The following is a 57,671-nucleotide window of genomic DNA, read 5'->3' on the forward strand; positions in this document are numbered from 1 at the left end:
ATTTATTACTAGCCTTAGACTAAGAGTTTTTTAGTTTAACTGATGACAAGGAGCATGTTGTGAATAAAAAAGAGTTTATAAATCAAATAAATAGCTTGTACTCCTTAGCTTGGTCACTTACTGCCAGCGTTTCTTCGCTACTAGACCAGGTAGGTATTCCTGCCCATCGCGTTTTTTCTGAAAATTCTATAGAACACTTTTTCTTTTTTTTAAATAATCCCCCTAAAAGCAATGGAAAAGTTACTTTAATTAACGGTGATGTATCTGTTTATATAAAAGAGCTTTCATTAATAAATACTAAGTTAATTACGTCTATAGATGATGTTGTTACGCAGTCTTTGTTAGTTGATTCTCAAGAGAAAAGCAGGACTAAGACTCTTTTAGGCTTTTTTAAAACTAATAAATGGTCTGATTGTGCGAATGTAAGATTCAATAAAGTTATTTGCCCAGTTTATGAAGCTACTCTTTGCAAAACTAATTTTAATTTTAAATAAAAATATTTATTGAGGTAAAAAATGCGCTTTATTTTAAATGCAATTATAGGTTTATCACTTTCTATAATATTAACTGGTTGTATGAGTACTAACGTAAGTTTAGATGTTAAGGCAACCGATAATTTAAATTTAAACCAATTTGATGAAGCGTTACCAGTGGTTTTAAAGGTATATCAACTGTCTGATATACAAACATTTAAAACAGCCACATTTGAAGAGTTATGGAAGTCAGATAAGTCAGTTTTAGCTAATAGTTTAATTACATTAGAAGAGCGAACAATTCACCCTTCTGAACAATCTAAAATTAAGTTTGAACAAGCTGAAAATGCAAAGTTTGTAGCTATTGTTGCTTTATTTAGAGATCGCAGTGGCGATAACTGGAAAGCGTATTATCCGCTTGCAGATGGCCCTGTTAAGTTGTCTACATCATTAGATGTTTTGGTTACCAATAATGAAGTTCAATTACCTGGCGTGGATAAGGCTGAGTAATGAATTTAAAAGCTCCCGCAAAGCCCGTTTGGGCTGAAGGTGTTTTGCTTGCCCAGCAACACTTTCAACTATTTGACGATTATCACGATCAAAATCAGGTTGTACGTCAAGCGCTAATATCACCATTGGCATTTGGTTTACAGCATTTTGCTATTGATGAATCAGCACTTGCTCGCGGTATATTAAAAGTGACCAGTTTTAAATTACTTTTAGAAAATGGTCGCTTGCTTGATTTTGACCGACAGCATCAAGATGATTTAAAGCTTGAGCTTGATAGTAACCATCAAGAGAGTGTTATTTATATTGCTATTGCTGCTAATAAAACAGTTAGCAATATTGAAGGTTATGCGGCCAGCGGGCAATTAAGCGCATATGAAGCGGATTATATTGATTTAGAAGATAATCATGATGCGTCGCGTAGTCGTGAGGTATTAGTTGCAAAGCCTAAATTTATATTACTGTCTGACTCAGATGTAAAAACTTATTTTGACACCATTGCATGTTTAAAAATAAGTCGCTCGGAAGATGGATCATTTGTTTTAAATAAACAGTTTGTGCCTCCTTTATTAAATATAAGTGCATCTGCTTATTTAACTGAGCTGTTAAATAGAACGGCTAATTTAGTTAATGCAAAAGTTAATGTGCTGCTTAGCAGACGTAAAAATTATGGCTCAGTTACTGACTTTGGGCCGAATGAAATGAATACATTTTTGTTACTTAATGCAATGGCTCCATCCGCCAAGCGTTTAGATCATCTTAAAAATTTGTCATTGGTCCATCCTGAACGTTTGTATTGTGAGCTTGTTGATTTAATTAGTTCAGTTTCAATGTTTGAGCACAGTGACTTAGTTAACCAAGTACCACCATACCAGCATAAAAATTTAAGCAATGTATTTGGTCAGCTTGATGGCCTATTAACTCGTTTACTTGAAGGGGTTGTACCTAAGAAAATGGTGGGCTTAAAACTTGAAAAAACCTCTAACGCTATTTATCAAGTTGCCACTATTGATTCTGCAACGTTTACTAACAACGACTTTTATTTAGCTGTGTATTTTGAATCTGAAGACACCAAATGGATTGAAACATTTAGTGATCAAGTAAAAGTTGGAGCAAGCGAAAAGCTCGATATCATGATTTCATCTGCTTTAGCGGGTGTGCAACTAACACATTGTCAGCGACCTCCAAATAAGCTGGCCATAAAAAGTGGTTATGAATACTTCAGGCTTGAGTCGCATGGTTTCATTTGGCAGCAAATAATTGAAGAGCAATCATTAAGCCTATTTGTACCATTTGGATTGCAAAGTGCACAAATTGAAATTGTTACCGTAGCACGTAATTAACGTTGAGTTGAAATTATGCAAGAAGCACAAAAAGAACAAGATTTAGTCGCGTGTATTTCGCCTGTAATTAATGCGCTAACACCATTAAAACTAAAGCAATCTACTAACTTAGAGCTTGAAGAGTTTAGAGAAAATTTACTAACTAGTTTTGATGACTATGAGCGTAATTGTTACTCGCAACAGGTAACAACAAGTTTAATGCAAGAAGTTAAGTTTGCTCTTACGGCTATGTGTGATGAATTTGTTATGAGTTCAGGTGCTCATTTTAGAATGGATTGGATGTCTCGACCGCTACAGCTTGAATTTTTTGGTAACAACCGAGCTGGTGAAGAATTTTTTGAACGTTTAGGTAAGTTGCGTACCGGCGGAGAGCAAAAGCTAGCTGCATTAGAGGTTTATTATATTTGTCTGCAGCTTGGCTTTGAAGGCATTTACAAAGTTAAAGGCATTGAGCAATTAAAAGCGTTAATTGTTGATGTTAGAGCTCAAATTGAAGATATAAAAGGAACACCGAGTTCTCAATTATCTGATAACGGTATACCTGCAGAAGGGTTTGCGATGAAGGTGGGGCGTAATATTCCTTACTGGGTGATTTTGGCTATTTGCTTGGGTTCTATTGCCTCATTATTTGCTGGATTTCATTATGTAATTAATAAGCAAGCAACGCAGAGTACTCAGGTAATAGACAACCAAATTGAAGTGCTGACTCAGCTCAATAAAACCAACGAAACACGATAGGTAACACAATGCAGGGAAGAGTTAATAAAAGCGGTTTAGTTCATTTTTTATTGGGCTTGGTATCATCGCGTGCAACGGGTCAACTTATTGGCTTTATAGCCGTTTTGAGTATTGTGTGGTTTGCCGGTCGCATGGTGGGTTTAGATACTACCGATAAAAAATTAATTGCGATGGGTGCTGTAACCGCTGTTTTTGTTTTATTTATTTTTATTCGTTGGTTATGGACTAAGCGCTCAGGCGATAAGTTAGCTTCTGAATTAGCAAGTCATAATGCCGGTTCGAGTGCTGAATTAAGCGAAATTAAAGAAAAGATGCAAGAAGCATTGGGATCTTTAAAAGCATCTCATTTAGGTGCGGGTTATCGTGGTAATACCGCTTTATACGCTTTGCCTTGGTATATGATTATTGGCCCTTCGGCTACAGGGAAAAGTACTTTATTTGCAAATTCGGGCTTACATTTTCCTTACTCTAATTCGAGTGAATTGCATATCCAAGGTTTTGGTGGAACGCGCAATTGTGACTGGTGGTTCTCAGATCAAGCTATTTTAATTGACACCGCTGGGCGTTACACAACTGAGCAGTCAGAAAATAAAGAGTGGTTGTCATTTTTAGCACTCCTTAAAAAATATAGACCAAAACTGCCTATAAATGGCGTAATGGTGGCCATTAGTGTTGCAGATGTTTTAACTTCCGACAGTGAAGAAATTCGTCAACATGTAAAATTAGTGCGTGAGCGTATAGAAGAGCTAATTACCCAGCTTGGCGTTATTTTTCCTGTATATATTACTTTTACCAAAACTGACTTAATCAGTGGTTTTGAACCTTTTTTTAGTGACTTATCTGAAAAAGAGCGTGAGCAAGTATTTGGTGCGTACTTACTCGATATTAGTGAAGATCAAAAAAATGATCCTGCAGAAATGTTTGAAGTTCGTATGCAGGAGCTATATGAGCGACTGTGCGAGCAACGTTTAAGCAAAGTTGCACGAGAGCGCAACGAGCATCGTAAACAGCTAATACTTGATTTTCCTAATCAATTTCAATCAGCTTCAACTAAGTTAACTGAGTTTGTTAACTTACTGTTTAAGTCTAATCCATATCAAGAAGTTCCTTGGTTTGCTGGTGTTTATTTTACATCGGGCACGCAAGAAGGCACGCCTATTGAGCGTATTACTAATGGTGTACGAGATCAATTTGGTGCGGTTGTTGTTGACCAAAAACAAGAAAGCATTACTCAAAGTTATTTTATTAACCGCGTATTTAATGATGTTATTTTTAAACTACAAGATTTAACGCGAGGAAATAGAAAAAAACGGTTAGTAGGACGCTGGTTAAAAGGTTTAACAGTCACTTCAGGTTTGGCATCTATTGCAGCAATCACAGCACTCCTTATTACGTCGTACACAAGTAATCAATTATTACTTAATCAAGGTGAGTCACGCGTAAAAGCAGTTGTTGAAGCTAACGTAAGTAAGGCAAAAGATGAGCAGAAGCTTGCTGCTACGCTAGCGCTGTTTGAGCACTATGGTCAGCTTAAAACTTACGAAGATTCATTACCGTGGTACTTTATATTTGGTATTTATGAAGGTGATGAAACCTTAAGTAGTGTTGCAAATGTGCTATTTAATCAGATGAATCAGCTTATTACTTACCCAGGTGAAGAGCATTTACTTGCGCAAATAAAACAGTACGAAACACAATGGTTTGACAATGAAGGTGAAGCGAAAGCAACGATTCGTCAGCAGTATTACGATGCACTAAAAATGCATTTAATGATGAGTACGAACCCTGAGCATATTTCAACGGAGTTTGCTAAAGAGCAATTACTTAATTTTATAGCTGAGCATTTTCATATAGACATAAATGCACAAGAGCAAGCACCCATTTATACACAACTAAGTAGCTTAGTTGATATGTACCTACAAAATATGGGTAACGATATAGAGCAGCCAGGTAAAATTGCATTTTGGCAGGCTAACGAAACATCGATAGCGCTAGCGAGAGACAATTTAAATACCCAGCCAGAGGCTTTCCCGTTATATCAACAAGTAATTACAAGCTTTGCTGAACGTAAAAAGCCATTGTTATTAAACGATTTTATGATTTCTAAAAATCGTGATGTATTTAAAAGTAAGTATAAAATCCCGTATGTTTATACAAACTTAGGTTGGCAGGAATATGTATTCCCAGAGATTAAACGTATTTCACGTTTGGTGTTCTCAGGTGACTGGGTTATGGGTTCTAGCGATGAAAATGGTCAAAATGTTGTTGACAAAGCACAAGCTGAAACTTTGGCAAAGGCTATGCGAGCATATTACTTTAAAGACTACGGCAATACTTGGTTTGCTTTTATAGATAGCATAAAAGTGCCTGCATTTAGAGATCTAAACGATGCAAGTATTGATTTTGCACGCCTTTCATCGATGGATGGCCCCTTTAACGATTTAATGAAACTGATTAACGATAATATTACGCTCGCTGACGCTCCTTCAAAAAGCCAAGCTTCAATAGGTAAGACGGCTGCAGATGTTGCAAATAAATTAGCTTTAAACACGCCAACAATTACTCAAATGAGTACGGTTAGAGCGCCAGAGCTTGAAAGTCGATTTGCTGACTTAAGACGTTTTGCACAGCCTAATGAAGATAAGAATTCTTCTGATTACTTAAGACAATACATCAGTTCATTAAGTAGCATCCATTCAGACATTAAAGCAATGGCAGCGAGTAATGAAGATGATGCTCAAGCAATGATATTTGCGCAGGACTTACTTTCAGGTAATAGCCAAAGTAATGCATTACAGTCTTCGTGGATTATTATTGAGAGCCAAACTCGAGCACTAGACCCTCAAACCAAAGAAACGCTAGATAAGCTATTTAAGGCTCCGCTTCATGGTGGTATAGCGACTATCATGGCAAAAGCACGTACTCAGCTTAACCAAGAATGGGAAAACCAGGTTTATACTATGTATAACAGCAGTTTAGCTGGTAAATATCCATTTAACTTAACTGGCCCTGATGCTGCGATAGCAGATGTTTCTGAATTTTTAAATTCTGAATCAGGAATTTTATGGAGCTTTATTAACACCCAGCTCAAACCATTTATGAAAGTACGCCGCGGTGTGTGGGAAGAAAAACAATGGAATGGTGTAGGTATTGGTTTTAGCGCGCAATTACTTGATGGTTTAACTAAAGCAAATAAAGTAACTCGTTCGTTGTTTTCTAGTGGTGCCGACAGTGCTGGTTTTACTTTTCAGATGATGCCTGTTCCACACCGAGGTATTCGTGAAACATACTTAGGCTTTAGTGAGCAAGGTTATCGCTATCGCAATGAGCCTGAAGAATGGCGTAATTTTTCGTGGCCTGGTCGAGGGGCTGCAGAGAAAGCGGTTCTGTATGGTTTAGATAATAAAGGGCGTCGTATTTCTATCGAGCAAGACGGACCTTGGGCACTACTAAAAGTGCTTAACTCAGCCAGTGTTAAGTGGATTAAAGGCACAGAATTTTTAGCAACATGGGAATTAAAAGATAAATCTGATGAGGTGTTAACAGTCCAGTTTTCTCTTAAATCAGGACGCAACAGCGGTATATTTTCAAAATACATGCTTACATCGTTTGCATTACCAAGCTCTTTGTTTTCACAAAGCCCTAGCTTGGCTCAATCGCAGTCGCGAACAATGCAATAGGCCGCTAGCAATGTTTAATTTATTTACTAAAAAGAAAACACCGACATTGGTTAAGCAACACAGCTTTGGTTTTATGGGTAAAACACCAATAAGACCAGACTTTGTAAAGCTTAATATTTCATCTAGAGAATCGGTTGGATTTGATCATTGGTTACAAGAAGGTTTTGCGCATTTAAACCGTGGTAGAAAAACAACGGATACAAGCCATTTGAATGGAACTAAGTCATTGTTTTTTATATCGGGTAATGCTGATGATGGTGGTTTACTTGGCGTTTTGCAGCCAAGTAAAGATAGCAGTGGTCGGTTTTACCCATTTAGCTCTTTTGTACATAGTGGGCTTGATACATATAAGCGACATCCTGCTTTTCTATTTTTATTTGCAAGCCAAGTAATAGAGCACCTTTTAGGTGTAAATGAAAATATTAAACAAGCTGCCAGTATTAATGAAATGGAGCAAAAAGCACAAGATTATAACCGTGTAGCTGATGCACTTAAACAGCAACCAAACTTAACTCTAGAGCTTGATAAACTTAGAACTATTCCGATGAGCGTTTTTTGGCAGCATTTAGGCTTGAACGATATTGCTAAAAGAGCAATTTTAATTGAAGAGCTATCAGCTGTGCTTAAATCTATCGCTAATAGAGGGTGTTTAAGAAGTCAGTTTGGTATTCGCCTACCAATGCCTAGTTTTAGTCATGAAAGTGCCTTAGTTGCCGGGTTTTGGTTGCACTTAGTTGCATCTATGGTGGCAGATCATAATTGGCAGCCTTGGTTTTTTTATCAGTTAGGTGATGAGAATCAAGCGCCTAGTTTAACTATTTTTTGTAGGCCTATTCCAGCGTCATACTTTAATAGTGTGTGGGAATACGATAAAAAAACAAACGATATTGTTGATCTATGTAATTTAAAAGTAGAAAAACAGCCGTCTTCACAAACACTTAATTTTGCTGATATGGATAACGTGAGTGTTTACGATGCACTTCGTCGTTGGTGTAAATCATGAGTAATAAAGCGCCACATACACATACCACCTGGATTGAATGGCTTGAAGCATTAAGTGCTCCTCTGCCGGGGAACAAGTGTGGAGAAGATTTAAAATATGAAGAAACATTTAAAGCATTAAAAGCATCTTCATCAGGAGTGGGGGAAGTTGACTTTAAAGTGATGTTTATACAAGCATCAGATTTACTCAACACTCAAAGTAAAGATTTACGCATAGTAAGTTACTTAGCACTAGCTGCAACAAGTGAGTTTGGGGTTACAGGTTTAACGCATACATTATTGTTATTTAATCGTTTGTTGACTACTTATACGGATGAGGTACACCCACTAAAAGCCAGAATGCGCGCTGCAGTTAATACATGGTTTTTACAACAGCAAGAACGTTTAAAGGGTGTAGCCCAAGGGCATAATACAAACGCTGAACAATGGCCTGAACTTATAGCTGCCTTGACTCAATACAATGAGCAGTGTGTTGCGTTATTAGACAACGAATCTGGCCCTCTATCGACTTTGAATGAGTGGGCTAAAGAACAAGAAAAACGAAACCCAGTGCCTGTAGCTGAACCAGTGCAAGAAGAAAAAGCGATTAGCACAGAGCAAAAATTAGCTGAGAATTCAGCTGTAACGGCTCCAAAATCAGAAACTAATAATTCGGCACCAGCCGCAGTTGCTAGCCAGGTTAGTATTGGTAATGCTGATATTGCCTCAGATACAGCGTATTTAAGTGCGGTTAGGCAGCTACTTAACTTTGATAAAGAACAAAATAACATTGAACGAGTAATAAAGTTATCGCGAGCTGCACGTTGGACAAGATTGGCATTACCGGCTAACGAAAATGGAAAAACGCGTTTACCCGCTCCTAGAGCTGCAGCATTTGCTCCAATTGAAAATGCATTGGCAAGTGAGCAACCTGAACAAGCTTTAAATTTAGCCGAAGGGTTGTTTATGGAAGGGGCTATGCAATTTAATTTAAATCTCCAAGTGCTTAGTTTAAATGCATTAAAAAAATTAAATAAATTGCCGCTTGTTCATTGGCTTGAGCAACAATTAGTTAATTTAAATGAGCAGTTTCCTGCTTTAGTTTCCCTACAGTATGACGATGGAAGTCCGTTGTGTTCATCTGTAAATAAAGAGTTTTTAAAAGAGTTATCACATTCTGCAAAAACAGAGTCTGTTAGCTCTCAAAGTAGTGCGTTTGATGAGCAGTATAGCGAGTTAATACAAGACGTCGAAAAAGGGCAGTTATCGACTGCATTAATTAAAGTCGATCAAATAAATATTTTAAACGATTTTGATAAAGCTCAAGCGCAATTATTAAAGGCAAAATTATTAATGAAAGCTGAGCATTACGAACATGCTTTAGCATTATTAAACGTGTTACTAAAACAAATAAAAGCGCATGACTTAGCGCAATGGCAACAATGTTTTTGCATGGAAGTATGGCGATTTTCCAAGCAGTGTTATGCAAGTTTGTCACAAACGCCAGAAGATGAAATGAGTTTAGCTGCTAAACATATTAGTCAGCAAATGATGGTAACTAACCCTGCACAAGCATTAGCGTGGGTTTAGTTACAAGGGCTTGACTAATATGTCGAGGTTTAATTGGAATTGAGTCGGTAGATAACCAAACTGCAAAGGAAAAAACATGAGTGATACATTTCAAAAAGAGATCCCCAGAGCTCGGATCAATATTTCGTTAGAGCTTGATACAGATGGCGCTTCACAAAAAAGTGAATTGCCATTAAAGATGCTAGTAATTGGTGACTACTCAAATGGTCAAAATAGCCAAGAACTATCTGAGCGTGAGCGCGTAACAATTAATAAAAATAATATTGAGCAAGTGCTTAAAGATATGGCGCCTAAAGCGAACTTTCAGGTAGCGAACAAAATTAAAGGTGACGGCGAAATTAACGTAAACCTTGAGTTTGATTCTTTTAAATCGTTTGACCCAGAATCAGTTGCTTCTCAAGTGCCAGAGCTTAATAAAATGATGGCTATGCGTAATTTACTTCGCGACCTTAAATCTAATTTATTAGATAACTCATCACTGCGTAAAGAATTAGAGCGTGTTTTACAAAATCAGCCAGAGCTAGATGAGTTAAAAGCTAAACTGGATGAAATTGCGCCGCTAGCGTCTGAAGATGAAAAACAACCAATAACTGAATAAGGAGATTACCATGTCAATGCAAGAACAATTAAATGTTGCCGCGCATACCACGGAGCAAGCTCCTTTATCCACTTATGAAAATATATGTGGAATGGTTGATATTTCTCCAGTTGCAGATGAAATCAAACTTGATTCATTTAGAGATGCAAGCAACCTAGCCGAAACTCGTGCAAATGAGCGCTTAACAGCAGCTATAAATGTATTTTTAGATATGGCTAGCAGTAGTGGCCAAGAAGTAACTCGAATTGATAAATTACTTTTAGATGATTACATCGCAAAAGTAGACATTATTATTTCTCAGCAGTTAGATCAAATTTTACATCACCCAAATTTTCAAAAAATGGAATCAGCATGGCGCTCGTTACGTTACTTAATTAACCGTACGCCTAACAATGCCAACATTAAAATTGAAATGCTTGATGTAGATAAAGAAACTCTAAGAGATGATTTTGAAGAGGCGCCTGATACAACTCAATCTGCATTATATAAACATGTATATACTTCAGATTACGATACGCCAGGTGGTGAGCCAGTATCTACAATGGTTTCGAACTTTGAGTTTGATTGTTCTGCACCCGATGTATCGTTACTGCAAGAGATATCTCGTGTATCTGCGGCAGCGCATTGTCCGTTTATGGGCAGTGTTGGTCCTAAGTTTTTTCTTAAAGATTCATTGGAAGAAGTATCTAAAATCCAAGATTTGGGTTCTTACATGGAGCGCGCTGAGTTTCTTCGTTGGAAAAACTTCCGTGAATCAGAAGACTCTCGCTACATTGGTTTAGCATTCCCGCGCTTTTTACTACGTTTACCTTATGGTGAGACAAATCCTCTTCGTAACTTTAATTACCAAGAAGATGTAAGTGCGCAGCATCATGAACGTTATTTGTGGGGTAATGCAACATTTGCATTTGCTGCAAATATCATCCGTAGTTTCCATGATAATGGTTGGGCTGTAAATATTCGTGGGCCGCAATCAGGTGGTAAAGTTGAAAATCTTCCGCTGCATTCATTTGAAGCTGGTAAAGGATCAGAAACTAAAATTCCAACTGAAGTACTTATTTCTGAAACTAAAGAACTTGAGTTTGCTAACCAAGGGTTTATTCCACTTAGTTACTATAAAAATTCAGATTTTGCATGTTTCTTCTCTGCCAATAGTGCGCAGAAGCCACAGGTATTAGAAACAAATGAAGCAACAGCTAATGCAAGAATTAACTCACGCTTACCATATATTTTCTTAGTATCGCGTATTGCGCATTACTTAAAAGTTTTACAGCGTGAAAATATTGGTTCAAGTAAACCTCGCCATGAATTAGAGCAGCAGCTTAATGATTGGCTTGGCGCATTAGTAACTAAAATGAACAACCCTGATGAATCTCTTATTGCTACGCATCCACTAAAAGATGCAAAAGTGACTGTAGCAGAAATTCCAGGTAACCCTGGTTACTACAGAGTAAGTACGTACATTGTTCCTCATTTCCAAGTTGAAGGGATTGATGTTCGTTTAGCGCTAGTAGGGCAAATGCCTGGCGAAAAATGAACTGCTACGCCGCCAATGAAACGGATTTAAGTACTATCAAATGCGTCAATTTGGTGAGTAGTTGGCAGGTGTACATAAAGGATTAAGACTTATAGTCTAAAAAATTGCCCCAAGTTGGTTGCATCCAACTTGGGACATATTCCCCAGTGGCATGAAGCAGAGGGCTTTTTGGGGGGCATAAATATTACTGTTTATGCCAATGCCAACTAACAGGAAACACTTCATTCTAAAAGGAGAATAATGAAATGGCAATTCCAGCGTACATGTGGTTAAAGGATGACCAAGGTAATGACATCAAAGGTTCTGTAACTGTTGCAGAGCGTGAAGGTTCAATTGAGATCCTACACTTTGATCATGAACTTCGTATTCCTACGGATAACGATACAGGTGAACTTACAGGTACTCGTAAGCATGAACCTTTTGTAATTACAAAAGCTGTTGATGCGGCTACGCCGTACTTGTACAAAGCGTGTTCAAACGGTCAAACACTTAAGCAATTAGAGCTTAAATGGTACCGTATTGATGACACAGGGACTGAGCGTGAATATTTCTGCCACAAGTTGGAAGATGTAAAGATCACTTCGATCTCACCAACAATGCATAACGTTAAAGACTTAGACAAGGAGCGTTACCCGCACCTTGAAACAGTTTGTCTACGTTACAAACGCATTACTTGGACTTACTTAGATGGCAACATCGAGTTCTCTGACTCTTGGACTGAAGGTCGTTAATTAGTCAGTAATTTTGAAGGATATGCGCAAGCATATCCTTTTATTGAGATCTAAATATGGCGTTATTCGATTTTTTAACTCAACCAGTTACACGCAATGGTCATCATGGTTTTCAAACTGATGAGCAAGTCAGTGTGTGCAAGCATTTAAATGAGCTTTTAAATGCAAGAAGAGGAGTGCTGAAGCACTTGTCTGACTATGGTTTGCCCGATGTAGAAGATATTTACGAGGGGTTACCATACTCACAACACACGTTAGCGTTTGAGGTTAAAAAATTGATAGAAAAGTACGAACCACGCGTACGATATGCAAATGTAACACCTGTTGAAATTAAAGAAGATAATTGTGTAATAAGGCTAGATATTCAAGCTTTTTTAACGAGCGGGCAAAGTATCAAGTTAAATACCCGTTTTGAATCTGGCGGTAAAGCAGACGTTATACAACATGCAAAAAACACTAACTAATGTTATTTAAAGGATTGATGAATGCAGCAATATTTTGATGCACAAATGCGCTTGTTAACCCAAGCTGGTAAGCAGTTTGCTCAGTTTTATCCTGAGCATGCAGGAATGCTTAACATTGATGCATTAAAAGATAGAGACCCTCATATTGAGCGCTTATTAGAAGGCGTAGCGTATTTAACTGCCCATACTCAAAAGCGTTTAGATGAGTCAGTACCTGAAGTTTCAGAGCAAGTGCTGCGTCAACTGTGTCCAATACTCCTAAGTTATTATCCTTCTAGTACTGTGGTGCAATTTAAGCCAAAATTGGCTATGCAAAAAACACACTCTATTTTAAAAGGTTTACAGCTTAATCCGCCTAAAGCAAAGGCCGATAATAAAAAAATAATTTTTAGCACAACTCACGGTTTAGACGTTGTCCCATTAGATGTTGAGCATGTTCGATATCAAGAGTCGCACTTAGGTGCAGAGCTACGAATAGGGCTTAAGTTTGTATGCCAAGGTGAACGCAGTAATTTTGATTTATCTAAACTAAACTTTTATTTACGTGGCGATACACCATTATGCAGTGCTTTATTTCAATTATTAAAAACACCTAATAAACAAGCAGAACTTGATTTTGGTGCTAATCATTTTGAGTTCAATAAAAAGTTAAAAGCAAAAGGTTGCAGCGCTACTTATTTAGATATAGATGGCGCTTTACTGCCTAGCGCGGCTAAAAGTCATCCTGGATATGCACTTTTACTTGATTATTTTAATGCAAAAGATAGGTTTTATTTTTTAACATTTGATGGTTTAAAAGACGAAGAGTTTCCTGAGCATATTGACCGTTTTGAAATCGTATTTAGGGGTGATAATAAATTACCGCCGGGTCATCAGTTAAGTAAAGAGAACATTTTAATCAATTGCGTGCCAGCAGTTAATTTATTTAGCCAAGCTGCAGAGCCAATTAAAATTGAGCCAAACAGAACTGATTATATGATAAGTGCAGATCAGGCACGTTTTGACCACGTTTTTAGTTATACGGTAGATGCAGTTGCAGGTCGAAACTCTATAACCGGGCAATCGTATGATTACACTCCTCGTTATCAAAGCGTATTTGAAGACGAAAAAAAGCTATTTACTGTGCTCACAAAAGACGTAGGTGCAGCAGCCCCGACTCATTATTTACAACTTCCTTTTAATTTAGAAGATGAAAAAGAAACTCTATCAGTTGATTTAACCTCTTTTAATGCCGGTTGGCCTCGTCAGCTTTTGCAAGAGGGAGACTTGAGCGAAGGCGGAAAAGACATGCCGAGCATCGTTGAGGTTAAAAATGTTATACGGCCAACTAATTATTTAGCATGTCCAAGTCAGCCAAAACACTGGCAGCTTATTAGCTTATTAAATGTAAAGTTTTCACAAATTACGCAAGTTACAGAACTAAAAAGATTACTAGTGTTATTTGACTGGTCTGATAAAGCTGAGAATAGATTAAGAATTGAAAGCATTTTAAAAATAACAGCAACGCCGATCAGCCAAATTAAACGCGGAATATTTATCAAAGGTGTTGATGTACTTATTGATATTGATGAAAGTAAATTTGTTGGTGATGCTGATTTATATCATTTTTGTAATGTATTACATGAATTCTTTTTAATGTATGCCCCTATAAATGAAAGCGTACAAACGCGTGTTAATGCAATTCCTAGTTATAAATCGTGGAGTTGGGATATTGAACCGGGTAAGAGTTATCAGCTATGAGTTACGCTGATAAAAATCATGCGCACCCAGTTTGGTCTAAGTTACCCGCGCCAATAGAACTACTTATTGAGCAGCCTTGGCGGTTTAACTTATTTAAAGCGATGAGCTTAATAGAAAAACATTGGGCCGCACCTCAAGAGCTAGAGCAAGGGATTAGTAACAGAGTTGTTTTTAAACCTTTTAAAGAGCTTGGTTTTCCGGCTACTGATGTACGCGAATGTGTATTAGAGAATGATGGCAGAGGAAGATTAAGCTTATCGACCTCTTTTTTAGGTTTGTATGGTGTAGATGCACCCATGCCACACTATGTATTAGAGCAAGCAGCAAGTGATGAGCAAAGCGGTGACCGCGTTCGTCAGTTTTTAGATATATTTAATCATGTACTTTATTGCCAACTTTTTCAGGCCTGGAAAAAGTCGCAAATTAATATAGCAGGCAGAGGCGCGAGCCAATTTGATGGGTTAGTTGAATCTATTTTACTGGGAAAAACTGATCAAAAAATTCAGTGTGGTATTGCAAGTTTAAAGCAAACTAGCGCTGCTGGCTTAGCGCAGCTTCTTAAACATAGTTTAAATATAGACACGCTAAAAGTTGACGACACACGAGCAAATTGGCAAAAAATAGATACACCAAGTTCAATCGGCGAAGAAAACCAAATGGTTTTAGGCAGCTCTGCAGTACTTGGTACGAAGGTATTAGTTAGCGGAAGTATTTTAACAATAGATATAGGTCCAGTTAATAGTGATACAGCCATGAGTTTAACGCCAAGAAGCGAAGAAGGTATAAAAATGGCTGCACTTCTGACTGCGCATTTACCAAGTAATGTAGAGTGGATTTGCCAAATAAAAGTAGCTAATGAGGCTGTTGCCGAACAAGCTTTAGGTCAGCAACCGCTAGTACTTGGACATAATTCATATTTAGGGGCCGCAGCTGCAAATACAACAACACATAGCTACAGCCATCAACAGTATAAACACTAAGGAATTAAGGATAAAAAAATGGATGCTAAAGGCATAAAACAACTCATAGATAAATTAAATGGCCACACCGCAACAGCACTTGAATCAGCAGCTGGATTTGCGAGTAGTCGTAGTCATTTTGAAGTGCTTCCTGAGCATTTACTTATTAAGTTAATGGAAGAAGGAAGTAATGGTGACCTTGAGCACATTTTTCATTTCTTTAATATTAACCAAGACAAAGTATGGCATGAGCTATTAGACTTTTTAAATAGACAACCTGCCGGTAATCAAAGTAAGCCTACATTTTCTCGTCGTTTATACGAATGGCTAGAGCGTGCATGGTTAAGTGCTAATGTTCAGCATAAAAGTGATTTTATAACAGGTGCTGCGCTTATTGATTCATTAACAGAGTTATTACCTTACAGCCCAGTACTTCAACTACCTGCTTTACTAGATAAAATAGATTCACGCTTTTTAGCTGAAAATTTAGATAAAATTTGTCAGCAATCTTCAGAGCGTTTAAACCCAGTAGCTAAATCAAAGTCTGCAAATCAAACAGATTCATCGCACGGTACAGCTGCGCTTGATGAGTACTGTGAAGATTTAACTGAAAAAGCAAAACAGGGTAAAATCGACCCGGTTCTCGGTCGTAATGACGAAATTCGTATGATGGTCGATGTGTTATGCCGTCGAAGAAAAAATAACCCTATTTTAGTGGGCGATCCAGGTGTAGGTAAAACAGCAGTCGTTGAAGGTTTTGCCCAGCGTATAATTGATGGCCAAGTACCAAGTGACCTGCAAGGCGTACGCTTATTGGTGCTTGATATGGGGTTATTGCAAGCAGGTGCCGGCGTTAAAGGTGAGTTTGAGCGCCGCTTAAAAACAGTAATAGATGAAGTTAAAAATTCAACAACGCCAATAATTATGTTTATCGATGAAGCGCACACTTTAATTGGTGCCGGTGGCGATGCGGGCATGAGTGATGCGGCAAATTTACTAAAGCCAGCATTAGCACGCGGAGAATTAAGAACCGTTGCTGCTACAACATGGAGCGAGTATAAAAAGTATTTTGAACGTGATGCCGCTCTAGAGCGCCGTTTTCAGCTTATTAAAGTGGATGAGCCAACAGAGCAAGCGGCTCAATTAATGCTTGCAGGCTTAAAAGATAAATATCAAGAGCATCATAATATTCAAATTACGGATGACGCTATAGAAGCTGCTGTCGTTTTATCGTCGCGCTATATAACAGGTCGCCAATTACCAGACAAAGCTATTGATGTATTAGACACCGCAGCGGCAAGAGTACGTATGTCGTTTGCTACAGACCCCGCTGCCATTGAGTCTGAGCGTGAGCACATTAATTACTTAGAAACCAGAATCAATAGCCTCAATGTAGAGCTAGGACAAGGTTTAGTTGTTGATAAAGATAAGCTTACCCATTTAGTTGAAGAGCTGGTTATTGCACAAAATAAATTGGCGCAACTTACTCACTCGCGTGAATCTCAAATTTCGACTTTGAGTCAAATTAACGAGATAAAGCAGGCAACTGATCAAGAGCTTGATAGCGAATCATTGCTGACACTTCGCCAATCACTAAAAGAGCAAAATACACAAGACAACGGCTTATTTAGTGAAGTAGACGCCGATGCTGTTGCGCAAATTATTTCACAGTGGACCGGTGTGCCTGTAGGGGCCATGGTAAAAGATCAGATTAGTAATTTAATTAATCTTGAAGCCACAATTAGCCAAGAAGTTATAGGGCAGCAGGCTGGACTCGCTAAAATAGCGCAAACACTAAGAGTGAGTAAAGCCGGCGTAAGCAACGATGAAGGCCCGCTAGGCGTATTTTTATTAGCTGGCCCCTCTGGTGTAGGTAAAACAGAAACCGCTCGCTGCTTAGCTAAACAATTATTTGGTGGTGATAAATTTTTAACCACTATTAATATGAGCGAATATCAAGAGTCGCACACCGTATCGCAACTTAAAGGTTCACCACCAGGGTACGTTGGCTATGGTGAAGGTGGTGTGTTAACCGAAGCGGTAAGACAGCGTCCATATTCAGTAATTTTACTTGATGAAGTTGAAAAAGCGCACAAAGATGTAATGAACATGTTTTACCAAGTGTTTGAGCGTGGCACGATGCGTGACGGTGAAGGACGTGAAATAGACTTTAAAAATACTGTAATTATCATGACATCTAATTTAGGCTCAGCAGAGTTAATCGATGCATGTACACCGCCTACAGTTATAGACCTAAGTCCTCAAGATGACGAGGAAGAACAGGTACAGCAAAGCGAGCAAGAAGCAGCTATTAACGAAGCGCTAAATCCAACGCAAGCACCTATTAATGAAGACGGAACGCCTTGGAAAGTACCATCAATCGGTGCACTTACTGATTTAATTAAGCCGCAATTACTTGCTTTTTTTGCGCCTGCTTTACTTGCCCGTATGCAAGTTATACCTTACTTAGCGCTTGATTCAGAAGCACTACAGTCTATCGTCAGCTTGAAACTTGAAGCCATTGCCACACGTTTGCACGAAAACCACAAAATGCAGCTACGAGTAGATGCTAGTGTTTTAGAAAAACTGACTACTCAATGTACGCTTTCAGATAGTGGTGCACGTATGGTGAACGCGGTTATAGAGCAGCAAATACTGCCTGGTATCGCTAAATCAATTTTAGAGTTTATGGCAGAAGAAGACATGCCTGATATTTTAACGCTGGCCGTTGACGAACAAGACGAAATTACGGCGACATTTGCAGATAACGCTTAAATAAAAGGATGTAAAAATGGGATTCATGGACATATTTAACGAGCTCAAGGCCAATAAGAGTCACTTTAGTGTTGCTATACAGGGCATGCCTGACGGAATGGTCTATGTAACTGACTTTGAGTCTAGGGACGATCGTTTATGTGAAGACTATGAATTTAAAATCCAAGTATTGAGCCCTGAACATTTAACATCTGAAATACTAATAGGCAAAGATGTATCGTTATCACTAGTGTGGTCAATGTTAGATCGTACTATTTCAGGGTTAATTAGTGGTTTTATAGCGCATGGTCAAAGTCATCAGGGGTATCACTATACTTTGATCATGAGTTCTCATTTAACATTACTTAAGCATCAGCATTCTAACCGTGTATTTACTGCTATGGATGCAGGTAAAATTATTTCGAGTGTGTTTGAAAAAGCAGGTTTCCCTGCGCAAAAGTTAAATGTACAAGCAAGCTCAACCATGCTCGATATGACCGTGCAATACAACGAAACTGATTACGAATTTGTAACACGCTTAATGCGTAAGCACGGTTTTGTGTACAGCTTTGTAGAGCAAACTAGTGGTGAATGTACATTGTATATTTGCAATGATTCTAATGGTATAGCGCAAGAGTTTGATGAAATAAACCTAAGCTATGTACCGCCATCTGGGCAAGTAAGAACGAGTGAGTCAATTTTTGCTATAAGCAGGCAGGCCCAATTATTTCCGCAAAGTACACACTTAGATGATTACAACTACCAAGCTCCGGGTAATTTGCAAGTTTCAAAAAATAACAGTGCGTCAGTTATTGGTTTTGGTGAAGATAGTCATTACGGTGATAATTACGGGCAATCAAACGAAGGGCAAGACTTAGCAACTATCAGACAGCAAGCGTTTGATTGCCAACGTGAGCAAATAATAATAGACACAGACTGCAGGGCGCTTCGCCCTGGTATGCGTTTAAATATTTATGACCACCCAGAGCATGATGGTCAGTATTTAGTGACGCGTGTAGAGCACAAAGGTAGCCAAAGTGCCTCGGTTGAATACGGCTCTAATGTAAAGGGCTTAACGTATAAAAACCAAGCTTATTTAATTAGTGTTAACCAGCCTTATAAAGCCCCATTACGCCCAGCGAGACGTGTGTTTGCAACGTTTAATGCATTAATTGAGCAAGAAATTGATGACAAAGGTAACTACGTAGTAAAACTACCGTTTAATCAAGATGGAGAAGGCCAAGAAAGCCGTCCTACACGTTTAATGCAACCTTACGGTGGCAGCGGGCACGGTATGCATTTTCCACTAACTCAAGGTACAGAAGTGCTCGTTTGTGGTGAAAATGGTGATTTAGATAGGCCTATAATTTTAGGCGCGCTTTATAATGAAAATGCACCAAATCCTGTTACAAGCGAAAACCCAACTGAAAACAAATTAGTAACTAAAGCTGGGCACAGCTTTGTAATGGATGACAAAAAAGGCGAAGAGAAGATAAGCCTTGCCAATAAAAACAATAAAAACCAATTAATACTCGATGCAACAAATGGTGCGCACCAGGCAATGTTAAAGTCTGTTGATGGTGATGTTAAAATTTCAGCGAAAGAAAACCTACAGTTTGTTGCCGAGAACGACGCAAATTTTACAGTCGCTAATAATTTTACAACCCGAGTAGAAAACAATCTGCAAATTCAAACCCGCGAGGGAGATATTACAGTTACCTCGGCTGCGGATTTAACTCTAAACTCAGCCTCAAATAGTCGTATTCAAGCGACTGACGGTAACTTAGAGCTCACAGCAACTGATGAGCTTAAAATGCAAGCACGACAAGATATTAGCGTTTACTCGGTAGACGGCAACCTTGAGCTACAAGCACCTCAAGGTGATTTAGAATTAAACAGTGGTAAAAATATTACTATAAAAGCAAGTGGACAGGGGGCAATTCAGTTAAGCCAAGGTGGCGCAAGTATAGAAATTGATGCTGCGGGTAACCTTACAATTGACGCCACTAATATAACGTTAAGTGCCACTAATATAGCAATTAAAGGCAGTGCAATTAGTAATAACTAAGTTAAAGGAGTAATTTAATGAACGCTAAAGTTAAAAGTATATTTAATCACGATCAGCAACTTGCACCTGTAAGTAAAGTCGATGAATTTGGCCGAGTTAAAGGTGTTACAGTAAATAACGACGAACAGAGTGTTGTAGCACAAGCGGCGCATATAACACCATGCCAAGTGGGCGACACAGTACTACTTACCCACACTGCACAAGGCTTTATAGTAACAGGGCTACTTGCAAATGAAGATCAAGCGCCCGCTGCACTCATTAAAAATAGCCAAGGCCATATAACTATTGAAGCACAGCAAAGTATTAGCCTCCAAACCGCTAAAGGGACGATAGAAGTATTTGCTGATGGCACCATAGTGCTCGAAGGGCGAGATATAACAGCCAATAGCGAGCAAGATCTTACCTTGGCTGGCTGGCCAATTAGGCTTAATTAATACTATGTTTGCTCAAGTCGCTAAGGTTAAGCAGCATCAGCAGCGCTTAACTACTTTATTAAAACACAAACAAAAGCTGCAAGCGCAAGGTGTTTACCCGCTTGCTCGACTCAATGTAATTGAAAGCCAATTACTAAATCATTTATACACACTCAGCGATTTAAAAAGTGATGCACCCACAGATTACTTTGCAGGTAAAAATTTAACACAAGTAAGCCATTTAGCGCTTGATAAATTTATTACCCTTGCGTTAGAAAGCCCAGAGCACCACAGTATCTACGCGCTATTGCTACAAAGTCTTAATTTAAAAAGTGAACTTAACAGCGGCGAAACTTTTTTAGCTTTAAAGTCGAACAAACATTTAAGTTATTACAGTGTATTACAGCACTTACTTGATTATTGGCAGTTAGATGATAATAAAGCACTGCGCAATAGTGTACTCAACGAAAAAGAAGAGCTTGATAGTAACGCGATTACTTTACTTTTTTCACAGCACTTGAGTGAAACAGAGCTAAATAGTGCCATGCTACATGCTAACTTTGATATTGCTTATGCAGCACTCGTGAATGCCTATTGTAATAAAGCAAGTAACGTATCGGACATGCTGTTTAAAGTATTTGCCAAAACAAATGATGACGACAAAAAAGCAAAATTACTTGCCCTAGCAGGGCTTACTAACGATCCGCGCTGGGATGAACCTTGCCTACTTTTTTGTAAAGCTAACCCCGGGCTTTGCCAACATGTACTAAGCCACTTTGTATATAAGCGCGCATTGCCTTTATTTATAAATTTAATGGCGCATGGGGTAACTCAAAAACCAGCTTACGCAGCATGGCTAATTATTACTAACAGAGCGCTTGCTCAAGCAAACAAAGTAACTGTAGTAGAATCAAATAACGAAAAAAACGTACACAGCGGCATAAACCTTGACGATGCAGAGCATGCAAGGCAAGCGTTTGCACTTGTCCCAGGGGATCAATTATTAAACGGCATTAGCTTTGTGTGCAGTAATGCAAAACAAAAATTAAAAATACTTGCAGGTGAAGTTGTGCAACGTGTTGTAGCACCACATTATCCTCTGCAAAAGGCCTGTGGTTTGTACCATGTATTACTGAGCGCCAAACAATGGCAAAGTGTGATAGCGGAGAGCCCAAGTGCTGAATAATTTTTCTCCTTGGCAGGCTAGTTTTTTTGATGGTTGGTTGAGTGACCGTACGCTGGCTAAAGTTGTCCTTGTAAAACAAAGCTTTGAATTTGACGAAAAAGGCAATGTAACACCAAACGAGCCAGGACCCGATATTGTTGTAGCCGATGACTACGATGGCGACCCCGCATATACACCACTTAGAGAAGTAAACGAACAAGTCGCCTTTAAGCATGGATTTGAAGTGTATGGCGACTTTACAGCTTACCCGCCTAAAGCCAAACAAGCGCGAGTAATTGAAGTAGAGCTTGGCCTTCATGATAAAGCGCAGCCACTATTTAAAAAACGTTTACGTGTAACTGGCGCACGCTTTTGGAAGCGCTCTTTACTTGGGCCTGTTGCAACTGATCCGAATATTATTGAGCCTACACCCATTAATTACAGCAATGCTTTTGGTGGAAAAGATCTTAACGATGAGTCTAATTATCTGCTTGAAAATCCGATAGGGAGAGGATTTAAGCTTAAAAACAAACAAGCAAAAGGGCAGCAATTACCTTGCATTGAATACGCAAACCAACTACTTCGTAAACCGAGCCATACTACCCCAGTTGCAAGCTTTTCAGCTATACCATCACATTGGTCACCGCGTATAGAGCTTATGCCCGACATTGATAAAAAAGCACTTATGGCAGGCAATTATCCTTTTAAAACAGTGCTTGATGAACATTTTAACAATATGGCACCTTTAGATCAGCGAGTAAAAAAAGAGTTTACACAAGGGTGGGCGTTTTCACTTTCAGGGTTATACCCGTTACAAGAATATGGGCAGCACCAACGAGTTGAACTTCCATTTGAAGAGCCTATTGTTCAGCTAGTTAACACATTAAACAGACATACAATTAACTTGCGCTGCGATACGTTGGTTATTGATTCTGACGCGCAAAGTTTTTCTTTGTTATGGCGCGGTTATATTGACGCAATACACGTAGGCGCAAATAGCCAGTTAGTCGTGGCAAAAAGGGAAGCTAACAATGAAGTTTGATGTACTTTGCCATATAAATGCTACAGGGTGTACACCAAGCAGCCTATATACAGCTGTTGCAAACCAAATGTTGTTTTCTAAACCGAGTAAAGCATTAATACGGTGTGATATAAGCTTAGATGCCCCCTACATAATGGTAGAAATAGAAGAGCTTGCTCAGCTTGATAGGCAAACCAAGTGCTTATTGTTATTAAGCCAGCTGCTCGAAAATATTGATATTACAACCCTTAGAAAAACATCCCGTATAAGTCAAATAGTGTTTGTATTACCACAGGATGAGTTAAACAACCCGGTAATAAGTAACGATACCCTCAGTGAGCTTTTAGCTGAGGTGATTTCGCAGCAAGTCCCTGATTTTGAACAAACTACAACGCTTGATTTAAAAAGCATAGCGCCCGATACACTTATAATTGCACTCGACTCTTGCGTTAGCTACCAATACGTAAGCCATCAAGCAAAAAATAACGTGGTGCAAGTGTTAAACGGCCCGCCAGGCATTATTAATGGTGAAGGTGGATGTGTATTACTTACCCATTTACAAGGCACCCTTAGTGCACACCTTTATAATGGTGAATTAAACGAACAGCTCAACCAAGCTGAGGCTTGTGTTAATGATACTTACCTATTTGCAGGAAAGGAGTCGTTAGCATGGCAAAAAAAATGGTTTGCTAATACACAAGCATTGTATAGCCCAGAAGACGAATTAATAGAGCTCGCCAACTTAAATAATACTATTGGCCATCAAGGCGTTGCAAACGACTTTGCTGGCTTAGTGCTTGCAAATAGCTATTTAAATAACCCACTAAATGAAGGGTTACAGCATGTGTTTTTATTATTTAATTCACCTAACGAGCAATTAATAAAAATTTCAAGGAGTGAAAATTCATGACATACATTAATGCAGCCGCAGGTAAACAAACAGGCAGTGTTCAGTACGACATCGACGCGCTAACCGCCGATGTGCGCTCAGGTGGATCGTTAACATGGCGACACAACAACCCAACACTATTAGGGCTTAATAATAGTGCTCGAAGTAACGGCGCATTAGGTAAAGCCAGCAATGTCGCTATTTTTGAAGACCGAGCCAGTGGAGATGCGGCATTTTTAGCTGAAATAGGCCGCCCCAAATACCGTGAAAAAACACTCGGTGAAATGGTAAGCACCTTTATACCTGACTACATAATTCCTCCACCTCAATGGGATGATGAAAAAAACGAACCTATTTTGCCGTGGAATGAGTCTCAAACCAATATGGATGTTAATAAACCTATCACTAATGCCCAAGCATTTTTAGATTTAGTGTCGAGTCATTTAGGGTGGGAAGCCGGCAGTCAAGAGCTATTAACTAAAGATACGCAATCGCAAGCAGCGCAAGTAGCCACAGTATCAGGGCAAAATGTATTGATTAATGGCCGCACTGCAGTGCACCAAAGTAGCGGCGGCAAGCTAAGCACTATTGATATATGTTTAACGACGGTTGGCCCAAGTGTTATCCCAATACCTTATCCAAATATGGCGGCAGCTAGTGATGTAGCAAGTGTTGCCGGGTCAGTAAAAATTAACGGAAATGGCGCGGCTAACATCAAAAGTAACTTTTCAAAGAGTAAAGGCGACAAGCCGGGTAACAAAAAAGGCATAATAAGCGGTACAAACGATGGAAAAGCCGAATTTATTATGGGCTCATTTAACGTACTTATTGAAGGTAAACCCGCTGTTCGCCAAGGTGACTTAATGATTTCAAACTCAAAAAACACCCCGCCTATGCCGCTAGCGCAATCAGGTGGCGCATCACCTAGGGGGTTAAGTGTTGAAATGAGGGATAGTTTAGAGAATGTTGAAACAACCCATAGAGCGAGTGTCCTGGTAACAGGGGTCGATAGTAATGATGCAACGTTAGGTTTAGTAAAGGCTTCGCAGGGAGCTGCAGAGCAAAAAATTCCTTTAGCTGATAAGCAACATATAAGTGGTAATAAAGCATCTCTTAATTTTACGGTAGGTGGTTAAAATGGGGCTAGTTAAATTAGATTCTGAGATTAAAGGTGAATGTGGAAATATTAATATTCCTTTTGGTTATGCCGATGTTTTTTCTCTTGATAGTCAGCCTAATGATGATAACAAATCTTTGTATATTTCAGTAAAGCCAAAAGTTTTTACTGAAGCTTCATTAGATAAAAATAAAACAAAATCTGCACAATTTCAGGTTTTGGGGAATGACGAAAAACCTGTCAGTAATTTAAATGGTTTTTATTATATTTTTGTAAATGGCTATTTATGGCGTGAAATCGCAGCTGTTGATAACGGTTGTTTATCTGAGGTTGATTTGGCAAATGAATTTGGCAAAAACGAACGTTCATATTCAGGTTTAGTCACTCAAACTATCTTACTGCCTAAGAAAATAAACGGCTTAAATTGTGAGCCTGGCTCACTCTCCGAACCCACAGTACAGGTTGCTTTTTCCATCGCACAATGGTCATGGCAGTATATTGTGAGCCTCGGCGGACTTTACAAAGATGATCCACGACAAAAAAGTGTTAACGCTAAAGCACCTACGTATGTTGAAGACCAAGGGTTAGCTGATTCATTGCGAAACGCTCGCTGCCAACAGATTAATTTAGCCGCAGCAGAGAGTGAAGGCCAAATTACAATCCATGACCCAGGTGGGATTGCGCTTTCTTTATTAAATAAATGCCAAATGATTTTCTTGCAATTACAGATTGAGAATAAAAAGCTAACAGATAAAAAGCACTATGATTCTGGTGTTCTTGCGTATCAAGCAATGTTAAATAATGACTTGCATGAAAAAGTGATGCGCGATCATTATATATTTCCACATCGAACTTCTATGACCCCTATAAAAACTAAAAAAGAGGGGTATGCGGACTTAAGTTCTGGTGCAAAGTTTTTACGTAGTGGAGCAAAACACTTAGATAAAGATTATTTAGAAAGCTACCTTTCAAGTGACAAATTAGAACAACTACTTAAAGAGTTACCTATTGCACAAAAAGAGTTTATTGATTTTCTACAAGACTTAAATAACGATTCGGCTTTAACGTCTAAGCAAAGTGATTATATTGGTTTAGCTCCAGTAATGAATGACTGGGTAGCTCTTGAAAATGTAGACTACTTATTTGGCTTTAACTTTATCACTAATGTATTAAATATATTGAGTATGGACGATGTTTCAACTGGTGTATTTAGGCCTTGGAAAGAAAAGTTACCCGCTGAAAACGAGCGTAAAAATAATATAAATAAAGCCACAAGCGCAATTGAAAGCTTTTTAAAAAACACGTTTGAGAAAGGCAACTGGCTATCTGAGTGTTTTATGATCCCTGAAGGACATTTTGATATAAGTATCCCCGGTAGTGTTGTTTTAAAAACCTTACCAAAAGAAAAGAATAACGGTGAAGCTAAATTTAGATTTGAAGAGTTTAAGCGCATTCATGAAAAGTTGATCGAAGAAAAGCAAGAGCAAGAACCGCTGCTTGCAAATAAAGGTTTCAAAGAGTTTTTTGGTAAAGCTAAAGATGCGGTGGGCTATTTAACTGCCGCCTGGGGGCGAGTTGCGAGTCAATATCAAAATGGAGTTTTAAAACCGCATACGGTAAAAATTAGAAATTTGATGGTCTCTTATAATAAAGCGCTTGGAATTAGTGACTTTGCAGATATACATATTAAACAGGCTGGAGCTGCATTAGGCGATAACCCATCAGTAATTGGCATTACCAATTATAAACGCACGCAAAACAATAGGCAGCAAAGGCGTGCAATGCTACGTGAAAGTGTGAAAAATCCGCCACCCAATGCAGTAACTATCTACGATAGTAAAGAAAATGTAATTGCCTCTGAAGACCCTAAATCATTTGGAAGCAATAAAGGCTATTTTAATCCAGAGAATTGGACTGATTATAATGACTTAATCGGTAGATATGATTCGATCGAGGGTGAGTTAGTAGTAGTACCTAAAGCGCATCGGTATGCAAAAGCATATGATAATCCTGACTTTAAGCTAGGTGCTGTTGATACAGTCAAACTAAAAGGTGTGAGAGTTTTAGAGCATAACTTACCAATGGTGATGCTAGCGTTTGAGATGTTTAATGCTAACGAGATGATTAAAAGGTTTAAGGCAGGGGATAAAGTTACAAGTAAAGTTAAATTAGAAGTTATTAATCTAGTTTATAGTTTAGCTACTTTATCTCTTGAAGTAGCTTCTTTTAGGCTTGCATCAATAAATAATTTATTAAAACTATCTGTTAGGGTGTTTAGTCGAACTGTGCTGCTTTCCAGGCTATTGGGTTCAATAGGGTTAGTAATTACAGTTTTTCTATGTGGGTTAGACACATATACATCAGTCAAAAAGAACGATTTGGACGCTGCATTTTTTCATGTTTTGAGTGGTGTTGTAGCCGTCTCAGGTTTTATTTATCTAGGAGCAGCATTGTTAACCACACCTTTAGGTTGGGCAATAATCGCTATCGGTCTGCTCATTGCAATCATAGCTATTTTGGTAACGGATAATGAATTAGAAACTTGGACTAAAAATGGTCCCTTTGCTAAAGATATTGATGACCGCTGTACTGGTAGTTATAATAAATGGCGCACTCAACCAAAAGAGTGTTATGCCGCATTGGTAGGCACATTGATGAACCCAAATGTTACATTAGGGTTCAAAAAGCTAACTAGTTCCCATTGCCAATTAACCATTGATATAGACACACCAAACTTTGCGTTAGGGCAATCAGAGGTGTTTGTTCAAGTTTACCAAATTGAAGATGAGGGCATTTTGCATTTTGAAAATGAATTTCGTCACGACCATAAAAATTGGCAAATAATCCAAAAAGAAAATACTGAATCAGGGGTTATAAATGGGTTTCAATATATTGTCCCGATTTTATCGATGTGGCCATTAAACTTTGACGTTGATTGGCAAGTAAAAGTGCAGTATCGGTTAGATAAAAATGTGACCTTGCCTTATGTGGACATTGACGAGCGCAGTGACTGGAAAACCGGCGAAATACCAGATAAAGCATGGATAATAAAGGAAATAAAATATGCTTGAAGAGTATGCTGAAACTGTTTACAGAGGCAAGCAAGATACAAAGTATAGAGATGGAATAGCGACTGATGAGCGTGACTCTATGTATTGCCGTTACCAAAGTAAGCAAGCGTTATTTCCTAGAGGTGATGTGTTTGGGCACTGCTTTGATAACTCTCAAAGATTAGAATATAAATTGAATATAAGTGGTGCAGCAAACCAGCATCGAAGTATTCTTAGTCAAAATGAGAGCCGATTGGAATTACCTTTGGCTTCTAACCCTGTAAGTCTCATAGACACTTTAACTTTCGCTTGGGGGATATTCCACATATCAATACTGTTTCTTTTGCTAGCTTTTCCTATTACTAGTTTTTTGCTTGGAGATATTGCTGAAGCATTTGATAGTTACACTGTGTTGTTATCTGTTTGGTGTTTTTCAAAAATTTCAAACTGGGTAATATGGCCATATTTTAGATCTAATTTTAAATTAGCAGTTATTTTCGAACGTAAAACAGGTGTAGTTAAAGTACCCAAAAGCGATGCAAAGAGCTTTGCTTATTTAAGCTTTGAAGAATTTAATGCTCATTACAAAGCTACACATAATCCCAAAAGTGGATTTCCACATAGAGGGCTTACGCTTCTTCATTATAAAGAAGATCAGCGTTATGATGTTGCTTACAACAATGAGATAGCTTGCAGTTTTCAACATTGGGAATTATTACAAAACTTTATGGATGTTACTCAGCCATTAGCAGACATCCCACAATTTGAATATTACCGAGAGTTTGATAAAACCACTGCTGAATTTGATAAAGCCAATGGTCGCCCTAAGTACTTTTGGTATCGCGTTGATAAGTCATTTTTAAAGAAAATGAATCAAGCTGATGATGAGCTTAGAAAAGAATTTAATGATGAAGAGCAGCTTGATAACTTATTGGCGGGAAAACCTATTAAAAAGCTAACACCGCCAGATATTTTTAAATTTCCATGGAAATACACAGATAACATTAAGCCCGAGAGTGAAATTAAGTTTGGGAAAACCTTGTGGCAAAAATTCACTTCATTTTTGATGGTTGATTTGTAAACTGTGGAAAACATATTAAAAACAGCTTTCTATTTTCCATGAAGAACCAGGATTTCAAATCGGTTAACTAACAGTAGTTCTTTAACAATCATAAATAAACTAGACATCCATCCTAAATTTGCGCTTTTTTAATTTAGTGACTAAATTTTAGCAAGTACAATAAATAGGCAGGTGGCTTGTGGCTATTGCAAGAAAGCGTCAAGTAAGTTTGGTTGATACGAAATATTATCATTGTACTTCACGGTGTGTTCGACGTGCCTTTCTGTGTGGTGAAGACCACTTTACAGGTAAGTCTTACGAACATCGACGAGGCTGGGTTGAAGATAAGCTACTTGAATTAGCGAAGGTATTTTGTATTGATGTGTGTGCTTATGCCGTAATGAGTAATCATACACATTTAGTACTGTATGTTGATGATAAAAAAGCCAATAGACTGAATGACAAAGCCATTGTTATTCGTTGGCATAAGCTTTGTAAAGGTACATTGATTACACAAAAATACATCCAGGGCGAAAAGCTAAGCAAAATAGAACTCATATTTTTTAATCAAACAGTACAGCAATACCGAGAAAGGCTATCCTGCATAAGTTGGTTTATGCGGTTGTTAAATGAAAGCATTGCTCGCAGAGCAAATAAAGAAGATAACTACACAGGTAGATTTTGGGAAGGACGTTTTACGTCACAAGCATTACTAGATGAAGCAGCCCTTGTTGCCTGCATGGCGTATGTAGATTTAAACCCCATCAGAGCAAAAATGGGAAATACACCAGAAGAATCTGACCATACCAGCGTTCAAAAGCGACTAACATACGCAAAAGAGGGTAAACAACCAAAAAAACTGCTCCGCTTTGCAGGCATGTCACGTCAAATCATGCCAAAAGGACTCCCGTTTGAGCTTAAATCGTACCTTGAACTTGTTGAATTAACAGGACGTTGTATACGAGAAGATAAGCGAGGGTATATTGAAAGTACACATTTGCCTTTACTAGAAAGAGTGAATATATCGCCAGAAAACTGGTTAAAACTCACAACCCAATTTACACGTGTATTTCATGGTGCAGTTGGGAGACCATCCTCACAAGCCGGTTACTGTGAAAATTTAAACAGAAAACGGCGAGCGAACATCAGTAACTGTGAAAAACTACTCGCATAAACTTAAACTGCTCAGTCAAACTATTTAGTAATAAATCACAACTGCATCATGCAGTTATTTTCGTGCATGTAATTTAGGTTTAACAGCGGTAATGTTTTATTTAATGAATTAAATAAAAGAAATAGATAAGGAAAGGTAAGTTTTTAACCTAAAAAGTAGATTTTATGGCACAGTTTAGCTTGCACAATTAGAGTGGCTGTCTAGTTTAATTTTTCGACCTAATAAATTTTGGAGCGACTTTTCACTTGCTCAACAAGCCGAAATTTGGCAAACGTTTAATAAAGAGGCTGCTCATTTTAATTGGCTCAGAGCGACACCTAACGAAGAAATAATTAAGCCTTGGCTGCATTTTAAAGGTGCGCCTGAGCGTATCGAAAAACTAACCTGGAAATACAAAGCAAAGCGTTTAGCGCTACAGCTGTTTATGGGAATACCTTAAGTGTTTATAAAAGCCGCTTTATAACTTAAAGGAAGTTTGAGCTTGAGCTATACATAGTTTGAGTTTGTTAAAGGAGTATATGCTTAATTATAAGTACTTAGGCGGCTCGCAGTCTAAAAAATAATCTTCAATTAATTCTACGAAGAATGTTAAACGGTTTGTGTATTTTAGTTAATTGACAATATGACATCTTATATTTATTACTTCTATTACTTCTATTACTTCTAATACTTTAAGGCCAGCTTACCTCGCTTATAGCAATGTATAAATATTTAGACTTTATTATTGTAGTTATTTTTAATATCGCCAGTAAATCAGCTAAATCTATATAGGCATAATCCTAAGAATAGCGATTTAAAATATGTTACAAGTTGGCTTTTGTTGTTAGGCTAAAAATACAAATACAAGAGGGATTTTTATGATCAAGACAAGAACAGCAGGCGTGACGTTAACACTTATTCTATTTTTATTAATACCAATGCAAGGATATGCAGATATGTTTGGCTTTTTTAACAAGCAAGACGTTACGTTGTCGTTGTCTATTAAAGGCAGATTATTAAGCAATGGTGAGCCTCAACAAGGCGTTACAGTGACAAGAGAGCTAATTTATGGCGATACTTATGTTGATGAAGCTATAAGTGACAGTAATGGTTACTTCTATTTTAATAATAAAAAAATACGCAGTTCAAAGCCTTCAAACATGTTTTTTAATAGCTCTTTAATGCAAAGTATTCATATAAAAAATAAAAATACTGATGATTCAGTTTTATGGGTTCTAAATACTCTTTTTACAGAGCATCAAGGCTTATTTGCTGATAACTTAAGTAATTTAGAGTGCGAGCTTACTGAAGAGCCAATAACATACGATATACCGATTAAAAACACAGGACATTTTTTTACCGTATATACTCGCTGTAAGTTATAAGTTTATGTAGTGAGATTTAATAAAGTCACCAATTTATTATTGATGACTTTATTAAATTAATTAACGTTTAAGTTGCGCTTCTTTTTGATTTAGCAGACGAATAATAGGGTTTTGCTCTAATATTTTACTTTTTAAAATATAACCAATAATTAATCCAGCTATAAAGCCACCAATATGCGCGCCATAATCAATGCCATCGGGGCCTGTTACTGCACCAAAAATGTTAAATCCTAACCAAATAGCGAAGAACCATACCGCAGAAAGTTTCTTCTGATAAATTATAAACATAAAAGTAAGGCTTGCGTGTCTGAACCACATTAAATACATGCCAAATAAACCGGCTATAGCGCCACTTGCACCTACGCCTGGAATTGTAGACATTGGGCTTACAATGTAGCTTGCAAACGATGCGAGTAGTCCACAGGCTAAATACCATAACAAAAAGCGTTTATGGCCTAAAACATCTTCTAGGTTATCGCCAACTATATATAAAAAGTACATATTGCCGACTAAATGCATTATAGAGCCATGTAAAAATACGCAAGTTAATACAGTCCATAGCTCATTACCTTTGCTTAAATCTGCAGGTGTCATGGCAAAGTTATCAATGACATAGCTGAATGAGCTCGGGTTTAAAAAATAAAGTGCAAAAATCAATGTATTTAAAACAATAAGACCGCGAGTTACCCAAGGAGTCTTTTGTGGCTTAATATTATATTCAATAGGCATTTGCGTTAAAAATTGAAACAAGTAGGTTTTCCAACTCACTTTTTGATTTAGCTCGCCTAAACTCACTTTTATTTCAGGGCTTTTTTCAACACTTTCAAGTTCGTCTTTATCAATCCAGGTGCCATCGCAGTGTCTACAAACATCAATTTCGGTATGAAAAGCTTCCAGTAAGTGAAAACGTTCTAAACTTTTTTTACAATCAGGGCAGTCAAGCTCAGAAACGCCTAATGGCTCACCAAAGTGAGTTTCAAATTTATCACCTTCTGGGCCGTCATTTATCTCGGAAATCATGCGATTCACTTCATTTTTTTCGAACCATAAGCCACCACATTCACGGCAAATATCTATTTCTTCACCCTGATAATTGGTTACTTCTAGTGGATGATCTTTACAATGTGGACAGCTTTTAGTTGGCATTTGTAAGTTCCTTTAACGAACCAACAGAAATATCATTCTGCTGTAATTCCATTTTTAATTGTTTAGCGCTATTTTTTAATGCAGGGAGTGTTTGAGTTTTAATTAAATTAGTAATCTCTTTTAATTCTTCAGCTGCTTGTCTAGCGGAAATCCTTTTATTAGCTACAGCGTCTATTAAAAATTTAGCTCTTGAGTAAAATCGACGTATTTGCGTTAGTAATTCACTTGGGGTTTCGAGTGTAGTTGGAGAGTACTGCATCGTTTGCCAAATGTACTTTTCGAGTGTTGGTTTAAAATACTCAATTTCTTTTATTGATGGGCTTTTTGCAAGTAAATTAGCATACTCTTCCATACTGTTTGCATTATCAGCAACTTCGTCAAATAAGGAGGTGCGCAAATAGTAGTTATCTTCCATTTTGCTAAATGAATCAAACTTAAGCGCTTGCTCTAAGCCGCTTTGAGCCGCCAAATAAACACCAAAGACAGTAGAAATAACCATAAAAAATTGATTTAACCAAAAGCCAGTGCTTTTCAGTTCTTTATGATTAGCTGTTTTAAGGGCTTGCGAAAATTTTTGAGTAACTATAGGTGGTTTTTTATTGTTTTCTGGGATGTGACTAGTTGGTTCCAACAGCTCGTTCCTTGAATAATTGCTTCCTTTTTAGGCGTACAAGAATACTTAAAAATTAACCAGTTAGCAATGTAGCCACTCGTATTGAATATACTTTTAATGTATTTACCTATATCTACAAGTAGTCACTTAAGTATGGCTTAGCTTAAATACTTAATAAAGAGGGTATTTAAGCTAAAGCTATTTTAAACTGTCTAATTAAATCATCTAGCGAAGCAGTTAAACGCGAGTTCATGGCTCAATATGCATGACTCTATATTAATGAATAGAGAGTTTTTGTAGTGCCTGAGGCTATTTTGTTAGCAAAGTAACGTATTACCAATAAACGGACTAAAAAAACCTTCTTTAATAACTCAATAATGAGGCGTAGTTAGCCTTTATATTTAAGGCGTTGTTGGCCCAACTCCTAAGAGGGGTATTTATTTTTGTTATACAAAAGTGGAGAACTTTTTACACAGGCAAAGACTATGTATTTAAAAGCACAGCGCCGCTTTTATTTTCGCCTAAATGATCATCTTTATTGTAAATTGGGCAACTTTTAAGTGATAAGCAACCACATCCTATACAACCGTCTACTTTGTCGCGCAGGCGTTGCATATGAGCAATTCGCTCATCAAGTTGCGCTTGCCAATGTTTTGAAAGTGCTGACCAGTCTTGTTTTGTTGGTGTGCGGTTGTCGGGTAGGGTAGCTAAGGTGTTTTTAATCTCATCGAGCGTAATTCCCATCGCTTGAGCTGCTTTTATTACAGCTACACGGCGTAATACATCAGGTTTATAGCGTCGCTGATTACCATTATTTCGCCAGCTCTTAATTAAAAATCTCGTTTCGTAAAAGTGAAGAGTAGATACTTTTACACCACTTCTTTTTGCTACATAGCCAACGGTTAGGTTAGCTTCGGTTAACTTTTTTTGTCCTACTGACATTATTTTAATCCTTTAGTTGACCTCAATATAACTTGAGGTTTTAAGCTTTTACCACATTAAAAAAAGAGCTAACTAAATGCAATATAAAAATGATCGGAAAACCATTATTATTTATTCAAGCGCACGTAAAAACGGCAATACCACAGCCCATGTTAATAGCTTTGCCGAGCAAAATGATGTGCGTGTAATTTGTCTAGATGATTATAAAATTGCGTCATACTGCTATAACAAAAACTATAAAAATGATGACTTTTACGCGCTATTTGAAGCGGTTTTAAAGTACGACCATTGGGTGTTCGCGTCTCCTGTTTATTGGTATAACACTACGGTACAAATGAAGTCTTTTATAGATAGGATCACAGATTACATGGATGACGAAACCTTGGAGCCGAAGTTACGGGCTTTACGTAATAAAGATTTTTCGTTGTTATCAAACGCATCATCGCTTGAAGCGCCTGATATTTTTGTAGAGATGTTTAAACGAACATTTAGCTATTTAGGTATGCAGTTTATTAACCACCATCATAAAAACACTCAATCGGCAGCATGATAAGCTGCCCTTTCTTCTTTGCTTCTGTTAGTTTTATAAATAGGTTAACTTATTTAAAACACAGGATTGTTTATGAAATACCTATTATTGCTTTTACTTATAAGCCCATTTTCGCAAGCGGGTGAAAACCTTATTAAAGACTTTGGTTACTTTTATAGTGTACCGGAGCATGTTCAGATAAATGACTCTACGGTATTCAAAATAGCCTTTGATGTTGGTGATGGCGCTAAAAAAGGTGAGCAGAACAATTCAATGAACTCACTTGCACGTTTTATTAATATGCATGTAGCACACGGTGTAAAGCCAGATAACATTCAATTAGCGTTAGTGGTACATGGTAGTGCTAGCGTTGATGTATTGGCTAATAGTGAATATAAAGAACGTTTTAAAGCAGATAACAAAAATCAAAGTTTAATAAAGCAATTGTTGGCCAATAACACCGTGGTTTATGTATGTGGGCAATCGGCTACGCATCATAAAGTAGCACCAGAACAACTAATTGAAGGTGTGCAAATGTCACTTTCGGCGATGACAGCACATGCCCAGCTGCAACAGCAGGGTTATACACTCAATCCATTTTAATAATTAACATGACAAAAAATATTCTCTGCTTTGGGGATTCAAATACATGGGGCTTAAACCCTGTAACGGGAAAACGCTTTGATGAAAATACCCGTTGGACATCGTTATTAAATAAACACTTAGGGTGGGGCTTTAACATAATAGAGGCAGGGCAACCTAATCGCACGTTAGTGCATAATCCCCCGTTTGACGGTGTGATTAATGGTGTTAGCTATTTAAAACCTTATTTGGATAAGCATGATCTCGACTTTATTATTATAGCTCTTGGTACAAACGATCTTAAAAAACGTTTTAATTTAACACCTACTTTAATAGCAGATGGCTTGAATGATTTAATTAACTCAATACACTTTTATTATCAGCAAGGTAGTACTTTAAAACCCCCTAAAATTATTATTGCTAGCCCACCTAAAATAAGAATTACCGAGCAGTATTCACGTATTTATGAAGAGGCTGATACAAAAGCAACAAAGCTCTCTAGTGCATTTAAAAGCGTTACAGCTAATAATAAGTGCGCTTTTATTGATTTTAACTCGTTCATTAACATAACAGGTGGTGATGGGATTCATTTTGATGATATCCAACATTTGGCAATAGGCTTTAAAATAGCGCAATTGGTTCAAAACTCACTCAATAATTGTTAAATCTATCTGTGTGAATTTAATGCGACTTATGCAATCATCTAATAAAGTAGTGATATAAATTAACAACTTCGAGATGCTATGAAAAAGTACCAACAAAAATCTATTATAGCCGTTCTAACCGGAGTGTTAGTTTTTATAACTGGCTGTATTATTTTACTCAATTTTGCAGCGCAGCAATTAACAGCACAAACAAAGTCAGATGCTGAGTATATTCTCACTCATGTAGAAGGTGCAATTGCAGAGAGGCGTCGAATACTTACCCCATTAAATAAGCTTGCGTTTAAACAGTGTGACAACACAACTCTTCTTGAGATGCGCCGCGCTTTATTTGACGCAAAATATGTAATTGATATAGGTTTTTTTAAAGATAATCAGCTAGTTTGTACTACGGGTGCAGGCTTATTAAGTAAACCAATTAACGACAAACAGCCTGACTTTATTCGAGATGATGAACAGGTGAGGGTTCGTTTTGAGCCAGAGCTTTATCTATTATTATTTAGTGAGCGCCCTATGGAAGTAATTATAGTCAGACAAGGGGACTATAATTTAATTATGCAGAGTACTCCCTTTACCAACATTGGCATTACTGTGCCAGATTGGGAAGTTGTTTATAAAACACCAAATACATTGCATCATTTAGCAGGTAAAGAGGATCTCTACCTTCAAGTAAAAAACAATGTTTTCTTTCCTTACGAAACTAATTTAGTTTGCAGTTCTACAAATAGTCAATATTGTGTGGTAGTGCACTTACCTTGGAGTCTGTTTTTTTCTAATAACCACTTATTACTAATAATTTCGTTAATTTTAACCTGTTTAGCGGGAATATCGAGTGCGTTAATAGTTGATGCAAGAATTGCTGCACGTCGCTCTATTAATCAGCGTATTCGTAAAGGACTCAAAAAGGGATCATTTTATTGGACTTACCAGCCTATTATTTGTTTGCAAAGTGGCAAGCTGATTGGTTGCGAGGTACTTGCACGTTTTGAAGATAAGTACGGTGTTCTATTTCCAGATGAGTTTATTCCGGTTATTAGAAAAAACAATTTAACCTGGACTTTTACTGAGGCCATGATTGCCACCACAATCAAAGAGCTAACCTCTATAGAGGTATTGCCTGAAGGCTTTAAAGTGTCGCTTAATATATTTCCGTGTGATGTAGAGCTGGGTAACGTGTCGTTGCTGCCACAAATTACAGAGCTTACCAATTCACGCTTTATTATTTGTTTAGAGATAACTGAAGACGAATACCTTGATACAAGCATCGCGCATGCTCATTTTAGAACCTTGGTTGAATCGGGATTTAACTTATCATTAGATGACTTTGGTACGGGTTATTCGAATTTAAGAAACTTACAAAATTTGAGCTTTCATCAACTTAAAATTGATCGTACGTTTGTTCAAGATATAACAACTGAGGGCTTAAAAGCCTCTATGATCCCGAATATTATGGAACTTGTGCATAAGTTTAATTATACCTGTGTAGCAGAAGGAATTGAAACCACTGAGCAAGAAGCCATTTTAAAAACAGCGGGTGTGCATTACGGACAAGGCTGGAAGTACGGTAAGCCCATGACTGCGTCTAAATTTAAAAATTATATAACTAGTCAGCATTTTTAGATCTCAGCTGCCATACTAAACGTATCGGTATGAAATTTATAAATATTAGGTTTATTATGATCAAATTAACATTAAGTGCTTTTGCACTTTTACTACTTAGCGCATGTACAACACAGTACCCAAACCAGCAATTAACAGGTAAGCAGTTCCCAAGCATTAGTGGCGAAAGCTTAGAGCAAAGTTTGGTGACTATACCTAGTGATTTTAAAGCAGATAAAACACTACTGCTCATTGGGTACAAGCAAGACAGCCAGTTTGATATAGACCGTTGGTTAATTGGTTTAGATATGGCAGGTGTTACGCTTCCTACCTACGAACTACCAACCATTGCCGGCATGGCACCACGTATGTTTAGCACATTTATAGACAGCGGTATGCGCAAAGGCATCCCTAAAGAATTATGGGGTGGGGTAATCACTATTTATAAAGATGGCGAGACAGTTCAAAAGTTTACTGGTAATCAAAGCCCAAATAACTCTCGTGTGGTACTTATAAATAGCAGCGGCGAAATTTTATATTTTTATGATCGAGGTTTTTCGGTTGATGCGCTGAATAAATTAAAAGCGAATATTGAGTAGCCTTTAAATTCACTTGTTTAGGTTAATTAAAGTGAAAGGGAGCGAATGCTCCCTTTATATTGTATTTTATTTAAAACGCGTAACTTACACTAAAGCGCGTTGTACGAGGCATAATGTAACGACCATTTGGTGCATCAGCATTACGTGGATCACCTTCTGTAATGCCTTGCTCATCCGTTAAGTTATCTATTGCTACTTGAAGCTTGATGCCCTCCATTGGTTCTAATATTAAACCTAAATCAACTTTTTCGTAGCCGTCGAGTGTTACAGTGTTTTCGTTATTGCCAAAGCGATCATCAACCGCTGAAAGCGTACCGTATAAAGTTGCATACATACCTTGTAGCTCAAAATCGTAACTTGGCGTTATACGTACTTGCCATTTTGGTTGGCGCTGCGACTGGTTACCATCGTTTGTTGGGCTCTCTGTAATTTCAGCATCTTGTAATGTCGTATTTAAATTAACAGAAAAACCAGAATCATGATTAAAGTTGTAATCAAGCTCTATACCGTATGCTTCGTTTGTTAAAATTTCTGCTGGTACGCCAGGTCGTCTTACAAATGTGTCGCCTTTAACTTCATTTACAAATACGGTTGCATAAAAGTCGGTTGATTCAGTAATTAACTTATAGCCAAGCTCGCCTTGAGTTATTTCTTTAATAAGCTTTTCGCCGCCTTCGTAAGCATCAAAGTTATCTCTAAAGTCATCAAAGTAAGGCATTTTATAACCACGGTTAACACGGGCAAACACACCCATATCATCATTAATTGAATAGTTTAACCCTGTAGTCCACGATGTTTTACTTTCATCATAGCTAACGGTTTTAGTAATAATACCGTCAAGGCCCTCATCTACACTGTATTCTACTTCGTGGTTTTCTTGACGTACGCCAACATCAAGTGTAAACGCATCAGCAAATTTGTATTCACCGGTGACATAAAACGCGTTAGTGCGCGCATCACCTGTTGAGCTTATGTCGTAGTTAAAATCACAACCATCGGTGTTTTGATTACATTCAATCCCAGCCAATGCTTCGCCACCTGATTCAAGTACATGGTATGCAGTGTTACCTAAGCTCCACCAATCTTTTGCTGAAGTACTTGCAGTGTAATATCCAAAGGTTGTTGATAGGTCGCCAAATTTTTTCGAAAAAGCTAAATCATTAGTAAATGAGCTGATTTCTTTAAGTACTACCCATCGACCAAGTTGTTGGACTGGGGTATCGCTTGCGTATTCAGTGTTTGTAACTGCTCCAAATGCAGTTTGGCCGTTATCAGCAACTGCTCCAACCGTTGTTGCTGAGCCACTAGGTACTAAACCGTAGGTATTTGCATCGCCTTTGGTAATGTTAAAGCGATCTGAAAAATGCCAACCACCTTTTAGCTCTAGCTTAATACTACCGCCCGAAACATGGCCGTCCCACCCTCTGCCATCACCTAGGTCAATATCAAGTGCTTGTGCATCGGGGCCTGTAAATATTGTTGCTTGACGATTTAGCGTACCAAGTTGCGTATATTCTGCGTCAATACCATCAACATTAAGGGGTGTTGGTAAGTACCATGCACCGTGATCGTCTGTTTGGCGGGTATAAAAGTTAAGCTCACCGTTATCTAAATCTTTAGTAATGTTGATTGTAAATTGGCTCCCCTTTTCAGAAGTAAAGCCCGCATCACGAATACCCGGTGAGCTTTTTACGTAACCGCCAACCATAAAGTATAAATCGTCAGTAATTTCACCACTCATCACAGCATCAACTCGCTGTAAGTCGTAATCAGAAGTTGTGTATTTAAATAAGCCTTCTGTTTCTTCGCCACCACGTTTTAATCTAAAATTGGTTGTTAATCCTGGTTGTCCGTTAGATAAAACAGGATTAGGTCCACCACGCAGGGCTTCTACTGTCTCAATGGTTTCATCAACACGAAACATTGATGAGTTCTCTAAAAACGATAAGGTTGATGCTGGGTAAATTGGTGAACCTTCAATACTTAGCGTTAAAAATGGGGCATCCCCACCGCCAGGAAAACCACGAACAAATACATTCGCACCTGACTCACCACCTGAGCTTTCTACCCAAACTCCAGGTATTGCTTTAAATAAGTCAGCGGTGCTTTTTGGAGACAATTTAATAATTTGTTCACTATCGATATTAGTTACCGCATAGCTAGCATCTATTTTTCTTATTCCAACACCTGTGGGTGTTCCTGATACTACAATACGCTCAACTTTTTGTTTTTCTTGTGCTTGCTCTGCAGCAAATGCGCATTGAGTGCTAAGCGCTAAAGTAATGGCACACGCTAGTGTACTTTTTGCTTTACTGATTTTCATGTGTGTGATCCCGTTTTTAGTGTATTAAACAGTGTATTACTGCAGTCTTTTTACTAAAAATCATTGTAAATAGGCTGTGTATATTGAAACCTTAGAGATAAATGCAAACGTTTGCAATATTTATTTGTAAATTATTTATGAATTTATATAGTTTATTTATTGAGCTTATTTATATGTTAAACACTTTTTGGGTCGTTGTTCGCGCCAGCAAAAAATAATAATGCTATATTGTCAGCGAGTTAGATAATTGTATTGATCAGTGGTAAGCGACTATTTAGGAAGATCATGAATAACAAAAAAATTAAATTAACTGATTTAGCGAAACTAGCAGGCGTGTCTACCTCTACAGTTTCGCGTGCGCTTAATGATAATCCGCTAATTAAGCAAGAAACCCGCGATAAACTTCAGCGCTTAGCTAAAGAGCATAATTTTAGTCTTAATACGGCTGCAAGTCGGTTGCGGACACAAAAAACCAATGTAGTTGCGGTTATAATTAACCTTGACGAACAAACAGAGCAGTCGATTAGCGATCCGTTTTTACTTAAAGTAGTGAGCGAAATTAATCTTGCACTTAATCAGCAAGGGTTAGAGCTTTTACTATCTAATTCAATCATGGCGCAAGACGATTGGGCTAATTATTTTATTAATAGCCGCCGTGCAGACGGTATTATTGTTGTAGGTCAAGGTAAAAACCAAACCAATATAGAAAATGCAGCTAACGCAGGTATTCCGCTGGTGGTATGGGGAGACCCTAAAACACCTAGCAACTACCCCATTGTAGGAAGTGACAATTACTTGGGAGGCTTGCAAGCAACAACGCATTTAATAGAGCACGGAGCTAAAAACATTGTATTTTTAGGCGACCCAGAACATGGTGAAATTAGTGAGCGTCATAGAGGGTACTCTGCCGCATTAGCATCCCATAAATTAGAGCAACATGTTGTATCTATTGATATTACAAGTAGCTCAGCGTATCAATCAATTAACCAATTACTGCGTGAAAAAGGCCTTTATTTTGATGCTATAGTTGCATGTAGTGATATGGTTGCCTTAGGTGCCATGAAAGCCTTAAAAGAGCGTTATGTAAGCATTCCTAATGATGTCGCTCTAGTAGGTTTTGATGATATTGCTATGGCCGACATTAGCCACCCTTCATTATCAACTATCCGACAAAACACACAGTACGCAGCCACGCTATTAGTTCAAAAGTTGATGCAGCAACTAGCTGGTGAAAAAGTTGAATCACAAGTAATTGATATTGAACTGATTACCCGCCAATCAAGTAAAAGATAGTTTATAAATCATGTTGAGTTAATGTTAAATTTAAAATGCAAACGATTGCATTGAGGGCTATTCTAAACTAAACTCAAACCTCACTGATATAAACACACACTGTGTATGCACTCGTTATGGGCATACAATAAAGGTCGTTATAGCGTTTAAATAACGCTGTAAAGCGAGGGCAATTATGAGTAAAACAAAAGTCACACTGGCAATTGCAGCAAGTTACTTTATTTTCGCTATTTTGTTAAATAGCGTGGGCACCGTTATTTTGCAGGCAATAAATACCCTTGGGGTAAGTAAAACAGAAGCTTCAGTGCTTGAGGGGTTTAAAGATTTATCCATTGCGATAATGTCATTTGTAGTGGCTTCGTTTATTCCTCGCCTAGGCTATAAACTGGCTATGCTTGGGGCACTTACTGTTGTTGCCCTTGCTTGTGTAAGTACGGCTTTAATTAGTGACTTTTATGCGTTTAAAATTTTATTTGCCGCCATTGGTTGTGGCTTTGCTGTGGTTAAAGTGTCGGTTTACTCTATTATCGGCCAAGTGACAGATGATGCAAATAGCCACTCTTCATTGTTAAACACCATTGAGGGCATTTTCATGGTTGGTGTGTTAAGTGGCTATTGGATTTTTACTGCTTTTATAGATCCAAACGATTCAACCGCGTGGCTCAACGTTTATTACTTGCTAGCAGCTCTGGCCCTAATCGTTATAGCGAGCGTAATTGCTGCGCCTATAAAGCCCGCCATTATAAGTAAAACTAAACGCTCCTGTTGGTTCGATTTTATCGCCATGCTTAAGCTAACATATCAACCGTTGGTACTCATATTTATAATTAGTGCTTTTTTATACGTATTAATTGAGCAGGGCGTAGGTACTTGGCTACCCACATTCAATAATGAAGTTTTAAAACTTCCTATAGCTATTAGTATTCAGCTGGCCAGTATTTTTGCTGCGGCACTTGCATTTGGGCGCTTAGTAGCAGGGCAAGTACTTAAACACATTCACTGGTTTGTTGTATTGAGCAGTTGTTTAATTGCGATGGCCGGCCTCATACTTATTACCCTACCGCTTACTGAGAATGTTACTGAAAATACAGTAATTAGCTTATTTGATGCACCACTTGCTGCATTTATTTTACCGTTAATTGGTTTTTTCATGGCGCCTATTTATCCGGTACTTAACTCAGTTATGCTCAGCGCTCTTGAAAAACATCGTCATGCCGCTATGACTGGCTTAATTGTAGTTTTTTCAGCACTTGGTGGAACAACAGGCTCAATAATAACTGGTTATGTATTTGAGCACTTTAGTGGCCAGCATGCGTTTTACCTTTCTTTGGTTCCCATTAGTTTGATTTTTATTAGCGTGATTTTTTTCAAAAAACGAACCGACGCTATCTCACAACACGCAACGACAGCTTAACAGTAAGGAAAGTTATGAGTTTTTTTGACAGCCAATTATTTAAAGATGTTCAAATGCAGCATGTATTTAGCGACTGTAAAACATTCGCAGATGCAATTGCGCGTGTTAATTGGCAAAGTGCATGTAAAAGCTATGAACAATTAGCGCCTTTAACTAATACGCAGCTTAGTGAGTTTGTAAACGCACACTTTATTACTTCCCCAGTGCTAGCAATGGGCACTGAGGCTGATACGTCATCGGTTAAACATTATATAGACTCGTTATGGAGTGGCCTTAGAAGAGAGGCGGATACCCCGAAGCAAGATTCATTACTAGCACTAAAGCACAGCTATATTGTGCCTGGCGGGCGCTTTCAAGAGATTTACTATTGGGATAGTTATTTTACAGCATTGGGCTTAATCGATGCAGATAAAGGTGATGTAGTTGAAGATATGCTACTTAACTTTGTCGATTTAATTAACGATTATGGTTGTATTCCAAATGGTAACCGTCGCTATTATTTATCACGCTCGCAGCCACCGGTTTTAGCACTCATGGTCGAGTTATTATGGGAACATACGCATAGCAAATCACTCAATACGCAATGGCTTGCTATGTGTGTTGCAGCACTTGAAAAAGAATATATATTTTGGATGCAAGACGCGCAGTTGCTTTCGAGTGATTTATTGGGCTCAAAGCGGGTAGTAAGAATGCCTTGTGGTGGTGTTTTAAATCGTTATTGGGACGATGTAAGTGAGCCAAGAGCAGAGTCATTGCGTGAAGATTTAGCGCTAGCGGAAGGGTTGGCGAAGGAGAAAAAATCTGATTTTTATCGTAATATTCGCGCTGCATGTGAGTCGGGTTGGGACTTTAGTTCTCGTTGGCTTGGTGAGTCTAATTTACTAAGCTCTATTCAAACAACTGATATTGTTCCTATAGATTTAAACTGCCTTATGTATAACTTAGAGAATCAATTAAGCAAATTCTTTCAATTGCTCGGCAATAGTGAACAAGCAGAGCATTACCAATTACTTGCCAGCAATCGCAAGGCGCTTATTAATGCTTACCTTTGGAATGAACCAACCGGTTTTTTTGTTGATTATAACTGCCGTACAACGGCTCAATCTCCAATACTTAGTGCAGCGGCAACTACTGCTTTATTTGTTAATTTAGCCAGTAATGAGCAAGCAATCAAGGTAGCTACAATATTAGCCAATGAATTTTTAAAAAAGGGTGGTATTGTTACAACTATTACTCAAACGCCTCAGCAGTGGGATAGTCCAAATGGTTGGGCTCCACTCCAATGGCTTGCGGTAAAAGGGCTTAATAACTACGGTATTACTCAATTGAGTACACATATAATGCAAAATTGGGTAAATATGGTTGAGCAAAATTTTGCAGTAAATAAGTGCTTACTCGAAAAATACAATGTGTGCACACCAGCGGTTTTAGCCAGTGGTGGTGAATATCAAGTACAGCAGGGTTTTGGTTGGACTAATGGCGTAACGACTCGATTTTATAAATTACTAAACTACTAATCCGATCTGTTATTTATCTTACAAAAGTAATTGTAAAAACAAAGGTAATGTAGGTTATGTATTGATTTAAAAGGTTTTTATCTGTTTTAGGGTGAGAAGCGGTAGCTTTATTTTAATACCAAAATCTCATTGTAAGTTGTATTTGATTTAGGTAATGTAGTGTAAATGTTTCAAGGACGAAATTTATGCCCCATAAAAACTCAGTATTCGTAAAAACTACATTTCAATCATCTTTTCATTCACACAACTACACTGCTATTTTAAGAACACTACAGGCCTTGTTTGGTGATATTAAAATGGACGATGTTATTCCTAAAGCTGAGCAGCGTGCAAATTATGATTTGTTTTTAATAGATGGTGCTAAAAGCAAATGGCAAGACCTTATTCCGACTGACCTTATTTGTTTAGCTAAACACTATAGCGTTGTCATTTTTAATGTTGATAAAGAAGATGTGTGCGAGCAAAACTTATTGCTTAACCATTTTAATGGTGTTTTTTATAAATCTGATCCACCTGAAGATATTTTTAAAGGGTTACTTCGTGTTAATACTGGCGAGCTGTGGTTTACGCGTAAAGTGATTTCAAAAGCTTTTAACGATATTTTAGCCGTGGCATCGTCGTTTAATAGCTTACACGACGACATTGAATTAAAGCAGGACGATTACGATCATTTAACAAAACGAGAAAAGTCTGTTATTCATTTAATTGCACAGGGGGCGAGTAACAATACAATCGCTGATAAACTTAACATTAGCGACCACACTGTAAAAACACATTTATACAGTGCGTTTAAAAAAACTAACTCACGCAACAGGGTGGAGCTTGCTAATTGGGCGCAGCGCTATATATCGGTTTTGCTGCCAATGGCTAAATAAGAGTAAAGCCACCAATACATTATTAAAGTTATTAAAGTAAAAAATTTATCCTCTAGATTTTTTATAAGGGTTGGGTTAGCGAAGTACTTTCAACTTACTAATCACACAACCTATAAAGGCTACAATATGTAGCCTTTAGTTAATTTAGGAAGTCAGTTTATGCTGGTTTTTTAGCCCATAAGCCTTTATCAATACCTTTTGTTATGAGATCTGTGAGTGCTTTTTCTATTGCTTGGGTAACACAAATACTCATAGGTTCATTGTCGCTAAAGCCTGCTTCTGCTTCTGCTAGTCGTTTGTAGCTCACGTATCTAAAAAAGCCTGCACGCATTTCTTGGCTAAGTACTTTTTTGCTGGTGGCTACACTCAGTAGTACTTGTCCTGTACGAACATCAACAGCGCGTAAGTATATTGAAATAGCATCTTCGCGGTAAAGCTCTGATGCGCCTATACCAAAGTATTCCATACCCAAACCACCTGTTTTTACATTAGTGTCGTAGCTTATGATACCGCCCTCTAAAATGATTTTAGCGGTTGTTAGTGGAGGTAAATCAGCTTGGTTAGGATTATCGGCTTGGCCTGCACGAATAATTTTTCGCTCAGTTAAAATGTTTTGTAAACCTTCACGCTCTACCGGCGTAAACCAATCAGATTCATGTAATGCTTGTATGAGTATTGAGTTAGCACCTTGAGTAACGGCAGTCGAGAATGAGCTAACGTTAGTTTGTGGCTTATATTGACCTGTTTGATCTCTAAATGAGTACACTGATACAGGAATACTCCCGACCGGTTTAGGTAAGTTTTTCAGATCTGCGAATAATTCGGTTGGCTCTAAACTAACTGCTTTTTGTTGCGATGGTGGGATTAAGTTCCCTAGGCTCGCACAACCGCTCAATCCTATTAATATTATTGTTATTAGTAGTTTATACATTATCCAAACCTCGGTACTTCAATGATCACCACGGTGTCATCAATTATATTTGTTATTCTTACTGTAATAGAATCGGTTGTGCTGGTTATAACTTCAATTTGATAATCGCCACTCATAAATATGGAGTCTTGATTGAAAAGGCTATCTTCTATGTCCTCACCAAATGCCATATCGGTAATTTCTCTTACCATACGATTTAAATAGGTGCGCTCTAGAGTTTCTTGAAATTGTTCAGCGTAACCTTTTTCTACTACCGGTGCTTTATGCTTGTTTTGAGCTTGGGCTTTACTCAGCAGCATATTTGCATTGAGTGGGTTACCACCAAAGCTTGGGTTAATTGGGGTGTAAATTATTTCAGTTGCTGCTGCTGAAAAGCTTAATGTTGTTATTATTATAAGGGCTATATTTTTCATTTTACCATCCATCTTTAGCCATATCGGGTGTTGACACTGCCATGTTTTCGCGAGCCATTGCATCTATCACTGTATAAACAGCCTGCTCCACACGCTCATTTAAAGGCTCTAATCGTCTACCTAAGTAAGTTACGTAAACAAGTTGGTTATTCATTATTAACGACAGCTTTGTGCCTGCTTTTGGAATGACCGTTTCTTTAATTTCAATGTTAAAACCTGCAGTTGAAGGGAGATCTCGCCAGTAATTAGAAAACTCAAAATAGAACTGATGACCAAAGCGGCTAATACTCCTATCAAGTAGTAGGCCGTCAATCTCCAACTCTTCAGCGGCATAAGATGCGGGCATTAAAAACAGAGAAAGCGTAAGTAATAATACTTGGTAATGGTTTTTATTATTATGCATAACTAAATGGGGAGAGTTGCTCTCCCCAACCTCAATAATTACATTTGAGTAATAGAAGTCACGTTACCGTCACCAATTTGGGTCACTGAAACAGTGCTGTTGAAACCAATTACGGCGCCTTCAACAATGTTATCGTTACCCATTTGAGTTACGCTAAACGAAACGTTTTCACCACCTACTAAAAATGCAGGTTGATCCATTCCAACTACCCAGTTACCTTCGCCAGTTTGTGAAATATCAATGCTGTGGCCATTACCTTCAACCATCATATCAACTACGTTCATTTCACCTGTTTGAGCTAGGTCAATTTGGTTCATGTTGCTATCTAAAATACCTGCAAGTGTAACCATGGCTTCGTTTTGAGAACCATTTTGCATAATATCGATATCGTTGTCGTTTGATGTTAGAGATATATCAGGATATGAAGACTCAACAACAGCAGTGTTTTCTTGGCCAGACTGAATAACGTTAACGTCATTTTCAGACCCATTAAAGTTAACAACGTGTGCTGAATTTGATTCACCTACTTGGTTAATCATAAATTCGTTATCGGTACCTAAAACGCCCATGTAAGCATCATTTAATAAGCCAACTTGTGTAGCCGTTAATTCATTATCGTCACCAATAATATCAACAGTTGTTGAGTTGCTTAAATCAACCTGAGTTACTGTAACTTCGTTGTTTTGACCTTCGAATAAGTTTGATTCGATAGTATTTAAAGAACCTTCTTGGTCTAAATCAATTTCGTTTTCATCGCCTAATACAGCTACAAATGTTACTGCGTTAGTATTGCCTTCTTGTTCAATTGAAAGCTCATTTGCATCGCCTAAAATATCAGTGAAGGTAACAGTATTACGATCGCCGTCTTGTTCAATATCAAGCTCGTTATCATTGCCTTGTAAAGAACTCACTTTGAAGGTATTCCAGTAACCGTTTTGCTCAAGACTCAGACTATTCTGATCGCCCATTACAGAGGTTAATTCAGCTTCATGCCACTCACCTGTTTGTAATGAACTGATTTCGTTGCCATTACCTTTCATATCTAAGTTGTAAAACCAATGACCACCAGTGCCTTGCTCTACATCAACGATATTGTCGTCACCAACAATCATGTTGACAGCTTCGTTGTTTACAAAAAAGCCTTGGCCACTTTGCAAAACATTTAGGTAATTATTATTACCAGTAACTTCGGTAATTACACCGTTGGCAACGCCATCTTGGGCATATACTTGCTCGTTGTTGTTACCAATTGTTGTTACGCCAACATAATTACCTGATTGTAATTGAGTAACTTCTGTTGTGTTCTCGTTTCCAGTAGTCGAAACCTCAATAGTATTACTATCTCCCTCTTGCATTAAAATCGCGGTGTTATTATTTTGCGATTGTGCCAATGTCATTGAATTAGCGGTGCTAAGTATAGATATTTTTGTACTAAGTTCTGAGTTTGATGCTGATTTGTTGTCGGTATCTGCATATGAGGCAAAGCTGGTACCCATTGCTATTGCAACAGCACAACTTAAAAGTGATTTATTCAACTTCATTATTTTCTCCTTGAAATATTAAAATCAAATACCCTAAATGTTATAGGTTTTAATAAGGTATTTGTTGTTTCAGCATGCCGTGCCGATATATTTTTTGTGATCCGCTTGCGTAACTTTAGAAATAGGTGAAGCGTAATATGTGACTATAAATAATTAAGTTTTAATTTGTCATAAATATTGAACTAACAAAGTTTAAGCTCAAATTCATAATCACCCATTAACTGTATTCCCCTATTTCATTTTCTTAAATCATCATTTTTTACCAAATAATTAACCTTTTATTATCATTGGATTATGTGTGTAACTGGTGGGTTTTAATATAATAGTAAGAAAAAGCAGTAAAAAAGTTTGACCCTATAATGGGTAAGGTTGTAATGAGGCAGTTCATTAAAATGACTGTGTTTAGTGTTTTTTTTATAGCCAAACTGGTCAAAATTTATGATTTTTAATTCTTTTTAACTTTTTAACTTGTCAAATATCGTATTTACTAGTTTGCTTATAACTTGCCACGTGATCCCTTGTACTTGAAATAGTGAACAAACCCGCTTAGTGCTTCTAAGCTAACCCAACTATGGATAGAACAATGAAAACAAAATTATCTATTATTACGCTTGCTTTACTACCTTGTTTGGCTTCGGCTAAATTACCTGATGCAGGAGCTCTTCCACAAGCAGCTGCAAGTAGTGACTCTGTTATTGTTAAATATAAAAAAAATGCAACACCTCAAATGCGTAAACAAGCACGAAGCTTGGTTAAAGCAAAAATTACAGATTTAAATAATGATGAAGTTGATGATAACTTCACATCATTATTCTCAGGTCGCCTTGCTAAATTTAAAGTATCTGGCATGAGTACTAAAGAAGCTATTGAGCGTTTAAAGTCTCATCAAGCAATTGAATATGTTGAGCCAGATTACCGCGTTAGTATTGCTGCCAATACACCTAACGATCCACGTTTTGATGAACTTTGGGGCCTAAATAATGAAGGGCAAACAGGCGGCATTGCCGATGCAGATATTGATGCCCCAGAAGCATGGGAAATCTCAATTGGTAGTCGCGATGTTGTAGTTGGTGTTATTGATACTGGTGTTGACTACAGTCACCCTGATTTAGCTGACAATGCGTGGATTAACACTGATGAAATTGCAGGCGATGGTATTGATAATGACGGCAATGGTTACATAGACGACATTCACGGTATTAATGCAATTACGGATGCTGGCGACCCAATGGATGACCAAGGTCACGGTACCCACGTATCAGGCACTATTGGTGCAAGCGGTAATAATTCTACAGGTGTTGTGGGTGTAAACCATGAAGTTTCTATTGTTGGTTGTAAGTTTTTAGATGCCGCTGGTAATGGTTCAACATCAGATGCAATAAAATGTATCGACTATATGGTTAATCTTAAAAACTCAGGTGTAAACTTACGTGTTTTAAACAATAGCTGGGGCGGTGGCGGTTATAGCCAAGCGTTAGCGGATGCTATGACTGTTAGTGAGCAAGCTGACATATTATTTGTTGCTGCTGCTGGTAATGACGAAGTTGATAATGATGCAAACCCTCACTATCCATCAAGTTATGAACACGAGAGTGTATTAGCAATTGCCAGTACTGATAGCAATGATAACTTATCAGACTTTTCACAATGGGGCGCGACAAGTGTTGACATGGGAGCACCAGGCTCTGGTATTTTGTCAACAGTTCCGGGTAATGGCTATGCAAATTACTCAGGTACTTCAATGGCAACACCCCATGTTGCCGGTGTTGCTGCTCTTGTGTTGTCAGTAAACCCTGATTTAACAACATCAGAGCTTAAAGCGTTACTAATGAGTAGCGGTGACGCTAATGCTGCACTTCAAGGTAAAACGCTTGCGGGCACGCGCCTAAACGCAAATCAGGCGTTATTAGATGCCGATCCAACGCCAAGCTTTAAAATGTCTGTGACGCCAGCGTCACAACAAATAACAGTTGGTGAGTCTGCAACTTATACGTTTGAAATTGGTTCTATTGCTCAGTGGGATGGTGAAGTAACGCTTGAACTAGAATCTAGCCTAACTGGTGCATATTTATCAGAGCTAACTGCAAGCCCTGGCGAAACAGTACAGCTTAGTGTTGAGACCAATGGAAATACGCCATGGGGTAATTATGAGTTTACTGTTACAGCAACATCAGATGATATTGTTAAAGAAAAAACAGTAAGCTTAATGCTTCAACCTGCTGGTTTAAATGACTACACCTATACTAGCGAAGAAAATGTGGCGATTCCTGATAATGATCCACAAGGTGCTAATTCGGTAATTACAATTTCAGATGATTTAACTGTTTTTGGTACTTCTGTTGATGTAAATATTACGCATACTTGGTCTGGCGATATAGTCCTTACGCTAATTTCACCACAAGGCTCTGAGGTAACTTTACAGAGTAATGAAGGTGGCAGCGAAGATGATATTGTTAAAACATTTACATCAAGCGTATTTAACAGTGAAGTAGCAACAGGCGACTGGACGTTAAATGCTGTGGATACAGCGGGTGCAGACACAGGTAATATTAATGGCTGGTCACTTACGCTTAGCGCTATAGGCGAAGTAAGTGCACAACCGCCACGTGCAGGCTTTACTGTTGATACGCAAGGTTTAACAGCCTCGTTTGTAGATACAAGCAATGATGCCAATAACGACATTACACAGTGGAGCTGGAGCTTTGGCGATGGCGCTACATCAACAGATTCAAGCCCTGTGCATGCATATGCGCAATCGGGTAGTTACGATGTAGAACTAACTGTTACTGACAGTGAAGGTAATACAGATACATTTACCCAAACCGTTGTTGTAAGTGACGTGACCCTTGAACTGAACTTAAAACGCGCTAACAAAACACGCCTAGGTACGATGCGTGTAGAACTTAGCTGGGAAGAAGTGGGTGCAGAGTCATTAAGCGTTTACCGTAATGGTGAGTTAGTTGATACCACTGCAGATAACGGACGCTACCGTGATTACGTGCGTGGAGCTACATTACCATCGTACGATTACCAATTATGTGTAACAGAAAATGTGTGTTCGAATATCATCACCGTTTCTTTTGAATAAATTTCACTACTCCTAAAGTAATTTAAGCCCAGCATTGCTGGGCTTTTTTATGTTTTACGATGGTATAATAAGCAATTAGAATTTATTTTGAATGGAGTATAACTATGCTTTTTTATACGGGTGGGTTTTAAGCCAGTGCTCGGCTATTTGCTCTCTCGTGGCAAACCATACCTGCTCATGAGAGCGGGCATATTTTAAAAACCGTGCCAATGCCTTTACTCTTCCTGGTCTGCCAATTAAGCGGCAATGCAAACCTATCGACATCATTTTTGGGGCGTTTTCACCTTCTGGGTCGCCTTCCTCGTATAGCGTATCGAATGCATCTTTTAAGTAATTAAAAAACTGATCGCCGGCATTAAAACCCTGTACGGCAGCAAAGCGCATGTCGTTTACATCAAGCGTGTAGGGCACAATGAGTTGTGGCTTACCTTCTTTAATACTGTAAAAGGGCAAATCGTCGCTGTAATCGTCGGCGTCATATAAAAACGTGCCATTTTCCGCCACAAGGGCTGCGGTATTTGGGCTAGTTCGGCCGGTATACCAGCCTTTGGGCTTTTTACCCGTAAGCGTTTGAATAATCTCAATGGCTTTTTGCATGTGCTCGCGTTCAGTTTGCTTATCTATATTTTGATAATTAATCCAGCGCAGGCCATGGCTTGCAATCTCGTGCCCTGCTTCAACAAAGGCTTTAGCTACATCGGGGTGGCGCTCAAGGGCCATGGCAACCGCAAAAATGGTGACCGGTATATCGTATTTTTTAAATAAACGCAGTAACCTCCACACGCCCGCGCGCGAGCCATATTCGTAAATAGACTCCATGCTTATATGGCGGTCTTCTACATGGGGAGCACTTACTATTTCAGATAAAAATGTTTCGGCCGCTGCATCACCATGTAATACACAGTTTTCGCCGCCTTCTTCGTAATTTAATACCACTTGCACGGCAATACGTGCTTTATTGGGCCAATTTGCATGGGGTACATCTGGGCCATAACCAATTAAATCGCGCGGGTAGTTTTTAAATTGCTCGCTCATATTATTGCTCCTTTTTAAGTGCCGTGAGCCAAGACCCGAGCATTTCGCGCTCTGTGTCTGTCATCTTGGTCATATTAGCCAGTGGCATGTCTTTGGTTACTACGGCGCGGGTATGAACAAGTACTTGCGACTTTTTTACCTGTTCAATTGAATCAAGTTTAAAACCAAGTGGCGCTGTTTGAAAAAGCTCAGAGGTCGGTGTTTCACTATGGCACTGCGTACAGTGTTTGCTGATTACATCCCACGCTTGTACGTCGGTGATACTTGCTTGTAAAGGCGCGTTTTCGTCTGCATTTGTTGGGCTGCTAGGCCACGGAGCTATTGCTAACATAAGAGCAAAAAATGCTGCAATACCACTTATAAGTACTGAAGGTTTATTAACGCCTTGATGTTTTAAGTTAAAGTAATGGCGTATCCACATACCAATACCAAACAGCGCAATTAAAATAAGCCAGCCAAAGTTGTGGCTATACGTGTAAGGAAAGTGATTGCTAAGCATAATAAATACCACTGGTAACGTGGCGTAGTTATTATGTATCGAGCATTGCTTGGCTTTTAGTCCTGGGAGCGATTCGGGAATACGGCCGGCTTCTACTTCACTTACCATATAGCGTTGCCCTGGCATAATAATGTGATACACATTGCCAACCATACACGTGCCAATAAGCGCACCTACATGAATATACACAGCGCGGTCGCTAAATAGTTGATCAACCCCATAAGTCCACAGAGCTAATAAACCAATAACCACAGCAATAAACGCTTTACCGTTTTCAACGAGCGGGGTTTTACACAATAAACGATAAACACCATAGCCTAAGCCAATAAAACCAAGTGATGCGCCAATAGCTGCAAATTTACTTAGCTCACTTTTACTGTTATCGATTAGGTAAACATCGGCGCCTACATAATAAAGTAAGCTAAATAATAAAACACCGGTGATCCAGGTTGTATAGGCTTCCCACTTAAACCAATGCAGGGTATGGGGCATTTTTTCAGGCCCATTTTGATACTTAGCCACTTCGTAAAAGCCACCGCCATGCACGGCCCATAAATCGCCTTTTATGCCTTTATCTATTTTCCACTGCGGTGGTGTTTGTAGGTTGTTATCAAGCCATGCAAAATAAAATGAAGCGCCAATCCAGGCTATACCAGCAATAACATGAAAATAACGCAGTACTAAATGAGCAAGCTCAAATAAATAGTTTTCCATAACGGTTAAGCCTCTTCTAATACCGGTGAGCGGGTGTCTGAAAATTGATTGCTATCATCGCGCTTATACACACTTTTACCCATAATGTAGGTTTGCTCAACGCAGCGGTCGTCGCCTAACATCATTATTACAAATAGTTTTTCATGTAGGGTTTTGGCATGTTGTATTCTAAATTTTAAAAACGAAGTTGCTGAACAATCCATTACAATAAAATCGGCCTCACAGCCGGCTTCAAAATTACCAATTGTCCCTTCTAAATCGAGCGCTCTAGCACCGCCGAGTGTTGCTAAATACAGCCCTTTAAATGCTGAAAACTTTTGACCTTGTAACTGTTGGATTTTGTAAGCTTCGTTACCTGTTTGTAGCATAGAAAAGCTTGTTCCTGCGCCTACATCGGTACCCATGCCTACGTTTATGCCGTGCTCTTCACAGGCTTTTAAATTTAAAAGTCCTGATCCTAAAAATAGGTTTGAGGTAGGGCAGTGCGATATAGCCGCATTGTTATCTGCAAGGCAGCAAAGTTCGCGCTCAGATAAATGAATACTATGGGCAAATACTGAGCGTTTACGCACCATTTTTGCTTGCTCGTAAACGCCAAGGTAATCTTCAGCTTCTGGAAATAGCCCTTTAACCCATTCGCACTCGTCTTTGTTTTCTGATAGATGAGTGTGCAGGTAGGTGTCTGGGTATTCTTCAAGTAACTGAGTGCATTTTTGTAATTGTTCTGGGGTTGATGTGGGGGCAAAACGCGGCGTAACTGCGTAGCTTAGCCTGTCAACATTGTGCCATTTTTTTATTAGGGCTTTAGATTCGTCATAGCTTGTTTGCGCGCAATCAGATAAGTCGTCAGGGCAGTTACGATCCATCATTACTTTACCGGCAATCATACGTAAATTGCGTTTTTGTGATTCTTTAAAAAACGCATCAACCGATTGCGGGTGCACAGTGCCAAATACAAGGGCGGTGGTTGTGCCATTGCGCAGCAGCTCGTCTAAAAAGCGATTAGAGATCTCTTTTGAATAATGCTTACACGTAAACTTTTTCTCTGTCGGAAACGCATACTCGGTTAGCCAACTTAGCAGTTGCTCGCCGTATGCACCCACCATTTCGGTTTGTGGTAAGTGTATGTGGGTGTCAATCATACCAGGCATAACGAGCTTACCATCGTGGCGGATAACACGCGCTGATTTATCAATCGTTGGCAGTATGTCTTGCTCGTAGCCAAGTTTAACTACTTTGCCGTGCTTGATAACTAATGCGCCTTTTTCAAAAAAACGATGGGCGTTTTCGCCAGCAATGGCAGGGTCGTCAACAAAGTCGAGTATATCAGCACAAACTACTGTTAAGTTATTATTGTTTTGTGTGCTCATCGTTAGCTACCTCTGTATGTAGAGTAGCCAAACGGGCTAAGCAACAATGGGATATGATGATGTTTAGTATCTTGTAATCTAAAAGCTATTTGCGCCTCTGGGTAAAACGCAGGGGTAGGTTGGTTTTGGTAATAACTATCTAAATCAAATACCAGTTTATAGGTTGCAAATTCTACTTCTGTATTTAGCCAGTCGGTAATTCGCCCATCGGTATCGGTTGTGCCTTGGGTTAGTTGTACCCATTCGTTATTTGTAAGTTTAAATAGCTTAACAGCAACGTTTGCTGCAGGTTTTCCGGTGCTGGTATCAAGTATATGGGTGGTAATAGGGCTTTTGTTCATACTTTTATTCATAGCAGTGACTCCAATCTTATTTTTGTTATTTTGGCTTGTTCGCCCGCGGCTATATTTAGCTCTGTACTGCGGGTGTTGTGTATGCGCTGCTCTATGAGTTCAAGCATTTGTTCGGCCGTTTTACCGGTGGCGCACACAATAAAAATAAAGCCAAACTTGTTCAGGTACTCTTTATTAAGGGTAATCATTTTGGTAAGTACGGCTTCGTTTGCTTTGCTCATACCTGATTGCTCATGCCCCGCTTTTTGTGCGGTAGCAGCGTATTTTTTGCTAAGGGTTGATAAGTCACCTATTTGCGGGTGGCCTTCAAAGGCAGCTAAATAGTCGCTCTCGCCAAGGCTATCCCATATGCTTTTTGCGCATTCAAACAGCTGTTGAGCACTTTTAAATGGCATTGCTTTTACCATGGCTGCCACCCAGTTAGGGGCCGCGCAGCAATGCTCAAATGCTTGTTTTGCTTGTGCATCATTTAGCGTATTTATTTGTAAGCTGCTCATGCGTCTACTTCCTCCTGCGTGGTGCTAATTAAGGCATTTTTTAGTGTGCGCCACTGCAAGCCTTGGCGTTTTGGCGCTTGGGTTTGCATAGCCTGATAAAGGGCAATTAGCTGTCCACTAATCGAAATAGCCACTTCCATTGGTAATTTGCCCGAAATGTTATTAAGCCCAACAGGGCAGGTCATTTGCTGTATTTGAACGGCTGTAAAATCGCGATGTGCTAGGCGCTGCTTAAAGCGTTTGGCTTTAGTGTCAGAGCCAATTACACCAAGCCAATTGGCATCGGCGCGTTTAATAATGGCTTGGGTGAGTGCAAAGTCGAGCTGGTGGTTATGGGTTAATATTAAGTAATTGTTAGCTTTAGGCGCACGTTTTACTTGCTCTGTTGGTTCTTCATCAACCACTTTTACTACGTTATTTGGAATAGCCTGTGGGAATACATCGGCGCGGCTATCTATCCAGCGTATGCGCATAGGTAGTTGTGCCAATATACCAATAAGCGCCTGTGCTACGTGGCCTGCGCCGTAAATGTCGAGGGTAAAGCGCTCGCATTGCATGCATTCAAGCATAACGGTGGCAGCCCCGCCGCAGCACTGGCCTAAATTTGCACCTAGGTTAAATTGCTCAATTACTTGGGCGGCTTCGCCTTTGGAAAGTAGTTCGCGGGCTTTTTCTATTACTACGTACTCAAGATGGCCACCGCCAAGGGTGTCGTAAATATGCTCGCCGCTTATTACCATTTTAGAGCCTGTGCCGCGTGGGGTTGAGCCATTGGTGCCAAGTACCGTGGCAATTACATAATTGGTGCCGCTTTGTTCATGCTCGTTAATTGCCTGCGCCCAATTTTGAGTATGAAAACCTTGAAAAGACTGGTTTAAATTAGTCATGTTGATGCTCCTTAAACCAGCTAGCGGTTTGCTCAATTGCACTCAATACTCGCTCTGGGGTTGCGGGTGTATCCAGTGGGGCTGTGTATTTGTAATCAGCCACACTGCTTATGGCATTACGAATCGCGCTCCATACACTAAAGGCCAACATAAACGGCGGCTCGCCTACAGCTTTTGATCTAAATACGGTGGTTTCTGGATTGGCAGAGTTATATAAATTTACGTTAAATTCGGCGGGTGTATCGCCAATGGCTGGTATTTTGTAGTTAGCAGGACCAAAGCTTGCAAGCTGGCCTTTATCATTCCATTGTAAGTCTTCGGTTGTTAGCCAGCCCATACCTTGTACAAAGGCGCCTTCAATTTGCCCTATATCAAGTGCTGGATTAATTGAACTGCCTACATCGTGCAGTATATCAACGCGGGTTACCGT

Annotated in this window: 49 protein-coding genes (1 of these 49 running past the window's edge); 34 read left to right on the top strand and 15 right to left on the bottom strand. The window is 38.6% G+C overall.

Annotated features, from left to right (window positions below; all coding sequences use genetic code 11):
* The first annotated feature begins 59 nt into the window (after positions 1–59).
* From CXF76_RS09330 to CXF76_RS09450, 24 genes are all read left to right on the top strand, one after another.
* Positions 60–494 (top strand): hypothetical protein, encoded by a 435-nt coding sequence (locus CXF76_RS09330; protein WP_007584504.1) that lies wholly within the window; start codon positions 60–62, stop codon positions 492–494.
* 21 nt (positions 495–515) lie between these two features.
* The gene (gene tssJ / locus CXF76_RS09335; RefSeq protein ID WP_007584502.1) at positions 516–983 is read left to right on the top strand and encodes a type VI secretion system lipoprotein TssJ; all 468 of its coding nucleotides are present in this window, start codon (positions 516–518) and stop codon (positions 981–983) included.
* Entirely contained in the window at positions 983–2,323 is a 1,341-nt protein-coding gene (gene tssK, locus CXF76_RS09340; RefSeq protein ID WP_007584500.1) for a type VI secretion system baseplate subunit TssK, read from the top strand. Before tssJ ends, tssK begins: the two co-directional genes overlap by 1 nt.
* 15 nt (positions 2,324–2,338) lie before the next feature.
* Positions 2,339–3,061 carry a type IVB secretion system protein IcmH/DotU gene (icmH, locus tag CXF76_RS09345; protein WP_007584493.1) on the top strand — a complete coding sequence of 241 codons (723 nt, stop codon included), beginning with the start codon at positions 2,339–2,341 and terminating at the stop codon, positions 3,059–3,061.
* An 8-nt stretch (positions 3,062–3,069) separates the two neighbouring features.
* A complete protein-coding gene (gene tssM, locus CXF76_RS09350; protein WP_101163511.1) occupies positions 3,070–6,741 on the top strand; it encodes a type VI secretion system membrane subunit TssM in 3,672 nt (1,223 codons plus the stop codon).
* Positions 6,742–6,751: 10 nt separating this feature from the next.
* Positions 6,752–7,744 (top strand): type VI secretion system-associated protein TagF, encoded by a 993-nt coding sequence (gene tagF / locus CXF76_RS09355; RefSeq protein ID WP_007584486.1) that lies wholly within the window; start codon positions 6,752–6,754, stop codon positions 7,742–7,744.
* Positions 7,741–9,312, top strand: a complete 1,572-nt coding sequence (locus CXF76_RS09360; RefSeq protein WP_101163512.1) for a TssA family type VI secretion system protein — start codon at positions 7,741–7,743, stop codon at positions 9,310–9,312. The genes tagF and CXF76_RS09360 overlap by 4 nt, the downstream gene beginning before the upstream one ends.
* A gap of 76 nt (positions 9,313–9,388) precedes the next feature.
* Complete coding sequence (gene tssB / locus CXF76_RS09365) at positions 9,389–9,910, top strand: type VI secretion system contractile sheath small subunit (RefSeq protein WP_007584482.1); 522 nt, start codon at positions 9,389–9,391, stop codon at positions 9,908–9,910.
* A gap of 10 nt (positions 9,911–9,920) precedes the next feature.
* The gene (gene tssC, locus CXF76_RS09370; RefSeq protein ID WP_007584480.1) at positions 9,921–11,447 is read left to right on the top strand and encodes a type VI secretion system contractile sheath large subunit; all 1,527 of its coding nucleotides are present in this window, start codon (positions 9,921–9,923) and stop codon (positions 11,445–11,447) included.
* Between the two features lie 245 nt (positions 11,448–11,692).
* Positions 11,693–12,178, top strand: coding sequence for an Hcp family type VI secretion system effector (locus CXF76_RS09375; RefSeq protein ID WP_007584479.1), 486 nt, complete (start codon positions 11,693–11,695; stop codon positions 12,176–12,178).
* Between the two features lie 56 nt (positions 12,179–12,234).
* The gene (gene tssE / locus CXF76_RS09380) at positions 12,235–12,642 is read left to right on the top strand and encodes a type VI secretion system baseplate subunit TssE (RefSeq protein ID WP_007584478.1); all 408 of its coding nucleotides are present in this window, start codon (positions 12,235–12,237) and stop codon (positions 12,640–12,642) included.
* 21 nt (positions 12,643–12,663) lie between these two features.
* Positions 12,664–14,382, top strand: a complete 1,719-nt coding sequence (gene tssF, locus CXF76_RS09385) for a type VI secretion system baseplate subunit TssF (RefSeq protein ID WP_101163513.1) — start codon at positions 12,664–12,666, stop codon at positions 14,380–14,382.
* Complete coding sequence (gene tssG, locus CXF76_RS09390) at positions 14,379–15,362, top strand: type VI secretion system baseplate subunit TssG (protein ID WP_101163514.1); 984 nt, start codon at positions 14,379–14,381, stop codon at positions 15,360–15,362. Before tssF ends, tssG begins: the two co-directional genes overlap by 4 nt.
* Positions 15,363–15,380: 18 nt before the next feature.
* Positions 15,381–18,116 carry a type VI secretion system ATPase TssH gene (gene tssH / locus CXF76_RS09395; RefSeq protein WP_101163515.1) on the top strand — a complete coding sequence of 912 codons (2,736 nt, stop codon included), beginning with the start codon at positions 15,381–15,383 and terminating at the stop codon, positions 18,114–18,116.
* Between the two features lie 25 nt (positions 18,117–18,141).
* Positions 18,142–20,163: a type VI secretion system Vgr family protein gene (locus CXF76_RS09400; protein WP_198551854.1), complete on the top strand. Its 2,022-nt coding sequence runs from the start codon at positions 18,142–18,144 to the stop codon at positions 20,161–20,163.
* Between the two features lie 17 nt (positions 20,164–20,180).
* Entirely contained in the window at positions 20,181–20,597 is a 417-nt protein-coding gene (locus CXF76_RS09405) for a hypothetical protein (protein WP_007584469.1), read from the top strand.
* A 4-nt stretch (positions 20,598–20,601) separates the two neighbouring features.
* Positions 20,602–21,762 (top strand): hypothetical protein, encoded by a 1,161-nt coding sequence (locus tag CXF76_RS09410; RefSeq protein ID WP_101163517.1) that lies wholly within the window; start codon positions 20,602–20,604, stop codon positions 21,760–21,762.
* On the top strand, positions 21,752–22,783 hold the full coding sequence (locus tag CXF76_RS09415; protein WP_101163518.1) for a DUF2169 family type VI secretion system accessory protein: 1,032 nt from the start codon (positions 21,752–21,754) through the stop codon (positions 22,781–22,783). Before CXF76_RS09410 ends, CXF76_RS09415 begins: the two co-directional genes overlap by 11 nt.
* Positions 22,773–23,672, top strand: a complete 900-nt coding sequence (locus CXF76_RS09420; RefSeq protein ID WP_101163519.1) for a hypothetical protein — start codon at positions 22,773–22,775, stop codon at positions 23,670–23,672. Before CXF76_RS09415 ends, CXF76_RS09420 begins: the two co-directional genes overlap by 11 nt.
* Positions 23,669–24,787: a DUF4150 domain-containing protein gene (locus CXF76_RS09425; protein WP_232785111.1), complete on the top strand. Its 1,119-nt coding sequence runs from the start codon at positions 23,669–23,671 to the stop codon at positions 24,785–24,787. Before CXF76_RS09420 ends, CXF76_RS09425 begins: the two co-directional genes overlap by 4 nt.
* 1 nt (position 24,788) lies before the next feature.
* Positions 24,789–27,839, top strand: a complete 3,051-nt coding sequence (locus CXF76_RS09430) for a hypothetical protein (RefSeq protein ID WP_101163520.1) — start codon at positions 24,789–24,791, stop codon at positions 27,837–27,839.
* A complete protein-coding gene (locus CXF76_RS09435; RefSeq protein WP_101163521.1) occupies positions 27,832–28,899 on the top strand; it encodes a hypothetical protein in 1,068 nt (355 codons plus the stop codon). The genes CXF76_RS09430 and CXF76_RS09435 overlap by 8 nt, the downstream gene beginning before the upstream one ends.
* A 178-nt stretch (positions 28,900–29,077) precedes the next feature.
* Positions 29,078–30,052, top strand: coding sequence for a transposase (locus CXF76_RS09440; RefSeq protein ID WP_024592004.1), 975 nt, complete (start codon positions 29,078–29,080; stop codon positions 30,050–30,052).
* Positions 30,053–30,909: 857 nt separating this feature from the next.
* The gene (locus CXF76_RS09450) at positions 30,910–31,416 is read left to right on the top strand and encodes a DUF6795 domain-containing protein (protein ID WP_024592003.1); all 507 of its coding nucleotides are present in this window, start codon (positions 30,910–30,912) and stop codon (positions 31,414–31,416) included.
* 60 nt (positions 31,417–31,476) lie between these two features.
* On the opposite strand, the gene CXF76_RS09455 is transcribed toward CXF76_RS09450, so the two are convergent.
* From CXF76_RS09455 to soxR, 3 genes are all read right to left on the bottom strand, one after another.
* Positions 31,477–32,562 (bottom strand): rhomboid family intramembrane serine protease, encoded by a 1,086-nt coding sequence (locus tag CXF76_RS09455; RefSeq protein WP_101163522.1) that lies wholly within the window; start codon positions 32,560–32,562, stop codon positions 31,477–31,479.
* Positions 32,552–33,193: a hypothetical protein gene (locus tag CXF76_RS09460; RefSeq protein ID WP_101163523.1), complete on the bottom strand. Its 642-nt coding sequence runs from the start codon at positions 33,191–33,193 to the stop codon at positions 32,552–32,554. Before CXF76_RS09460 ends, CXF76_RS09455 begins: the two co-directional genes overlap by 11 nt.
* 465 nt (positions 33,194–33,658) lie before the next feature.
* Positions 33,659–34,117, bottom strand: coding sequence for a redox-sensitive transcriptional activator SoxR (soxR, locus tag CXF76_RS09465; RefSeq protein ID WP_024592000.1), 459 nt, complete (start codon positions 34,115–34,117; stop codon positions 33,659–33,661).
* Between the two features lie 76 nt (positions 34,118–34,193).
* Here soxR and CXF76_RS09470 point away from each other — a divergent pair, with 76 nt between their 5' ends.
* The 5 genes from CXF76_RS09470 (at position 34,194) to CXF76_RS09490 (ending at position 38,088) form a co-directional block, all read left to right on the top strand.
* On the top strand, positions 34,194–34,667 hold the full coding sequence (locus CXF76_RS09470) for a flavodoxin family protein (protein ID WP_024591999.1): 474 nt from the start codon (positions 34,194–34,196) through the stop codon (positions 34,665–34,667).
* Positions 34,668–34,739: 72 nt separating this feature from the next.
* Positions 34,740–35,249 (top strand): DsrE family protein, encoded by a 510-nt coding sequence (locus tag CXF76_RS09475; protein WP_024591998.1) that lies wholly within the window; start codon positions 34,740–34,742, stop codon positions 35,247–35,249.
* Positions 35,250–35,257: 8 nt separating this feature from the next.
* A complete protein-coding gene (locus tag CXF76_RS09480; protein ID WP_024591997.1) occupies positions 35,258–35,893 on the top strand; it encodes an SGNH/GDSL hydrolase family protein in 636 nt (211 codons plus the stop codon).
* 78 nt (positions 35,894–35,971) lie between these two features.
* The gene (locus CXF76_RS09485; RefSeq protein ID WP_024591996.1) at positions 35,972–37,510 is read left to right on the top strand and encodes an EAL domain-containing protein; all 1,539 of its coding nucleotides are present in this window, start codon (positions 35,972–35,974) and stop codon (positions 37,508–37,510) included.
* 56 nt (positions 37,511–37,566) lie between these two features.
* Complete coding sequence (locus CXF76_RS09490; RefSeq protein WP_024591995.1) at positions 37,567–38,088, top strand: hypothetical protein; 522 nt, start codon at positions 37,567–37,569, stop codon at positions 38,086–38,088.
* A 70-nt stretch (positions 38,089–38,158) separates the two neighbouring features.
* On the opposite strand, the gene CXF76_RS09495 is transcribed toward CXF76_RS09490, so the two are convergent.
* On the bottom strand, positions 38,159–40,411 hold the full coding sequence (locus CXF76_RS09495; RefSeq protein ID WP_024591994.1) for a TonB-dependent receptor: 2,253 nt from the start codon (positions 40,409–40,411) through the stop codon (positions 38,159–38,161).
* A gap of 285 nt (positions 40,412–40,696) precedes the next feature.
* Between CXF76_RS09495 and CXF76_RS09500 the strand changes: the two genes are divergently transcribed.
* The 4 genes from CXF76_RS09500 to CXF76_RS09515 all read left to right on the top strand — a co-directional run bounded on the left by CXF76_RS09500 (position 40,697) and on the right by CXF76_RS09515 (position 45,510).
* The gene (locus tag CXF76_RS09500) at positions 40,697–41,704 is read left to right on the top strand and encodes a LacI family DNA-binding transcriptional regulator (RefSeq protein WP_007378432.1); all 1,008 of its coding nucleotides are present in this window, start codon (positions 40,697–40,699) and stop codon (positions 41,702–41,704) included.
* A 175-nt stretch (positions 41,705–41,879) separates the two neighbouring features.
* Complete coding sequence (locus CXF76_RS09505) at positions 41,880–43,118, top strand: MFS transporter (RefSeq protein WP_024591993.1); 1,239 nt, start codon at positions 41,880–41,882, stop codon at positions 43,116–43,118.
* A gap of 14 nt (positions 43,119–43,132) precedes the next feature.
* On the top strand, positions 43,133–44,635 hold the full coding sequence (locus CXF76_RS09510) for a trehalase family glycosidase (protein WP_024591992.1): 1,503 nt from the start codon (positions 43,133–43,135) through the stop codon (positions 44,633–44,635).
* Positions 44,636–44,820: 185 nt separating this feature from the next.
* Entirely contained in the window at positions 44,821–45,510 is a 690-nt protein-coding gene (locus tag CXF76_RS09515) for a response regulator transcription factor (RefSeq protein WP_101163524.1), read from the top strand.
* Positions 45,511–45,667: 157 nt separating this feature from the next.
* On the opposite strand, the gene CXF76_RS09520 is transcribed toward CXF76_RS09515, so the two are convergent.
* Genes CXF76_RS09520 through CXF76_RS09535 form a run of 4 tightly spaced genes read right to left on the bottom strand, consistent with a single transcriptional unit; the run spans position 45,668 to position 48,798 of the window.
* On the bottom strand, positions 45,668–46,441 hold the full coding sequence (locus CXF76_RS09520; protein ID WP_101163525.1) for a CsgG/HfaB family protein: 774 nt from the start codon (positions 46,439–46,441) through the stop codon (positions 45,668–45,670).
* Positions 46,441–46,866 (bottom strand): curli assembly protein CsgF, encoded by a 426-nt coding sequence (locus CXF76_RS09525; RefSeq protein WP_007584408.1) that lies wholly within the window; start codon positions 46,864–46,866, stop codon positions 46,441–46,443. The genes CXF76_RS09520 and CXF76_RS09525 overlap by 1 nt, the downstream gene beginning before the upstream one ends.
* Complete coding sequence (locus CXF76_RS09530; RefSeq protein ID WP_101163526.1) at positions 46,856–47,257, bottom strand: curli production assembly/transport protein CsgE; 402 nt, start codon at positions 47,255–47,257, stop codon at positions 46,856–46,858. The genes CXF76_RS09525 and CXF76_RS09530 overlap by 11 nt, the downstream gene beginning before the upstream one ends.
* Positions 47,258–47,295: 38 nt before the next feature.
* A complete protein-coding gene (locus tag CXF76_RS09535) occupies positions 47,296–48,798 on the bottom strand; it encodes a curlin (RefSeq protein WP_024607312.1) in 1,503 nt (500 codons plus the stop codon).
* A gap of 583 nt (positions 48,799–49,381) precedes the next feature.
* Between CXF76_RS09535 and CXF76_RS09540 the strand changes: the two genes are divergently transcribed.
* Positions 49,382–51,886 carry a S8 family serine peptidase gene (locus tag CXF76_RS09540; RefSeq protein WP_101163527.1) on the top strand — a complete coding sequence of 835 codons (2,505 nt, stop codon included), beginning with the start codon at positions 49,382–49,384 and terminating at the stop codon, positions 51,884–51,886.
* Between the two features lie 102 nt (positions 51,887–51,988).
* Here the strand turns inward: CXF76_RS09540 and puuE are convergent, their stop codons facing one another.
* The 7 genes in view from puuE to xdhB are tightly spaced (at most 5 nt apart) and all read right to left on the bottom strand, a layout consistent with a single transcriptional unit that may run on beyond the window.
* Positions 51,989–52,921, bottom strand: coding sequence for an allantoinase PuuE (gene puuE / locus CXF76_RS09545; RefSeq protein ID WP_024591986.1), 933 nt, complete (start codon positions 52,919–52,921; stop codon positions 51,989–51,991).
* A gap of 1 nt (position 52,922) precedes the next feature.
* Complete coding sequence (locus tag CXF76_RS09550) at positions 52,923–54,134, bottom strand: urate hydroxylase PuuD (protein ID WP_024591985.1); 1,212 nt, start codon at positions 54,132–54,134, stop codon at positions 52,923–52,925.
* Between the two features lie 5 nt (positions 54,135–54,139).
* Entirely contained in the window at positions 54,140–55,504 is a 1,365-nt protein-coding gene (gene guaD, locus CXF76_RS09555; RefSeq protein ID WP_101163528.1) for a guanine deaminase, read from the bottom strand.
* Positions 55,505–55,506: 2 nt separating this feature from the next.
* A complete protein-coding gene (gene uraH, locus CXF76_RS09560; protein ID WP_101163529.1) occupies positions 55,507–55,857 on the bottom strand; it encodes a hydroxyisourate hydrolase in 351 nt (116 codons plus the stop codon).
* Positions 55,854–56,354: a 2-oxo-4-hydroxy-4-carboxy-5-ureidoimidazoline decarboxylase gene (gene uraD / locus CXF76_RS09565; protein WP_101163530.1), complete on the bottom strand. Its 501-nt coding sequence runs from the start codon at positions 56,352–56,354 to the stop codon at positions 55,854–55,856. Before uraD ends, uraH begins: the two co-directional genes overlap by 4 nt.
* Complete coding sequence (gene xdhC, locus CXF76_RS09570; protein ID WP_101163531.1) at positions 56,351–57,241, bottom strand: xanthine dehydrogenase accessory protein XdhC; 891 nt, start codon at positions 57,239–57,241, stop codon at positions 56,351–56,353. The genes uraD and xdhC overlap by 4 nt, the downstream gene beginning before the upstream one ends.
* A protein-coding gene (xdhB, locus tag CXF76_RS09575; protein WP_101163532.1) for a xanthine dehydrogenase molybdopterin binding subunit crosses the window boundary here: on the bottom strand, positions 57,234–57,671 show its final stretch. The gene runs 1,902 nt beyond the window's last position; only the last 438 of its 2,340 coding nucleotides appear in the window; the start codon falls outside the window, past its right edge — the gene reads right to left on this strand; it ends in the stop codon at positions 57,234–57,236. Before xdhB ends, xdhC begins: the two co-directional genes overlap by 8 nt.

Source organism: Pseudoalteromonas sp. 78C3, assembly GCF_002836695.1.
Lineage (GTDB): Bacteria > Pseudomonadota > Gammaproteobacteria > Enterobacterales > Alteromonadaceae > Pseudoalteromonas > Pseudoalteromonas arctica.

Bases quoted from the DNA above. Each gene is read 5' to 3' on its own strand.
- tssJ (WP_007584502.1), top strand. From the start codon at position 516: ATGCGCTTTATTTTAAATGCAATTATAGGTTTATCACTTTCTATAATA.
- tssK (WP_007584500.1), top strand. From the start codon at position 983: ATGAATTTAAAAGCTCCCGCAAAGCCCGTTTGGGCTGAAGGTGTTTTG.
- icmH (WP_007584493.1), top strand. From the start codon at position 2,339: ATGCAAGAAGCACAAAAAGAACAAGATTTAGTCGCGTGTATTTCGCCT.
- tssM (WP_101163511.1), top strand. From the start codon at position 3,070: ATGCAGGGAAGAGTTAATAAAAGCGGTTTAGTTCATTTTTTATTGGGC.
- tagF (WP_007584486.1), top strand. From the start codon at position 6,752: ATGTTTAATTTATTTACTAAAAAGAAAACACCGACATTGGTTAAGCAA.
- CXF76_RS09360 (WP_101163512.1), top strand. From the start codon at position 7,741: ATGAGTAATAAAGCGCCACATACACATACCACCTGGATTGAATGGCTT.
- tssB (WP_007584482.1), top strand. From the start codon at position 9,389: ATGAGTGATACATTTCAAAAAGAGATCCCCAGAGCTCGGATCAATATT.
- tssC (WP_007584480.1), top strand. From the start codon at position 9,921: ATGTCAATGCAAGAACAATTAAATGTTGCCGCGCATACCACGGAGCAA.
- CXF76_RS09375 (WP_007584479.1), top strand. From the start codon at position 11,693: ATGGCAATTCCAGCGTACATGTGGTTAAAGGATGACCAAGGTAATGAC.
- tssE (WP_007584478.1), top strand. From the start codon at position 12,235: ATGGCGTTATTCGATTTTTTAACTCAACCAGTTACACGCAATGGTCAT.
- tssF (WP_101163513.1), top strand. From the start codon at position 12,664: ATGCAGCAATATTTTGATGCACAAATGCGCTTGTTAACCCAAGCTGGT.
- tssG (WP_101163514.1), top strand. From the start codon at position 14,379: ATGAGTTACGCTGATAAAAATCATGCGCACCCAGTTTGGTCTAAGTTA.
- tssH (WP_101163515.1), top strand. From the start codon at position 15,381: ATGGATGCTAAAGGCATAAAACAACTCATAGATAAATTAAATGGCCAC.
- CXF76_RS09400 (WP_198551854.1), top strand. From the start codon at position 18,142: ATGGACATATTTAACGAGCTCAAGGCCAATAAGAGTCACTTTAGTGTT.
- CXF76_RS09405 (WP_007584469.1), top strand. From the start codon at position 20,181: ATGAACGCTAAAGTTAAAAGTATATTTAATCACGATCAGCAACTTGCA.
- CXF76_RS09410 (WP_101163517.1), top strand. From the start codon at position 20,602: ATGTTTGCTCAAGTCGCTAAGGTTAAGCAGCATCAGCAGCGCTTAACT.
- CXF76_RS09420 (WP_101163519.1), top strand. From the start codon at position 22,773: ATGAAGTTTGATGTACTTTGCCATATAAATGCTACAGGGTGTACACCA.
- CXF76_RS09425 (WP_232785111.1), top strand. From the start codon at position 23,669: ATGACATACATTAATGCAGCCGCAGGTAAACAAACAGGCAGTGTTCAG.
- CXF76_RS09430 (WP_101163520.1), top strand. From the start codon at position 24,789: ATGGGGCTAGTTAAATTAGATTCTGAGATTAAAGGTGAATGTGGAAAT.
- CXF76_RS09435 (WP_101163521.1), top strand. From the start codon at position 27,832: ATGCTTGAAGAGTATGCTGAAACTGTTTACAGAGGCAAGCAAGATACA.
- CXF76_RS09450 (WP_024592003.1), top strand. From the start codon at position 30,910: ATGATCAAGACAAGAACAGCAGGCGTGACGTTAACACTTATTCTATTT.
- CXF76_RS09455 (WP_101163522.1), bottom strand. From the start codon at position 32,562: ATGCCAACTAAAAGCTGTCCACATTGTAAAGATCATCCACTAGAAGTA.
- soxR (WP_024592000.1), bottom strand. From the start codon at position 34,117: ATGTCAGTAGGACAAAAAAAGTTAACCGAAGCTAACCTAACCGTTGGC.
- CXF76_RS09470 (WP_024591999.1), top strand. From the start codon at position 34,194: ATGCAATATAAAAATGATCGGAAAACCATTATTATTTATTCAAGCGCA.
- CXF76_RS09475 (WP_024591998.1), top strand. From the start codon at position 34,740: ATGAAATACCTATTATTGCTTTTACTTATAAGCCCATTTTCGCAAGCG.
- CXF76_RS09480 (WP_024591997.1), top strand. From the start codon at position 35,258: ATGACAAAAAATATTCTCTGCTTTGGGGATTCAAATACATGGGGCTTA.
- CXF76_RS09485 (WP_024591996.1), top strand. From the start codon at position 35,972: ATGAAAAAGTACCAACAAAAATCTATTATAGCCGTTCTAACCGGAGTG.
- CXF76_RS09490 (WP_024591995.1), top strand. From the start codon at position 37,567: ATGATCAAATTAACATTAAGTGCTTTTGCACTTTTACTACTTAGCGCA.
- CXF76_RS09495 (WP_024591994.1), bottom strand. From the start codon at position 40,411: ATGAAAATCAGTAAAGCAAAAAGTACACTAGCGTGTGCCATTACTTTA.
- CXF76_RS09500 (WP_007378432.1), top strand. From the start codon at position 40,697: ATGAATAACAAAAAAATTAAATTAACTGATTTAGCGAAACTAGCAGGC.
- CXF76_RS09505 (WP_024591993.1), top strand. From the start codon at position 41,880: ATGAGTAAAACAAAAGTCACACTGGCAATTGCAGCAAGTTACTTTATT.
- CXF76_RS09510 (WP_024591992.1), top strand. From the start codon at position 43,133: ATGAGTTTTTTTGACAGCCAATTATTTAAAGATGTTCAAATGCAGCAT.
- CXF76_RS09515 (WP_101163524.1), top strand. From the start codon at position 44,821: ATGCCCCATAAAAACTCAGTATTCGTAAAAACTACATTTCAATCATCT.
- CXF76_RS09520 (WP_101163525.1), bottom strand. From the start codon at position 46,441: ATGTATAAACTACTAATAACAATAATATTAATAGGATTGAGCGGTTGT.
- CXF76_RS09525 (WP_007584408.1), bottom strand. From the start codon at position 46,866: ATGGATGGTAAAATGAAAAATATAGCCCTTATAATAATAACAACATTA.
- CXF76_RS09530 (WP_101163526.1), bottom strand. From the start codon at position 47,257: ATGCATAATAATAAAAACCATTACCAAGTATTATTACTTACGCTTTCT.
- CXF76_RS09535 (WP_024607312.1), bottom strand. From the start codon at position 48,798: ATGAAGTTGAATAAATCACTTTTAAGTTGTGCTGTTGCAATAGCAATG.
- CXF76_RS09540 (WP_101163527.1), top strand. From the start codon at position 49,382: ATGAAAACAAAATTATCTATTATTACGCTTGCTTTACTACCTTGTTTG.
- puuE (WP_024591986.1), bottom strand. From the start codon at position 52,921: ATGAGCGAGCAATTTAAAAACTACCCGCGCGATTTAATTGGTTATGGC.
- CXF76_RS09550 (WP_024591985.1), bottom strand. From the start codon at position 54,134: ATGGAAAACTATTTATTTGAGCTTGCTCATTTAGTACTGCGTTATTTT.
- guaD (WP_101163528.1), bottom strand. From the start codon at position 55,504: ATGAGCACACAAAACAATAATAACTTAACAGTAGTTTGTGCTGATATA.
- uraH (WP_101163529.1), bottom strand. From the start codon at position 55,857: ATGAATAAAAGTATGAACAAAAGCCCTATTACCACCCATATACTTGAT.
- uraD (WP_101163530.1), bottom strand. From the start codon at position 56,354: ATGAGCAGCTTACAAATAAATACGCTAAATGATGCACAAGCAAAACAA.
- xdhC (WP_101163531.1), bottom strand. From the start codon at position 57,241: ATGACTAATTTAAACCAGTCTTTTCAAGGTTTTCATACTCAAAATTGG.